Genomic DNA, 52,422 nt, shown 5'->3' on the forward strand with positions numbered 1-52,422 from the left:
ATCGCCCACCTCAAGACCCGCTGGCGGGCTCTACGCCACGTCAGCCTGTGCCCCTGGCGCATCAGCGCGATCGTCGCCACCGCCTTGGTCCTGAGCCGAATGGAGAACCGCTACTGACAAAGGCTCAGAGTCTTCACGCAATGAACCCCGCAGAAGTGCACGAACTGTACCAGCGCATCGCCCGCGCCCTCCTGAAGGAGGTGCCACCGGACTGGGTCAAGATCGAGGTCGTCTACTGGCAGGCCGCCCGCACCGGTGGAGGCAAACTGTGGGTGTTCCGAACCGATGGAACCCGGCAGTGGCTCCGCCACGTCGGCCGCGACTTCGACAAGACGGTTCGCGAGTTGCGCAGTGCTCTCTACCGAGAAGGCCGTGGTGCCTGGTACACCGCCACCTGCCTCCTCACCCGCGACGACGGCCGCATCCAGTTCGACTTCGACTACGACCACGAACCCCAGTGGAGCACCCCGGTCTCCCCCTCAGCTACGTCGAAGACCTGGAGATGTTCCCCCGCGACCCAGAACACATCCCCGACTGGCTGCACGAGAAGTTCACCGCCGCCGGTCGCCTGCCCCACTACCTCACCCACCCCGCGCTGTGAAGCCCCACCCGTGAGGGCAGCCACCCGGTGAGAACCGACGACGTCCACGAGCTGCCCGGACGAACGGGGAGGACGCGACGAGATCCCCGGTGACGACCGCCACCGGGGATCTCGTCCCGTCCGTGCTCTTCCCGTCAGATCGAGACGGCGTTCTCCGCCCGCCGCACCACGAGCCCAGCCGAACCCGACGCCGGGTCGTCGAGGTCGAAGCTGCCGCGCGCGACGTCCACCTCGACGGTGTCGCCGTCACGGACCTCCCCGGACAGGATCGCCCGCGCGAGGCGGTCGCCGATCTCGCGCTGCACGAGCCGGCGCAGCGGCCGGGCCCCGTAGGCGGGGTCGTACCCGGAGATCGCCAGCCAGTCCTTCGCCGCGTCGCTCACGTCGAGGACGAGGCGGCGGTCGGCGAGGCGGTCGGCCATCTTCTGCACCTGGATCTCCACGATCCGCGACAGCTCCTGCGTCGACAGCGGGTCGAACACCACGACGTCGTCGAGCCGGTTGAGGAACTCCGGCTTGAAGTTCGCCCGGACCGCGCTCATGACGGCGTCGTGCTTGGTGGCCTGCGACAGCTCGGGGTCGACGAGGAACTGCGACCCGAGGTTGGAGGTGAGCACGAGGATGACGTTGCGGAAGTCCACCGTGCGACCCTGGCCGTCGGTGAGGCGACCGTCGTCGAGGACCTGCAGGAGGATGTCGAACACCTCCGGGTGGGCCTTCTCCACCTCGTCCAGCAGGACGACCGAGTACGGCCGGCGTCGGACGGCCTCGGTGAGCTGGCCGCCCTCCTCGTACCCGACGTACCCCGGAGGGGCGCCGACGAGGCGCGCGACGGCGTGCTTCTCGGAGTACTCGCTCATGTCGATGCGGACCATGGCGCGTTCGTCGTCGAAGAGGAAGTCGGCCAGGGCCTTGGCCAGTTCCGTCTTCCCGACCCCGGTGGGACCGAGGAACAGGAACGACCCGGTCGGGCGGTCGGGGTCGTTGACCCCGGCCCGCGAGCGCCGGACGGCGTCGGAGACCGCCTGCACGGCAGCGGTCTGACCGATGAGCCGGGCACCGAGGAAATCCTCCATGCGCAGCAGCTTCTCGGTCTCGCCCTCCAGCAGCCGGCCGGCGGGGATGCCCGTCCAGCCGGCGATGACCTCGGCGATGTCGTCGGGACCGACCTCGTCGGCGACCATCGGTGCGCTCGCCGCGACGTCCTGCTCGGCGGCCTGGGCGTGGGCGAGTTCGGCTTCCAGGGCGGGGATCTTGCCGTAGAGGATCTCGCTGGCGGCGCCGAGGTCGCCCTCGCGCTGGAGGCGTTCGGCCTGCGAGCGCAGTTCGTCGACCTGGTGCTTGAGGTCACCGACGCGGTTGAGGCCGGCCTTCTCCTGCTCCCAGCGGGCGGTGAGGGCGGTGAGCTGCTCCTGCTTGTCGGCGAGGTTCTGGCGCAGGGCCACCAGGCGTTCGCGGCTGGCGGCGTCGTCCTCCTTGCCGAGGGCGAGTTCCTCCATCCGCATCCGGTCCACGGCGCGGCGCAGTTCGTCGATCTCGACGGGCGAGGAGTCGATCTCCATGCGCAGCCGGGAGGCGGCCTCGTCGACGAGGTCGATGGCCTTGTCCGGGAGCTGCCGGCCGGGGATGTACCGGTCGGACAGGGAGGCGGCGGCGACGAGGGCGGCGTCGGAGATGGCGACCTTGTGGTGGGCCTCGTACCGCTCGCGCAGCCCGCGCAGGATGCCGATGGTGTCGGGGACGGAGGGTTCGCCGACGAAGACCTGCTGGAACCGGCGTTCGAGGGCGGGGTCCTTCTCGATGCGTTCGCGGTACTCGTCGAGGGTGGTCGCCCCGACGAGGCGGAGCTGACCGCGGGCCAGCATGGGCTTGAGCATGTTCCCGGCGTCCATGGCACCCTCGCCGGCGCCCGCGCCGACGACGGTGTGCAGCTCGTCGATGAAGGTGACGACCTGGCCCTCGGACCCCTGGATCTCGGCCAGGACGGCCTTGAGGCGTTCCTCGAACTCCCCGCGGTACTTCGCGCCGGCGACCATGGAGGCGATGTCGAGGGAGATGAGCCGCTTGCCGCGCAGCGATTCGGGGACGTCGCCGGCGACGATGCGCTGGGCCAGCCCCTCCACGACGGCGGTCTTGCCGACGCCGGCCTCCCCGATGAGGACGGGGTTGTTCTTGGTGCGGCGGGACAGCACCTGCACGACGCGGCGGATCTCGGCGTCGCGGCCGATGACCGGGTCGAGGCGGCCCTGGCGGGCCTGCTCGGTGAGGTCGACGCCGTACTTCTCCAGCGACTTGTAGGTGCCCTCGGGGTCCGGTGAGGTGACCTTCGCGCCGCCGCGCACGGACGGCAGGGCGTCGAGCAGGGCGTCGCGGGTGGCGCCGACGGCCCGCAGCGCCTCCCCGGCGGCGGACGTGGAGGCGGCCGCGCCGAGCAGCAGGTGCTCGGTGGAGACGTAGGCGTCGTCCAGCGCGCGGGCCTCGTCGCCGGCGGCCTGCATGAGCGCCAGGGCGGGGCGGGACAGCTGCGGCTGGCTGACGTTGGTGCCCGAGGCGCTGGGCAGCGAAGCGAGGGCGCCGTCGACGCGGCGCACGACGAGGGGCTGCTCGGCCCCGACGGCGGCGAGCAGGTGCCCGGCGACACCGTTCTCCTGCCCCAGCAGCGCGGCGAGGACGTGCAGCGGTTCGACCTGGGCGTGACCGGCGGAGGTGGCGCGACCGACGGCGTCGGCCAGCGCCTCCTGGGCGCGGGTGGTGAGCTTGAGGTCCACGGACTACCTCCAGACAGGGTGGACTGACGACACTGGTGACAACTCTGCCAGACTTGAGCTTGTTCCGCTCAACTCTGGTGAGTTGATCACCCGGGGAGCACAGTGGGCGGGTGGACGCACCGCACCAGACCGCTCGCCCGACCCGCCGGGCGCTCCTCGCCGGCGGCCTCGCGCTCGCCACCGCGGGGTGCACCTCCGGCGCCCCCGCGTCCCCGCCGAGCCCCACCGCACCGAGCCCCACCGCACCGAGCCCCACCGCACCGAGCCCCACCGCACCGAGCCCCACCGCACCGAGCCCCACCGCACCGAGCCCCACCGCACCGAGCCCCACCGCACCGAGCCCCACCACCTCCCCCACGGCCCCGGCGTGGAGTTCGCTGCGCGTCTCCGGCGGGGTCAGCCTGCGCAGGGGGAACGGCTACGACGACGGGTTCGACGCGTCGAGGCTGCTCTACAACCCGCGCTTCTCCCCCGCCCCGCAGGCGGTCGCGCACTGCCGGGACGCCGACGACGTCGCCGCCTGCGTCCGCTTCGCCGCCGACCAGGGGGCCGGGCTGCGGCTGCGCAACGGCGGGCACTCCTACGGCGGCTGGTCCGCCGGCGAGGGCCTGGTCGCCGACCTGTCCCCGATGGCCGCCGTCGAGGTGGACGCCGGCGCCCGCACGGCGCGCACCGGCGCCGGGGCCCGGCTCATCGACGTCTACTCCGCGGTCGGGTCGGCCGGGTTCGCCGTCGGCTCGGGATCCTGCCCGACCGTGGGCATCAGCGGTCTGACCCTCGGCGGCGGGGTCGGGGTGCTCGCGCGGTCCTTCGGCCTGACCTGCGACCAGGTCGTCGCGGTCGACGTCGTCACCGCCGACGGCCGGGCCCGCACGGTCGGGGCCGACAGCGACGACGCGGCCGACGTCGACCTGTTCTGGGCGTTGCGCGGCGGCGGGGCCGGGATCGCGGCCGTGACGTCGTGGACGGTCGCGCTGCGCCCGGCGCCGCCGGTGGCGGTGTTCTACGCCCGCTGGCCCCTGGCGGCGGGCGCGGACGTCCTGGGGGCCTGGCAGCGCTGGCAGGCGGACGCGCCGCGCGAGCTGTGGTCGACGTGCAAGCTGCTGCGCAACCCCGCCGACGGCGACCGGGTCCAGGTCTCCGGGACGTGGACGGGCAGCGGCGAGCCGGACCTGTCGGGTCTGCTGGCCGACCTGCCGGCCCCGGCGGCGCGCTCGGCACGGCGCCTGCCCTACGCCGCGGCCATGGCCTACGAGGCGGGCTGCTCCGGGCTCGACGCGGACGCCTGCACGGATCGGGCCCTCGACGCCGAGCACCGGCAGCCGTTCGCCGCGACCAGCTCGATGCTCCCGCAGACGCTCCCGCAGGCCGGCCTGGACGCGGCGCAGGCCGCGGTGCAGCAGATCACGCTGCCCACCGGGGCGGTGGAGGCCGGGACGTCGTTCGACGCCCTCGGCGGGGCGGTGGCCGACGTCGCCCCCGACGCGACGGCGTTCCCGTGGCGGACGGCCCTGGCCACCGTGCAGCACACGGCCACCTGGACGGGCGAGGGGGACGCGGCCGCGTTCGACGCCGTCGTCGCCGGGACCCGGGAGGCACTGCGGCCGTGGACGGGCGGGGCGGCGTACGTGAACTACGCCGACCCCGGCCTGCCGGACCGGGCGCAGGCCTGCTGGGGTCCGAACCGCGCGCGGTTGGAACAGGTCGCCGCGGCGGTCGACCCCGAGGGGTTGTTCGCCTCCCCCGGCGGCGTCCGGGCCTGACCCGCGCGCGGGGGGGAGGCGGCGGGGAGACTGGTCCCGTGACCCTGGGCAGCGGACCGCGCGAACTCGTCGTCCTCGGCACCGCCGGCGCCGTCCCCACCCGCGAACGCAACCACAACGGCTACCTCCTGCGCTGGGACGGCACCTCGGTGCTGTTCGACCCGGGCGAGGGGATCCAGCGGCAGATGCTGCACGCGGGCGTCTCCTCCCCGCGCATCGAGCGGATCTGCGTCACCCACCGGCACAACGACCACTGCCTCGGGGTGCCGGGGGTGCTGAACCGGATGGCGCAGGACCGGCCCGGGCGCGAGCTGACGATCCACGGACCGCAGGACGCGGTCGAGCACCTGCACGGCCTCGCGGTCGTCGCGCAGGCGAACGTGCGGGTGAGGGTCCAGGGCCACCCCGCGCTCCAGGAGGAGGTCCCCGTCGCCGACGTCGCCGGGTCCGCCCTCACCGCCCGGGCCCTGGACCACCGCGTCCCCGCCCTGGGCTACCGCCTCACCGAACCCGGGCACGTGACGTTCTCGCGCGAGGCGCTGGCCGCGGCCGGGATCACCGGACCCGACGTCGGCCGGTTGCAGCGCGAGGGCGAGCTGCGCGGGGTCCGGCTCGAGGACGTCAGCACCCGCCGCCGGGGGCAGGTGTTCGCGTTCGTCATGGACACCCGGCTGTGCCCGGCGGTCGGCGAGGTCGTCGCCGGCGCCGACCTGGCCGTCCTGGAGTGCACCTTCGCCGAGCGCGACGTCGACCTGGCCCGCGCGCGGGGTCACCTCACCGCCGCCCAGGCCGGGGACGTGGCCGCCCGCGCGGGGGTGCGCACCCTCGTCCTGACCCACGTCTCGGCGCGCTACCGCGGTGAGGAACTGGGCCGGGAGGCCCGCGCCGCGGTCGCCGCCGCGGGTGGGAGGACCACCGTCCACGTCGCGCAGGACCTCGACGTCGTCGCCGTGCCACCCCGGCGGGGCCGGGGGTAGCGTCGCGCCATGAGCCGTCCCCCGTTCGACCCCGAGGACCCGCCCGTGCCCGAGCTGGAGGTGGACGAGGACGTGCCGCCGCGCCCGGAGGAGGACGCCGCGGACGACGCCCACCGCGGCTGAGCGCGGCCCGCCACCGCGGCACCCGTGCGGGGGACGCCGCGTCAAGGCCGGACGGCCCGGCACCGATGGACCGGGGTGGGGGCGGAGGTCCCCCGCAACGGGCCGAGGAGGTGCAGGAGGGGTGGTCGACCCGGCCGTGGCCGTGCTGTGCGCGGCCTTCGTCGTCGCCGCCGTCCTCAACCTGATCACCGCCGTCGTCGCCCGGCGCCACCGCGCGGCGACGCCGGCGGCCGGGGCGCTGGCCTGGGCCGCGGCCAGCCTGACGTTCTGGTCGGCGGTCGGGGCCCCGCTGAACCTGCCGGTGCCGCGGGCCGTGCACGACGTCCTGGTCCACGCCTCCTTCGTCGGCATCCTGGGAGCCGTCGTCGGTCTGCACCTGCTGGCGCGCTTCGCCTCCGACCCGCACTTCCGCCCCCGCCGCCGGCACACCGCGTTCCTCGTCGGCGTCCCGGCCGCGATCCTGCTCGCCGTCGCCACGGACCCGTGGCACCACCTCGTCTTCAGCCGGATCAGCCCGCTGGACCGCTCGCCGTGGTTCCGCGTCGAGTTCGGCCCGGTGTTCTGGGTCCACACGGCCTGGTGCTACCTCGTGCTGGGCCTGGCCTTCCGCCGGCTGGCCGTCGGCTGGTGGCGCGGGTCGGCCCTGCTGCGGCGGCAACTGGGGACGCTGCTGCTGGCCGGGCTGGTCCCCCTCGGCGGGAACGTCGCCGTGCTGGCCGGGACCGACGCGCTCGCCGGCCGCGACCTCACACCCCTGTTCTTCACGGTCACCGCGCTGCTGTCGGCCTGGGCCCTGCTGAGCACCAGGTTGCTGCAGGTCGTGCCCGTGGCCCGCGAACGGGTCCTGGAGACGGTCCAGGACGTCATCGTGGTCGTGGACGCAGGCGGGGTGGTCGTCGACGTCAACGCCGCGGCCCGCCGGTACCTGCACCTGCGCCGGCCGGACCTGCCCGCCGACCCGGTCGGCCGGCCCGCGCACCAGTTCCTGACCCCGCGCGCCCTGGGCGACCTGCCGGCGGACGGGCTGAGCTACTCCGTCGGCTACGCCCACGGGCTGCACCTGGACATCCGCGTCAGCGCCCTGCGCGACCGCCGCGGCCGGGTCCTGGGCCGGGTGGTGGTGGGCCGGGACGTCACCGAGCTCGTCCAGGCCCGCGAGCGCCTGGAGGAGCAGGTCGCCGTCGCCGAGGAGCTGCGCGCGCGGCTGGCCGAGGAGGCCGTGCGCGACCCGCTGACGGGCCTGCACAACCGGCGGCACTTCGACCCCGCGGCCGCCGCGCTCGTGGCCGGTGCGCACCGGGCGCCGGTGGGTCTGCTGGTCCTGGACGTCGACCACTTCAAGGCCGTCAACGACACCCACGGGCACGCCACCGGGGACCGCGTCCTCGTGGAGGTCGCGGCACTGCTGGCCGGGTCGGCGCGCCCCGGGGACCTGGTGGCCCGCACCGGTGGGGAGGAGTTCGTGCTGGTCCTGGCCGGGACCGACGAGGAGGCCCTGGCCCAGCGCGCCGAGCAGGTGCGGGCCGGTTGCGCGCGGCTGCGGGTGCCCGTGCAGGGCCGGGCCGGGGACCCGCCGGTGCGCCTCACGGTGTCCCTGGGCACCGCCGTCGCCCCGCGCGACGGCACCGACGCCGCCGGCCTGCTGGCCGCCGCCGACCGGGCGTTGTACGCCGCGAAGGCGGCCGGGCGGGACCGGGTGGTCGCGGCGGAGGGGGCCGGCTCGCCCGGGCGGTGAGCGCGCTCGACGTCCACCGCCTCGTGGGCCTCGGCGCCCTTCCGGACACCGGGAGCCGTGCGGCACACTTGCCCAGCACATCCGTGCAACGACCCGGCGACAGGGCCGGTGACGCGCGGCGGACCCCGGTCCCGGCGTCGGTCCCGGTCGTGCACCGACACCTGGAGGACCAGTGACACCCCCGTTCGACCTCACCGGCCGGCGCACCCTCGTGACCGGCGCGACGCAGGGCCTGGGCACCGACGTGACCCGCACCCTGGCCGCCGCCGGGTGCGACCTCGTGCTCAGCGCGCGCAGCCGCGACGCGCTCGAGGCGCTGGCCCAGGACGTGGTGCGCGAGCACGGCGTGCGGGTCGAGGTGGTCCCGGCCGACCTCGGCGACGCCGGCGACACCGAAGCTCTCGCCGCCTCGGCCCTGGCCGCCTTCGACGGGCTCGACGTGCTCGTCAACAACGCGGGGATCTCCGTGCCCCAGCGCGTGGTGGACGTCGACGCGGCGACGTGGGACCGCGTCATGGCGGTGAACCTGCGGGCCCCGGCCCTGCTGGGGTCCCGGATCGGGCGGGCGATGGCGGGAGCCGGGCGCGGCAGCATCGTCAACGTGTCCTCGGTGGCGGGGTCCCTGGCGCTGGCCGAGCACTTCTCCTACTCCAGCAGCAAAGCGGGCCTGCTGATGGCCACGAGGGTGCTCGCCCTGGAACTGGGGCCCAGCGGGGTCCGGGCGAACTCCGTGAGCCCCACGGTCGTCATGACCGAGATGGGCCAGCGCGTGTGGGGCGAGGAGGCGAAGGCCGCCCCGATGATCTCCCGGATCCCGCTGGGCCACTTCGCCCAGCCGTCCGACGTGAGCAGCGCCGTCGTGTTCCTCGCCTCCGACGCCTCGGCGATGGTCAACGGCGTCGACCTCAAGGTCGACGGGGGTTTCTCGGTCGCCTGACGCGCGCGAGCACCGGCCGCCCGGGGGTTCCGGGCGGCCGGTGCTGCTCTCACGGCCGGCGGTGATGCCTCAGCGGGTCGTGGTGCCCGAGCGCTCGCCGGTGCGCAGGTCGACGTCGCGACGGTCGTCGCCCTCGACCTCCTTGGCCAGCAGCCCCGACCCGACGGCCCACAGAGCCGCACCCAGGATCCCGACGTACACGCCGACGGCGGCGCCGAGGTCGTCACCGCGTTCCAGGCCCCCCATGGGGTTCAGGGCGAAGGCGACGCACTGGACCGTCGCGGCCAGGGCGACCGCCATGGACACGAGCGTCAGCCCGCGGTGCTGCCCGCGGCTGGCCCGGGAACCGGCGTAGGCCATGGCCAGCAGCAGCCCGATGCCGAGGTAGGCGACGAACGGGACGAGGGAGTCGGTCTCGTAGCCGGTGCGGGAGAACTCGGTGTCCCCCAGGTGCACCCAGTCCATGAACGGGGCGACGTTGAAGACGACGATCCCGACGGCGGCCAGGGCCAGACCGGCCTTGCCGGCGGTCCGGGCCGGGCGGTCCTCGCGCAGGTCGGCGGGTCCGGGACGGGGGGTGGGTTCGTTCGGTCGGGAGTTCGACATGGGGTTCCTCACGGGGTCTCGTGGACGGGGTCGCGGCGCGCGCGTGCCGTCCGGCCCGGCGGCCGGGACCTCGAGGGATCCCGGGCGGCCCGGCGGACGGTGGCGGGTTCTCCACCGGCTGCGCGGTCTGCGGTGCGTGCCCGCCGGGTTGCAGGCTCGGTGAGGACGCGCCGTTCGGCGCGTTCGTCTCAGCGGTTCCAGGACACCACGGCGTGGCGACCGCCGCGCGCCGGACGCGCAGGACCCCCGTGACCGGTGGTCACGGGGGTCCTGGACAGCCGGGGCCCGGAGAGCCGGGGTGGCCCGGTGTCAGTGCACCTCCTCCAGGCGCCCGTGGGCGCGGTGCGTCTGCGGGACGTGCAGGAACGAGACCAGCACGAAGGCGACCGCGTACAGGGCGACGAACGTCCACACCACGGTGACGTCGCTGCCGCCGAGGCCCAGGACGACCGACACCACGGCCGAACCGAGGAAGGTCGCGCCACCGGCGGCCGTCGTGTACATGGCCATCGCGGCGCCCTGGTGGTCCGGGGCGAGCGCGGGCATGATCGCGCCCATCGGGACGAACCCGGCCAGCAGCATCCCGAACAGGCACCCGGCCAGGACGGACAGCACGTACCCCCAGTCGCTGCCGGCGGGCACGAGCTGCGGGACGTACCACCACAGGAGCAGACCGCAGGCGGACCCGACGATGCCGAACCACTTCACGGTGCGCTGCCAGCCGATCCGGTCCCCGATCGCCCCGAAGAGCGCGTTGACCAGGATGTTCGTCGCGTACACGCAGACGGTCATGACGAGCCAGCGGGACTGCCCCCAGCCGCGCTCGGTGGCGATGACGGCCGGCAGGACGATGAACATCCCGAACTCCGGGGCCGTGTTGATGAGGCGCACGAGGAACCCCGCCGCGATCTTCGGCCGGGTGAACGTCAGGCGGAGCCCGGAGGTCAGCACCTGCCCCGCGCTCTCCCCGGCGGGGGCGATCCGGCGGGTCCCGCGCTCGTCGCGGACGCCGAACCGGGCGATGAGGAACCCGACGACGACGAGGGCGATCGAGGCGGTCATCGCCCCCGTCTCCCCCTGCGTCCCGCCGCCGAACAGCGGGATGGCACCGACGGCGAACAGCGAGCCGAGGGTGGGCAGCCCACCGGTGAAGGCGACGTAGAACCAGCCGACGGCCGCACCGTTGCGCTCGGGGGGCGTCGTGATGTTCACCCAGACCAGGAAGGCGAAGGCGAACAGGGGGAAGCCGAAACCGCGGACGGCGTAGGCGGCGGCGGCCAGCGGGAAGCTGCCGGCCTGCAGCGCGAGCAGGAACAGGACCTCGAAGACCACCCACACCCCGAAACCGGCGGTCATGACGCGCCGGGGGCCGAACAGGTCCGACAGCGCCCCGGACAGGTAGCTGCCGACGAGGACGCACAGGCTGTAGTAGGTGATGATCGTGGCGACGGCCGCCTCCGGCCGTCCCAGGACCTCGACCAGGTGCGGGGTCAGGAAGTTCGACTCGACCCCGTTGCCGGTCATGAAGACGAGCACCCCGAGGAAACCCCACCGCAGGACGGGCGGGATGCCCAGCCGTTGCAGCCGGGTCTCCTCCCCCCGTCCCGCGGTCAGGGGGGTGGAGCCGGACCTCACGCGGTCCGCCCGGGGATCAGCGACACCTTCACCGAGTTCGCCGAGTCGGCCACCAGGTCCAGACCCTCCTGGAACTTCTCCAGCGGCAGCTGGTGCGAGCAGATCTCCTCCAGCGGCAGGCGGCCGGACTCGATGAGCTTCAGCGCCGCCGGCCACGTGTCCTGGCCCAGGTGCGCCCCCAGGACGTTCAGCTCCTTGTCGTCGGAGATGATCGACCAGTCCACCGTCACCGGGTCCTTGAACACCGAGTACTCCACGAACGTCCCCAGCTTGCGCAGCAGGTTCAGCCCCTGCGCCACCGCCGAGGGGTGCCCGGTGCCCTCGATGTACACGTCGGCGCCGTACCCGCCGGTCAGCTTCTTCACCTCCTCGACCACGTCGACCTCGGTGATGTTCAGCGTGACGTCGGCGCCGCACTTCCTCGCCAGTTCCAGCTTCTGCGGCAGCGCGTCCAGCGCGATGATCCGCTGCGGGAACTTCGCCGCGGCGCCGGCGATCATGCCCAGCCCGATCGGCCCGCACCCGGCGACCACGACGGTGTCGTCGAACCGGATCCCGGCCCGCTCCACCGCGTGCAGCGCGCACGACAGCGGCTCGGCGTAGGCCACCTGCCACGGCGGCAGGTGCGAGGGCGCCTTGTGCACCAGCGCCTCCTTCGGCAGCACCAGGTACTCCGCCATCGCTCCCGGCGTCCGGCGCTTGAAACCGAACATGTCGTGCGGCTGGCACATGTGGTAGTCCCCGCGCGCGCAGTACCGGCACTCCCAGCACGGCACGATCTGCTCGGCCACGACGCGGTCACCGACCTGCACGCCCCACCGCGCGGCGGCCTCCTCGTCGATCGCCTCGATCCGGCCGGTGAACTCGTGGCCGGGCACGGTGTCCGTCTCCGCCCACGCCGGGCGGCTCTCGTCCCCCCAGAACTTCGCGGCCCCGTGGTAGCACTTCAGGTCGCTCGCGCAGATGCCCACCGCCTCGACCTTCAGCAACGCCTCACCGGGCCCCGCCTGGGGGACCGGGATCCGCTCGAGCCGGTAGTCCTGGGGGCCGTGCACCACGACCGCCTGCATCGTGTCCGTCATCGTCTGCTCCCTCGCAGTTCGGCCCGGCGCCGCCGGGTCCCGTCCTCGGTCGGCCCCGACGGTACGGCGGCCCTGCACAGATGTCCAGCACACCTGTTCAGGTCGCGGGGAACAGCTCCCGCACGGCCTCCCACTGCTCCGGGCGCAGGTACGAGGGGTTGCTGCCGGCGGGCATCCGCACCACCTCGGCGGCGGCGAAGCGCGGGTCGGCCACGAGCGCGGCCCGCGCGACGACGGCCGCGAGCGCCGTCAGCTCGACGTCGACGACGGGGCCGCCCGCCTCCTGCCCGACCTCCGAGGCGATGCGCCCGAGGGCCGCCACCCCCGGGTCCAGCCGCCCGCTGACCCACAGCACGCACGGCTGCCCGGCGGACAGGAGCCCCAGGCGGTAGCTGCGGCGCAGGCACCGGCGCAGGACGACCGGTCCGGCCCCGGGCCCGGCGGGCAGCTCCGCCGGCCGGCCGGAGGCCTTGAGCAACCAGCACGCCACGTCCCCGCTCCTGAGCACGTCCCCATCCTCGCCCGGGCGCCCCGCGCGGGCGCGGGGACGAAGTACGGTGATCCGACCCAGGAGGTGCCAGGTGGCCACAGGAGACGGCCGGTTCCCGCTCGCCCTCGCCCACACGGCGGCGACGTTGTACTACCTGCAGGACGCGACGCAGGCGGAGATCGCCGAACGGCTCGGCACGTCCCGGGCGACCGTCAGCCGGCTGCTGCAGCAGGCCCGCGACCGCGGCCTGGTCCGCATCGAGGTGCTGCCCCTGCCGCAGGAGGACCCCGAGGACCTGGCCGGGCGGCTGCGCGAGGCCCTGGGTCTGCGGACCGTCCGGCTCACCGCCCCCACCGGCAGCGCCCACCTGGCCGAGGCCGTCTCCCCCGTGCTGGCGCAGGCCCTCACCGACGTCGGGCTGAGCGAGGGCGACGTGCTGCTCGTGTCCTCCGGGCGCACCGTGTACGACATCGCCCAGCGGGAACTGCCGACGCTGCCGCGGGTCGTGGTCGCCCCCATGCTCGGCGGGCAGGACGAACCCGAACCCTGGTACCAGACCAACGAGATCGCCCGGCGCGTCGCCGTCGGCGTCGGCGGCACCCCGCGGTTCCTGTACGCCCCGGCCTTCCCCGCCCGCGCGCTGCGGCGCAGCCTCGTCGCCGACCCGGCGTTCAAGCGGTTCACGAACCTGTGGAAGACCGCCCGCTGCGCGGTCATGGGGGTGGGCGCTCCCCCGCTGCAGCGGTCCTCGATCCCGGGGTTCGTGCCCACCGGGGAGGCCCCGCTGCGCGAGTCGGTGGGCGACGTCGTCTCGCGCTTCTACGACGCCGAGGGCCGCGAGATCGACTACGCCGGTTCCGACCGGCTCATCGCCATCCCGCTGGAGGTGCTGCGCCGCGTGCCGGACCGCATCGCCGTGGCCCACGGCACGCTCAAGGTGCCCAGCGTCCTGGCCGGGGCGAAGGGCGGGTTCTTCAACCACCTCGTCACCGACCCGGCGACGGCCGGCGCCCTCCTCGCGGCCGGCTGAGCCCTCAACCCCGCTCCCGGCCCCGGTGGGCCTGCAGGACACGGGCTTCGGCCTCGTCCAGGTACGCGCGCAGCTCCTGGGCGGCGACCACCCCGCCGTGCTCGCGCAGGGTGTCCAGCAGAGCGTGGTTGCGCCGCAGGTAGTCGGCGTGGAACTCCCCGGGGCGTTCGACGAGGTGGAAGGCCAGCCGCACCTCGTGCCAGACGCTCTGCAGGAGCGCCGCCACCCGGACGCTGCCCAGGGCCACGAGGGCGCGGTGGAAGTCGACGTCGGCCGTGCCGACACCGGCCCAGTCCCCGGCGGCGGCGAGGCGGTCGGCCCGTTCCAGGGTGGCCGCCACGGCGTCCAGCCCGTCCCGGCGCCGGCCGTGGTCGCGCACCGCGGCGCACTCGACGAGGCGGCGGGCGTCGTAGAGGTCGCGCACGTCCTGGGCGGTGGGGACCGGCACGAACACCCCGCGGTTCAGCTCGTGCACGACGAGCCGTTCGTCGGCCAGCATCCGGAAGGCCTCGCGCAACGTGTTGCGGGAGACGCCGAAGGCGGTGCACAGGTCCGGTTCGGACAACCGCGACCCGACCGGGTGGGTGCCGTCCAGGACGGCGTCGCGCAGGAGGCCGGCCACGCGCCCGGCCCGCCCCGACCGGTCACCCTGCACGCGCGGGACGCTACCAGCGCCCGCGCCGCCACCGGCGTGCACGACGACGAGAGCGGGACGGGACGGAGGCGGGACGGGCGCGGGAGGGCCGGGCCGCGGATCAGGTGCGGGTGCGGCGTTCGAGGGCGGAGAGCTGGTGCTGCCACCGCGCGGTCGCCTCGTGCAGGTCACGGTAGGCCGGGTACAGCTCCGCGTACACCTGCGCCGCCGCCGGATCGGGGTCGGTGGTCGACTCCACGCGGTTCCAGGTGGCGTCGACGTCGACGGCCCCGAGGGCGACCCCGGCGAACTTCGCGTCCCCCAGGGACGCCCCGATGCGCTCGGCGGGCAGTTCCTGCCGCAACCCCGTGACGTCGCTGACGATCTGCGGCCACAACGCCGACCCCGTGCCCCCGCCCACCGCGACGACGCGGTCGATGCCGACGCCGGCCGAGCGCATCTCCTCCAGGTTGTGCCGCACGCCGTAGGCCGTCGCCTCCAGCAGGGCCCGGTCGACCTCCCCGCGCGTGGTCCGCAACGTCAACCCCAGGAGGGCCCCGCGGGCGTCGGCGTCGGCGAAGGGGGTGCGTTCCCCGGCGAAGTACGGCAGGGCGAGCAGCCCGTTGGACCCCGGGGGCGCCGCCGCCGCCTCGGCCACGAGGTCCCCCACGTCGGGTGAGCCGACCGTCTCGCGCCACCACTCCACCGTGCTGCCGGAGCTGGCCATCCCCGCCGCCAGCGTGCTCTGGCCCGGGCGCACCCCGGTCGTCCCCCACAGCGAGGGGTGGACCCGGGGCCCGTCGGTCACGGCGATGAAGAAGGTCGTCGAGCCGTACATGACCATGAGGTCACCGGGCCGGCCCACGTCCACGCTCTCCGCCTCGGCCCACGCGTCGCACGTGCCGGCCGCGACGGGCGTCCCGGCGGGGATCCCGGTCTCGGCCGCCGCCCCGGCGGTGACGGTGCCCACCCGCTCGGAGGGCCACACCAGGCGGGGCATGGGCAGTCCCGGTGCGACCTGGGCGCACCGGTCCTCGATCCACTCCTCCGCGTGGCGGTCGTACAGGGGCGTCGTCTGGCTGGCCGAGTGCCGGTCCAGCACGTACTCGCCGGTGAGCCGGAAGGCGAGGTAGGAGTTCGACATGAAGAAGTGCCGGGCCCGGGCGAACACGTCCGGCTCGTGCCGGCGCAGCCACGCCAGCTTGCCGCCGGCCGCCTGCGTCGACATGCGGGACCCGCAGCGCCGCAACAGGTCCTCGGTGCCGTAGCGTTCCTCCAGCTCGACGGCCTCGGGCAGGGAACGGGTGTCCACGCCGTACAGCACGGCCGGGCGCAGCGGGCGCCCGTGCTCGTCGGCCAGCAGGACGGTCGGGCCGATCCCGCTGGTCCCGACCGCGACCACCCGCCCGTGGGCGACGTCCCCGGGGTCGGCCGCGCGGTCGGTCAGCTCGCGCGCGATCCGGCGGAAGTCACCCCACCAGACGGCGTCGGCGTCGTGCTCGACGTACCCCGGGCGCGGGCTGTCGGTGCGGTGGCGCCACGACGCGCGGGCCAGCACCCGGCCCTCCAGCGTCGTCAGCACGCCCTTGCTGCTGCCGGTCCCGACGTCCACGCCGAGCAGCAGCTCCCGAACCCCACCCACGTCCGCCTCCTCGCGCCGTCCGAGAGGCGCATCCTGCCACCGCGCGAGTTCGCGCGGTCAGCAGGTGGTCAGCAGGAGGACGCGGAGGTCTCGCCGTCGGTGGCGGCCGTCTCGTACCCGGTGATCGCATCGACCTTGGCCGCCGAAGCGCTGGAGGTGTCGAACACGTACCCCAGGAACTCCTTCGCCAGCCGCCGCGCCAGCTCCTTGCCGATGACCCGCTCACCCAACGTCAGCACCTGGCCGTCGTTGGACAGCACCAGCCGCTCCACCGAGAACGAGTCGTGCGCCACCGAGGCCCGGATGCCGGGCACCTTGTTCGCCGCGATCGCCACACCCATCCCGGTCCCGCACACCAGGATGGCACGGTCGGCCTCCCCGGCGGCGACCTTGCGGGCCGCGGCCACCGCCACGTGCGGGTAGGCGGTCTTGTCCGTGTCGGCGTTCACACCGACGTCGATGACCTCCGTCACGCGGGGGTCCTTCTCCAGGTCGGCCTTGATCGCGTCCTTGTACGAGAGGCCGGCCTCGTCGGCCGCCACCACGACGCGCCACTGCGGATCGGTCATCGGGTTCCTCCTGCGGATCGGGGCCGGCGGTCCACGCGGACCGCGCTCAGCCCTCGGGTGCAACACCCGTGGCCACCCGGTGTTCCCGGCCCCGGTCCCCCGGCGCCTCCGGGTGCGGCGACGGCGGGACGTTCCTAAGGTGGTCGTGCAGATCGAGAACCCGTCGTTCAAGAGGAGCGAGAATGTCCTTCGTCGACAAGGCCAAGAACACCGTCCAGCAGGCTGTCGGCAAGGCCGAGGAGGCCGTCGGCAAGCGCACGGACGACCAGGAGCAGATCGCCCAGGGTCAGAAGGACCAGCACATGGGTGCGGCGCGTCAGGAGACCGAGAAGACCAAGGACGCGCTCGACGAGAAGTGAGAACGCCGCAGTCCCCCGCCCGTGAGGGCGGGGGGCCGGCCCTCGCACCCGGGGCCGGACCCGCCAGGTCGCTGGACCACCTGCTGGCCTCCGCCGTGCGAGCCGCCGAGCAGGCGGTGTGCGTGGCCGACGTGAGCCTGCCGGACGAACCCGTGGTCTGGGTGAACGAGGCGTTCACCCGCACGACGGGTTTCTCCGCCGCCGACACCGTGGGCCGGAACTGCCGGTTCCTGCAGGACGGCCTGAGCGACCTCGGGTACGACACGCGGGCACCCGCGGCACGGATCCGCTCGATCATCCAGAGCCGTTCCGCCGGAACGGTCCTCATCCCCAACCGACGCCGCGACGGGTCGGTCTTCGCCAACGAGCTCGCGCTGTCGCCCCTCGCCGGTGAGGACGGTGTCGTTCGCCACTACGTCGCCGTGCAGCGTGACGTCACCGCGCGCGTGCAGGCCCAGGACGCCCGTGACGCGGTGCGGGCCGAAGCGGCCGAACTGTCCGACCACCTGCAGCGCCAGCTCGTCCCGCACCGGTTGCCGGACGTGCCCGGGTGGCAGCTCGCTGTCCGGTACCACCCCGCCACCCGCGAGGACGGCAGCCGCGGTGAGGTGAGCGGGGACTTCTACGACCTGCGCGTCCTGCCCACGGGGCGGGCCGTGGCCGTCATCGGCGACGTGTCGGGTCGTGGACCGCAGGCGGCGGCCGCGACGGCGGCCCTGCGCTGGGCCGTGCGCGGGGTCCTCGGCGTCGTCCCGGGCCCGGCCGAGGCGCTGCGGCAGGTGGCCGGGGCCGTGCACGACACCCTCGACGACCGGTTCGCCACCGTCGCCGCCGTGCAGCTCCCGGTGTCGGACGGGACCGGTGGGCCGGCGGCCGGGCTGTCGCTGTGCCTGGCCGGTCACCCCCGGCCGGTGCTGGTCCCGGCGGACGGCCCGAGCCGCTTCGTGGGCACCCCCGGCATGCTCCTGGGCCCCTTCCTCGACCCCGACCTGCACGAGGTCCCCCTCGACCTGCGGCCCGGTGACCACCTCGTCCTGTACACCGACGGCGTCACCGAGGCCGCCTCCCCCACCCGCGAGCTGTTCGGCGACGAACGGCTCCTGGCCGCGCTGGACGCGCTGCCCCGCACCGGTTCCGGCGCCGACGCCGGCCCCGGCGTCGATGCCGTCGCCGACACCGTCCTGGCCGCGGTGGCCGACCACGTCGGGGACGGGCCCACCGACGACCTGACCCTCGTGGTGCTGGCGCGCTCACCGCGGTGAGCGCGCCGGCGGTGGGGAGACCGGTTGAATGGCCTCCCCGAGACGGCTCCAGCACCGGGCCGCCCACCAGCGCACCACCGTCCTGCCCCGGGAGCCCCGCGTTGTCCGAGAACCACCCCGCACCCGTCCGGGTGCTGCACGTGCCCCGCGCCCACGGCTACGTGGACCACCTGGGCGACGACCGCGTGCCGGGGGTGGTCCTCGTCGACGACGGCACCCCGGACGGTCCGGGCTGGCACCCCGCCCGGGCCCTGGACCCCGACTGGGTCCTGACCCACGCCGGGGAGTTCGACGTCCTGCACCTGCACTTCGGGTTCGAGGGCTGCACACCCGCCCGCCTGCGCGACCTCGCGGCCGCCCTGCGCACGACGGGCCGGGCGCTGGTGCTCACCGTGCACGACCTGCAGAACCCCCACCTGCGCACCCAGGAGGCGTACGCGGAGCTCCTGGACGTCCTCGTGCCCGCCGCCGACGCCCTCCTCACCCTCACCCCCGGCGCCGCGGCGGAGGTCGAGCGCCGCTGGGGACGCCGCCCGCAGGTCGTCCCGCACCCGCACGTCGCCCCGCTGGAGGACGTCGGCCCGCCCCGGACCGCGAACTCCCCGCGCGTCGTGGGGGTGCACCTGAAGAGCCTGCGGGCCAACCTGCGCGCCCTGCCCGTGCTGCGCTCGCTCGTCACCGCCGCCGGTGCGCTGACGCAGGAGGGGACGCCGACGACGGTGCGCGTCGACGTGCACGGCGAGGCCCTGCAGGAGGGTTTCCCGCGCCACGACGCCGACCTGACGGCGTGGCTGCGGCAGGCCTCCGGCAGCGGGGCCGTGGACCTGCGCGTGCACGACCGCTTCGACGACGCCGGGCTCGCGGCGTACCTGCGGGGGCTGGACGTGTCGGTCCTGGCCTACGCCCACGGCACCCACTCCGGCTGGCTGGAGCTGTGCCACGACCTCGGCACGACGGTCCTGGCCGACCGGGTGGGTTTCCTGCACGAGCAGCAGCCGCTCGTGCAGGCCGACCTGGCCGACCCGAGCGCCGTGACCGGCGCGCTGCGCCGCGCGTTCGCGGGGGTCGCGGGGTCGGCGGCGACGGCGGGGGAACGCCGCGCCCAGCGCCTGCGGGTCGCCCGCGACCACCTCGGGCTCTACCGCTCGCTGGTCCCGGCGACCCCGGGGGTGCCGGCGTGATCGGCTGGTACGTCCACCACCAGGGCGCGGGCCACCTGCAGCGCCTGGTCGCCGTCAGCCGCCACCTGCGCACCCCGGTCACGGCGTTCGGCTCGGCGCCCCGGCCGGCGGGTTTCGACGGCGACTGGGTCGACCTCGACCGCGACGACACCCCGCCCGTGGACGAGGCGTCCGCGACCGCCGGGGGCCGGTTGCACTGGGTCCCGCAGCACCACCGGGGCCTGCAGGACCGGCACGCCGCGATCGCGGGGTGGATCGCCGCGCACCGGCCGCGGTTGTTCGTCACCGACGTCTCGGTGGAGGTGACCGCCCTGGTCCGGTTGTGCGGGGTCCCCGTCGTGGTCGCCGCGATGCTCGGGGACCGGCACGACCCCGCGCACCGCCTGGGCCGGGACCTCGCGCAGGCCCTGCTGGCCCCGTGGCCCGGTCCCCCCGCGGGCGAGGGCCCGGGAACCCCGGTCGTGCACGTCGGCGCGTTCTCCCGCTTCGACGGCCGCCCCACCTCCCCGGCCGCGGCCCGGCCGGGAACGGTCCTGGTCCTGTGGGGCAGCGGGGGCCGCGACGTCACCGACGAGCAGTTCCGCGCCGCTCAGGAGGCGACCCCGGGGTGGACGTGGGAGTTCCGCGTCCCCGGGTCCGCCCTGGGGTCGGCGACCGGGCCGGGACAGGCTGCGGGACAGGACGTGTGGGAGGCGCTGCAACGCGCCGAGGTCGTCGTCGTGCACGGCGGCCACAACGCCGTGGCCGAGGTCGCCGCCGCCCGCCGCGCCGCCGTGGTGGTGGCCCAGGACCGGCCCTTCGCCGAACAGCTCCGGCGCGTGGAACTGCTGCGCGCCGAGGGCCTGGTCGCCGTGGACGGCTGGCCCGCCGCGGACCGCTGGCCGGACCTGCTGGAGCGGGCCCGGTCGGTGGGGGCCGGTCCCTGGCACCGGTGGGCCCCCGGCGACGGGGCCGAACGCGCCGCCGCGTTCCTCGACGCCGCCGCCGACCGGGCCGGGGTCCCGGCGTGAGCGGGGACCCCGGCGCGGGTGGGAATCCCGGTGCGGGGGGGCACCGCACCGCCGTCCTGACGATCGTCGCGGGCCGGCACGAGCACCTGCGGGGGCAACTGCTGGGCCTGGTCCGGGTGCCGCGGCCCCCGCGGTGGCACGTCGTGGCCGCGATGGGCGACCCCGCGGTCCGGGACGTCCTCGACTCCGTCCCGGCCCCGGCCGGGACCCGCCGGGTCGTCCTGGACGTCCCCGTCGCCGCGGACGGGGAGCTCCCGCTCGCCGCGGCCCGCAACGCCGCGGCGGGCACGGCCACGGCCCTGGGGGCGGACCTGCTCGTCCTGCTCGACGTCGACTGCGTCCCCGGCCCCGGCCTCCTCGCCGCCTACGAGGACGCGGCCGACCGCGTGCGCGAGGCCCCCGGGCCGCGGCTGCTGTGCGGACCCGTCGCGTACCTGCCCCCGGACGTCCGCGTGCACGGCCCCGGTGACCTGGACCGGCTGCCCACCGCCGCGGACCCGCACCCGGCCCGGCCCGCCCCGGCCACCGGTGCGGTCGTGCGGGCGCAGGAGTCGCAGTGGTGGCTGTTCTGGTCGCTGTCGTTCGCCGTCACCGCCGCCGACTGGGCGGCGTTCGGGGGTTTCTGCGAGGAGTACCGCGGCTACGGCGGTGAGGACACCGACGTCGCCGCCACGGTCCGCGACCTGGGCGGTTCCCTGTTCTGGGTCGGCGGCGCCGACGCGTTCCACCAGCACCACCCGACGCAGAAACCCCCCGTGCAGCACCTCGCGGCGATCCTGCGCAACGGGGCGGTGTTCCACCGGCGCTGGGGGTGGTGGCCCATGACGGGCTGGCTGGAGCAGTTCCGCGCCGCCGGCCTCGTCGACTACGACGCCGCGACGCGGTCCTGGACGGCCGTGACGGCACCGACCCCGCGCCCGGACGACGCCGGTGGCACCCCGGCCACCGCCGCGCGCAGCACGGCCTCGTAGCGCCCGACCATCGAGGCCGCCGACAGGTGCGAGGACGCGGCCCGGCGGACCCCGGCGCGGTCCAGGGCCAGCGCGGCCGGGATCGCGGCCGCCATCGCGGCGACGTCGTCGGCGGGCACGACGAGACCGGCCCGCGCCCCGGCGGTCTCGCCGACGGTGGGGCCGACGGTGGGGCGCAGGACCTCGCTGATGCCCCCGCGGTCGAACGCGACGACCGGGGTCCCGCACATGGCCGCCTCGGCCGCGACGAGGCCGAACGGCTCGTCCCACACCGGGGTCACCAGCACCGCGCCGGCGCGCCCGACCGCGGCCGACAGCTCCGGCCCGCCCAGGTGCCCGTGCCAGGTCGCCCAGCGCCCCAGCCGGGGGGCGATCTGCGCGGCGAAGTACCCCTCGTCGAGCGCGGGCCCGACGAGGTCGAGGTGGTGACCGGCGCGGGCCGCGGCGTCCATCGCCAGGTGCGGCGCCTTCTCCGGGACCAGGCGGCCGAACCACAGCAGCCCCCCGCCGCCCGGCCCCAGCGCCCAGCGGCGCGGGTCGACCCCGTTGTGCACCACCTCGGCCGAGGTCACCCACGGCTCCCACTGCCGGGCCGTGAACCGGCTGACGGCCGTGAAGGCGTGCGAGGAACCCCCCGCCGCCAGGGCCGCCGTCAGCCACGGGGTCGGCGGGGTGTGCAGCGTCGTGACCGTCGGGAACGGCAGCGTGGAGGACAGGGTCAGGGGCAGGTGGTGCAGGGAGTTGTTGTGCACGACGTCGACCTCCCCGGCGTACGTCGTGCGCAGCGCGTTGAGGACGGCGAGGTGGGCCTGGTGCTCGCGCAGGAACGCCGCGGCGGGCATCGAGGGGTCCTGCCGGGACAGCTCGTCGGGCTCCCACCCGCCACCGGCGAGGACCTCGGGCTGGGCGCCGGTGGACCCGGCGGCCGCGAACAGCAGGACGCGGTGGCCCCGGGCGCGCAGACCGGCGACGAGGCCGCCGACGAAGGACTCTAGGCCGCCGACGTACGGTTCGGCGACGGGGAAGCGGCTCGGTCCCAGCACGGCGACCGTGAGCCGCCGCGGGGCGGTGGTCTGGGTCGGCAGGGGACGGGGCACCCGCAGATGCAAGCACGTCCCGGACCGGTGCGCGTGCGGTGGCCCGCCCGGTGCACCCGCTCGGCGGCCCCTAGGGTGCGGCTGTGACCGGACGGCGACAGCACTACGCCCACTTCCACGGCCTCCTGCCGCTGTCGTCGCCGCTGGAGCGCGACGGGCGTCCCCTCGTCCTGGTGCACGGCAACTGCCAGGCGGAGTCGCTGCGCGTGCTGCTGGCCGGGGACGGGTCGACCCCCGTGCGGACCGTCCGGGTCCCGCCCGTGCACGAGCTCACCCACGAGGACCTGCCCCGGTTGCAGCGGGTCCTGGACGAGGTCGACGTGATCGTCTCCCAGCCCGTGCGCGAGGGGTACCGCGACCTGCCGCTGGGGACCGCCGACCTCCTGGCCCGCGCCCCGCGGCGGCCACGGCTCGTCGTGGTCCCGGTGCTGCGCTGGGCCGCGCTGCACCCGTTCCAGGTGATCGTGCGCTCCCCGGCGGCCGGGGAACCACCCCTCGTGCCGTACCACGACCTGCGCACCCTGACCGTGGCCGCGGGCCGCCCGGAGCTGCCCGAGGTGCCCTCGGCGCGGGCCGTGCGGGCCGTGCGGGACCTGTCCGCGCGGGAGCTGCGGGCCCGGCAGGAACGGCACGACGCGCTGCCCGTCGTCGACCTCTTCGAGGCCGCCGGCGCGGAGGCGACCCACACGGTGAACCACCCGGGGAACGCGGTCCTGCGCGGTCTGGCCGGCCGCGTCCTGGCCGCCCTCGGGTTGCCCGCGGACGTGCCCGACCCCGGCCGCACGCTGCTGGACAGCGTCCACGCCCCGGTGCTGCCGGCCGTGCTCGACGCCCTGGGCCTGCCCGGGCCGGGCCGGGCGGACTGGCTCGTGCACGGCGAGGTGACGACCGACGCCGACGTCCGCGCGGCGCACCTGCGCTGGTACGCCGAGCACCCCGGCGTCGCGCAGGCCGGGCTCGCCCGGCACGCCGAGGCGGCCGCGGAGCTGGCCGCGTGACCCCGTCCTCCCCGCGCCCCCTCGTCCAGCTCGTCGTGGGCCCGGCCGAGCACGGGGTCACGGCCGCGGCCCTGGCCCAGTGGGACGTGCTGCGGCACGAGGCCGGGACGCACCTCGTCCGCACCCCCGCCCACCCGGGGGCCGAGGCCCTCGCGGCGGCGCTGCAGGGAGCCCCCGCCGGGGTGGTCCACGTCCACGTCACCGACCGGCTGTTCGGCCGCTCCCCGGAGGAGGCCGCCGACGTCCTCGTCGCGGTCGCCGCCGGGCGCGACGTCGTCGTGTCCCTGCACGACCTGCCCCAGGCCAGCGACGGCGCCCGCAACCTCCCCCGCCGCAGCGCGGCCTACCGGCGGATCGCGCAGGCGGCGCGGCACGTCGTCGTGGCCAGCCGGCACGAGGAACGCCTGCTGCGCGCGTGCGGGGCGGACGTGGCCTGCACCGTCGTGCCGCTGCCCGTCCCGGACCTGACGCGCACCCCCGCCGCCGCACCGGCCACACCGCTGCGGACGGTCGCGGTCCTGGGCTACCTGTACCCCGGCAAGGGCCACGAGCAGGTCCTGGCGGCCCTGGACGCGCTGCCCGCCGGGGTCGGCCTCACCGCCGTCGGCCGGCCCTCCGACGGGCACGAGGACCTCGTCGAGGCCCTGGCCGCGCGGGCGCGGGCGGCCGGGCGCACGTGCGAGGTCACCGGGTACGTGCCCGACGCCGACCTGCCCGGGCTGCTGCGCTCACCGGTGCTGCCGGTCGCCCCGCACGAGCACCTGTCCGCCTCGGGGTCGATCAACGCCTGGACGGGGGCCGGCCGGCGACCGCTGGTGCCCCGCAGCGACTACGTGGACGAGCTGGAGGACCGCGCCCCCGGCGCCCTGTGGGTCTACGAACCGGGTGGCCTGGCCGACGCCCTGGCCCGCGCCTGGGCCCGGCCGGAGCTGACGTGGGCCCGGCCCGGGACGGTCCCGGGCCCGACGGTGGCCGGCACAGTCGCCCGGCTGCACCCCGTCCTGGCCGGGGTCCGGGCGTGACCGCCCCGCTCGTGCCCTCGGTGTCGGTGGTGGTGCCGCACTACGAGACCCCGCACGACCTGGCCCTGGTGCTCACCGCGCTGGAACTGCAGGAGCACCCCCTGGACCGGCTGGAGGTGGTCGTCGCCGACGACGGTTCGCGCCGGGCCCCCGACCCCGGGGACCGCCCCTACCCCGTGCGGGTGGTGCGCCAGGCCGACGAGGGTTTCCGCGCCGCCGCCGCCCGCAACCTCGGCGCCGCCGCCGCCCGCGGGGACGTCCTGTGCTTCCTGGACGCCGACACCGTGCCCGAACCCGGCTACGTCGCGGCCGTCGTGCGCGCCGTCGCGGCCGGGGCGGACCTCGTCGTCGGCCGCCGCCGGCACGCCGACCTGGCCGCCACGTCCCCGGAGGCGTTGCGGGCGTGGCTGTCCGGGACCGGCCCCGCCCCGGCGGAGTTCGACGAACCGGCCTGGTTGCGCGAGGCGTACGAACGGACGGACGACCTCGCCACCGCCGGGGACGACGCCTACCGGTTCGTCATCTCCGCGGTCCTGTCCACGACGCGGCGCCTGTTCGAGGACGTCGGGGGTTTCGAGGAGTCGTTCAGCGCCTACGGCGGGGAGGACTGGGAGTTCGCGCACCGCTGCTGGCTGCGGGGCGCGCAGTTCCGGCACGCCCCGCACGCCGTGGCCTGGCACGACGGCCCCGACTTCGCCGGCCGCACCGACGACGCCCGGGCCCGCCGCTCGCGCAACGTCGAGGGCCTGGCCCTCGCCCGGTTCGTCCCCGGGCACGCCACCCGCGGCGACGCGCTCGTGTGGGCCCACCCCGACGTCGTCGTCCGCCTCGACGACACCGGCGCCGACGTGGCCGAGGTCGTGGCCTGCGTGCGCTCGCTGCTGGCCGGGTCCGACGCGGGCGTGTGGCTGCGCGACGGCGCGGCGCTCGCCGTCCTGGAGGACCCCCGCGTGCACGGCGGGGAACCACCGGCGGCGGTGCTGGGCCGGGCCCGGTACCGCGTCGACCTGGACCGGCCCGTGGTGCTGGTGGGGGCCGGGCTCACCGACCTCGCCGAGGTGGCCCCCGTCCGCGTCGGGGAGCACCTGGCCGTCCACCGCACCCGGGACCTGCACCGCGGCGAGACGGGCACCGCGGTCCTGGACGTCCCGGGCGTCGGCGCGGACCCCGCGGCGGGCGTCGACCTGCAACGCCGCTGGGGGCACGAGGACCACCGGCGGCGGCCGCGGTTTCAGCGGTCGCTGCGCACGCCGTTCGTCGTCACGGAACGCCCCACCGCCGCGCCGTAGGCGGGCAGCACCTGCGCGTCGACCACGCCGGCCTCGACGAGGTGGGCCAGGCAGCGCACCGCGAGGTCGTGCGAGCCGTAGACGTGGTGGGCCAGCAGCGCGAGGTGCTTGACCTGGTCGGCGTCCAGCTCCTCGAGGCGGGCGAAGTCCTTGACGTAGGCGACGTCGGCCTCGATGTGCTGCTGGTGGGTGGTGAAGATGTTCCCGTCGAACACCCCCGGCGCGATCGGCCACTTCTTCAGCGCCGCGAAGGTGTGCAGGACGAAACCCTGCGCGCGCAGTTCCGCGTCGACCTCCCCGAACAGCGGCTGGTCGCGGTACAGCGGCGTGAACGACATCTCGGTGTGCACGGCGACGGCGCCGGCCAGGGTGTCGCGGCCGTTGCGGAAGATCGTCAGTTCCGAGCCCTGCACGTCGATCTTCAGCAGGTCCAGCGGGCCGAGGTCGTCGATGTCATCCAGCCGGGTCGTACCGATGGTGCTGCGCTGCAGCACGTCCCCGTAGCGGGCGAACTCGTTGAGGGTCGAGAGGCGTTCGACGTCGGGTTCGAGCAGGCTCGTCATGCCGCCCATCCACGTGACCTTCAGCTCGTGCTCCCCGCCGTCGCCGACGGCGTGCGGGAGGTAGCGCTCGTTCGGTCCGGCCGCGGCGTGGAGTTCGGCCAGGGCCTCGGGCTGGGGCTCGAAACCCACCACCGTGCACAACCCCTCGCGCAGCATCGGCCCGTACGGCGGGTCGCCGTCGATGGGGTTGGCGCCGATGTCGACGACCGCCGTGAGCCGTGCGGTGTCCAGCAGGTCGACCCAGTCCTCGGCCACGTGCTCCTCGTTCCGTCGGTTCCGCGGGGGCCGGGATCGTCCGCGGCCCTCCGGGCGGAGCATGTCAGCCGGTGCGCACCGGGGCAGCACGGGGCCGGTCGGGACCGCCGGGCGCGGGCCTCACCGGCGGGGCCGCAGCCGGCGTTGCAGCGGCGGCGCGTCGGAGGGCCAGGGGGCGACCGCGGCCTCGAACGTCGCGGCCCGCCCGTTCCCGACCAGGGCCGTGGCGGCGGACCCGTCCAGGGGCTGCCGCCAGACCCGGGTGTCCTGCACCGCCCCGTCGGCCGAGGGCAGGGACCGGCCCGCCACGAGCACCGAGGTCCGGTCGCTGGAGGCCACGAGCGCCTCGACGAACTCCGGGGGTGCGGCCAGGTCGCGCACGCGGGCCCCGGACCGGTCGAGGACGCTGAGCGTGCGGTCGGTCGGCGTGGTGCGCACGACCGCGAGGTGGCGGCCGTCCCCGACGAAGACCGGGAACGTCTCCCCCGCGGCGGGGGTGACCACGGTGCGGGCCGTGCGGGTGGGCAGGTCCACGAGCACGACGTCACCCCCGTCGGGCGTGGCGCGGCCGGTGGCCAGGGTCGTGGAGTCCGGGGAGAACGACAGGCCCGTCGTGTCCTGCGCCCCGGCCACGACGGTCTGCACCCCGGTGGCGACGTCGGCGACGACCAGCCGGCTGCCCGCCGCGGCGCACACGTCGTCCCCGCGCTCGCGCCACACGGCGCTCGCCCCGTCCGGGGAGAACGCCAGCTCCCCGGCGGTGGGCGCCACCGTGCCCAGGGTGCGCGTGGACCCGTCGACCCCGCGCAGCACGAGGTCCGGGCGCCGCGACCGGTCGGGGGACGAGCAGTCCGTCGGCGACCACGCGCTGCGGTGGAACCAGGCGAGCGTGCCGTCCGGGCTCCAGGCCAGCGAGCGGGAGTCCCCGTCGCCGTCGACCTGCGCGCGGCCGGACCCGTCGGCGGCGGCGTCCTGCACGTGGCCCAGGTCGTCCGCCCCGTCGCCGCCGCCGTGGGCGATCCAGGCGAGGCGGGAACCGTCCGGTGACCAGCTCGCGTCGTGGGTGAGGCCGTCGGCCACGCGCCAGCGCCGGCCGGTGCCGGTGTCGACGACGTCGAGCCCGTCGACGCGCTCGGCCGAGACCCCCGCCGAGACCCCCGTGTAGGCCAGTGACGGCCCCGGCCGGTCCCGGGCCTGTGCCGGCCCGGCTGTCACGACGAGACCGGCCGCCAGCACGACGACCCCCAGCGCCACCCCTGGTGCACGCATCGCGGAACCCCCCTCGGTCCTCGGCCGCCCCCGCGACCGGTCTCCATCGGAGCAGGTCCGGGCCCCTCGTGGGGGGACGCGCGCGGGTCCGGCGGTCACGACGGGGGCAGGGGCAGCACGCAGGCCGGTGAACCGAGCTCGACGACGGAACGGTCCACGACGGTGAGGTCGTCGTCGAGGGCGAGGTGCACGAGCTGGTCGGAGTCCTGCGCCGCGACGTACAGGTGCCGGCCCACGGCGGCGACGTGCCGGGGGTTCACCGCCCCGAGCGCCACGTCCCGCACGGGCCGGGCGACCCCGTCGACGACCTCGTGCAGCGTCAGCACCTCGGCGCGGCGGTTGGCCACGACGACCCCCCACGGGGTGCGGCACACCTCCGAGGGGTACGTGCGCCCGGCGACCGGCACGGCGAGCGCGGGGTGGACGACCGGGTCGGCGAGCAGGCCGTCCCGGACGGTGAGGGAGGTCACCGTGGCGTCGAGCTCCCCGGCGACGACGAACCGGTCCCCCGCGGGGCCGGGCACGACGACGCCGTGCCGGGGGCCGCTGCCGGGGGCCAGCGACACGACCTGGACGGGCTCGGCCGAGAGCCCGCCCGCGGTGACGTCGTGCACCCGGACCTCGTCGGTCCCGAGGTCGAGCACCGCCACCCGCCCCCCGGGCAGCACCGTCACCGAGTGCGGGTGCGAGGCCTCCTGGCGTTCGGCGTCCGGGCCGGACCCGTTGCCGCGCAGCGTCTGCCGCACCCAGGTCACGGTCCCGCCGGGCAGGTCCAGCACACCCACCCCGCCGCCGTAGTTCGCGGCGAGCAGGAACCCGGCGACGACGGCGAGGTGGCACGGCGAGGAACCCCCGCTGGGCGCCTCCCCCAGCCGCTCCCAGGACCCCCCGGCCACCCGCCACGACGTCACGAACCCCTCGTCGACCTCGTGCGCGGCGTGGACGGTGCCGTCGGGCCCGGCGGCCAGGAACGAGGGCGACGGCACGTCGGCCGTGGCCCCCACCCGCCCGAGCCGCCCGGTCACCGGGTCCCGGTCGACGAGGGCGAGACCGGGCCCGCGACCTCCCGTGGCGGCGGTGTAGGAACCGACGGCGAGCACCTGTGCGTCCACGCGGCGATCACACCACGGACCGGCCGGAACCACCCGGGCTGCGCTTACCCGGTTGCCCCGGCTCTCCACGACCGGGCACGGTGGTCCCCGTGGCCTCCCCCACCGACGTCACCGCCGACGCCACCGCCGACCTCCTCGCCGACTGGGCGAGACGGTTCGCCGAACCCACCTCCGGGTGGTCCTTCGCGGCGTTCACCGGCGTCGTGCGGTGGGCCGACCCGCCCTGGTCGTACTCAGCGCTGGCGCGGGAGGTGCTGGCCCCGGCGCGCTCGGTGCTCGACCTCGGCACCGGCGGCGGGGAGTTCCTGCGGGGCCTGCGCGGGGTCCTCCCGGCCGACGTCCACGCCACGGAGGGCTGGCCGCCGAACCTGCCCGTGGCCCGCGAGACGCTCGCCCCGCTCGGTGTCGGCGTCCTCGCGCACGACGCCGCCACCGGACGCCTGCCGTTCCCCGACGGCCGGTTCGACGTCGTCCTGTCCCGGCACACGGCCTACGCCGCCGACGACGTGGCCCGGGTGCTGCGGCCGGGCGGGACGTTCCTGACCCAGCAGGTCGACGGGCGCAACCTCGACGACCTCGCGGCGGTGTTCGGGGCCGGGCCCGCGTTTCCGGACGTGACCCTCGGGACCTCGCGCCGCCACGCCCAGGCCGCCGGGCTCGACGTCGGGGTGGCCGACTCGTGGAGCGGCCCGGTGCGGTTCGCCGACGTGGCGACGCTGGTGTCGTTCCTGCGGATGGTCCCGTGGCACCTGCCGCCGGACTTCACGGTCGAGCGGTACGCCGACGCCCTGCTCGCCCTGCACGCCCGCCCGGAACTGCGGTTCACCGAACGCCGGTTCCTGCTGCGGGCCCGGCGCTGATCAGCGCAGCCCCCGGTCGAGGAACCCCACGAGCCAGGTGAAGCTGTCCTCGACGTCGGTGCCGAGCTGGAAACCCCCACCGGCCTCCAGCGTCGCGAAACCGTGCAGGGCGCTGCGCAGCATCCGCAGGGCGTGGACCTCCTCGGCCGGGGCGATGCCGTACCCGCGCAGCACCACGGCCAGCGACCGCAGCACCCGGTCGCCCGCCCGCGCGAACTCGTCGTCGGGAGCGGTGCGCCGGTCCCCCAGCGTCGCCGCGTACCGGCCCGGGTGCTCCTGCACGTAGCCGCGGAACGCCTGCGCCGCAGCGCGCAGCGCATCGACCCCCGACAACCCCTGCAACTCCTCGCGCAGGGTGTCACCGAGTTCGGTGGTGGCGAGCACCGCGATCCGCTGGTGCAGGTCGGCGAGCGAGGTGACGTGCTTGTAGAGGGACGGCGGCCGCACGCCGAGGCGGTCGGCGACCGCCCCCATGCCGAGCCGGTCGAACCCGACCTCGTCGGCGAGGTCCGCCCCGGCGGCCGTGACGGCGGCCGCGTCGAGCCCGGCCCTAGGCACGGGCGGACGTCCGCTGCAGGAACGGCACGACGAGCGCCGCGACCGCGTCGGGCGCCTCGAGGTGGAGGTAGTGACCGACGCCGTCGAGGACCGCGAGTTCCCCGAGCCCGGCGGGCAGGTCCGCGACGACGCGTTCCCCCTCCGCGCGCGGGTCGGCCCAGTCGGGGTCGGCACTGCCCTCGACGACGAGGACGGGGCAGCGCACGTCGCGCAGGGCCGCGCCGGCGTCCGTCGGCTTGCTCGACCCCATGGCCTTGAACGCGGCCGTCCGCCCCGGTTCCCGCAGCAGGTCGAGGGTGCGGGCGCGTTCGGTCGCCCAGTCCTGGGGTTTCGCCGGGACCGCGAGGTCGAGGTAGCGGCCCCAGGCGCCGACGTTCCCGAGGCCCGCCGCGAGCGCCAGGCGGGTCATCGCCTGCCGGTACCGCCGCACGCGCAGCAACCCCGGGACGTCGACGGACTGCGCGCGGGTGAAGGGGGCCAGTTCCACGAGCCCGGCGACGAGGTCGGGGGCGGTGGCGGCGGCGATGGTGGCCGCGCCGCCGCTGATCGACTGCCCCACCAGGACGGCCGGGCCGCCGAGGTGCCGGACGAGGGCGACGAGGTCACCGGCGATGTCGGTGCGGGAGTAACCGTCCCACCCGGTGCTCGACTCCCCGCAGCCGCGCAGGTCGAGCGCGGCCACCCGGTACCCGGCGGCGACGAGGCGCGGGGCGAGGAAGCGGTAGGAGCGGCGGGTGTCGCCCATCCCGTGCGCCAGGACGACGAGGGGACCTTCCCCCTCGACGTCGAAGGCGAGCGTTCCCTGGTCGGTGAACAGGAACTCGGTCATGGCGATCTCCTCAGCTAATGACGTTAGCTTTAAGCTACGCGCATTAGCCATAGAGGGCAAGGGTCAGATCCAGCCGTTGGACTCCGCGATGCGCACCGCGTCCGTGCGACTGCGGGCGTCGAGCTTGTCGACGACGCCCGTCAGGTAGTTCCGGACGGTCCCCTCGGACAGGTGCAGCGCGGCCGCGATGTCCGGAACGGCAGCCCCCTTTCCCACGAGCGCGAGGACGTCCGCCTCCCGCGCCGTCAGGGGCGAGTCGCCGTTCACGACGGCCGCGGCGGCGAGGTCGGGCGCGAGCACGCGCCGTCCCGACGCGACGGCTCGCAGTCCGTCCAGGAGTTCGGCCGCCGGTGCGCTCTTGAGGATGAACCCGTCGACACCCGCCGTCAGCGCTGTCCGCACGGCCGCGGGCCGGCCGACGGCGGTGAGGATGACGACCCTGGGCCGCGGCGTCTCTGCCGTCAGCTGCGCCAGGACCGTGAGCCCGTCGGCACCGGGCATGTCGAGGTCCAGCAGCACGAGATCGGGTCGCGTCCGCCGGACGAGGTCCAGGACCACGTCACCGCGGTCGGCCTCCCCCACGACCTCCATGCCCTCCTCGGTCTCGATGAGCGCCGCCATCGCCGTCCGGATCATGTGCATGTCCTCGGCCACCACGATGCGGATCACCGGGTACCCCCGACGGTGCCCCGGTGCGGGACGGGCAGTTCGCAGATCACGGTGAAGTTCCCCTCGTGCTCGGTGGCCTCGACCGAACCGCCCAGCGGCCGGACGCGTTCGTGCATGCCTCGCAGTCCCGTCCCCGACCCGTGGGAGGCTCGGCCCCCGTCCCCGGCGGGTCCGACGTCGTTCACGACGGCCACGCGCAACCGCCCGGTGGAACCCTCGCCCTCGACGCGGACGTCGATGCCGCACCGGGTGGCCCGCGCGTGCCGCAGGACGTTCGTGGTCGCCTCCCGGACCACCCACGCCGCCGCCTGGACGACCTCAGCGGGCAGGTCTCCCGCCAGCGCCGCCGGGTCGGCCTCGAGCGTGCACTCGACGCCGGTGTCGCGCAGCAACCGGACCGAGGCCGTGAGTTCCGTCGGCAACGACAGCGTCCGGTACCCCGTGACGAGGCTGCGCACGTCCGTGGAGGCCGCGTGCGTGAGGGCGAGCAGGTCCTCGAGCTGCTCGCGCTCCTGCTCCGCGCGACCGGCCCGCTGGTAGCGGTGCGCGAGTTCGGCTTTCAACGAGATCGCGGTCAGCGTGCGCCCCAACAGGTCGTGCAGGTCACGGGACATGCGCAGCCGTTCCGCGAGGACCTCCGCGCGCGCCAGGTCGCGACGGGTGCGCGCCAGTTCCCGGCTGGTGGCGACCGCGCGCAGCAGGACGGCCAGCACGACCGAGGAGACGACGTAGTCCAGACCGGCCTGGGCCGCGGCCTCGGAACCACGACCCGCCACCCACCACGCGAGGACCTGGACGACGGCCCCCACCCCCCAGGACACCGCACCCCACCGGAGAGGCAGCGCGACCAGCGCGATCCCCACCGGGACGGGAGCCCACTGCAGCCACTCGACCCCGAACACCACCGCCGGCAGGTAGGAGAGCCCGGCGAGCAGGCCGAGCCACCGCAGGTCCGGACGCCGGCCGCGGGTGCCGACGAGGTCGCGCAGGAGGGGGACCTGCGCCGCTGCGGTCCCCAGCGGCACCAGCACCGCCACGACCGTCGGCGCACCGCCACGCGGGAGGGCCGCCGTGACGAGGACGTACAGGGAGACCGCCAGCCAGGCCGCGGCGAAGACGACCACCGTCGAGACCTGCAGCCCGCGCAGTTCCCGCGAGGGGGGCGGGGTGACGTCGGAGCGGGCGGCGTCCGCGGGCTCTCCGGTCACGCGGAGCACAGTAGTGCGGACGGTGCGCCGCGGGGCGGGGACGCGTCAGCACGGCAGGTCCCAGCCACCGGCCGCGTCCGCCGGACGGTGCCAGGGCAGCAGGCCCGGGGCGAGGACGCGCGCGGCCGGCACCCCGGTCTCGGCCAGTGTGAGGTCCTCGACGAGCACCGGGACCCCGGCGGCGTCGAGCCGCGCCAGCACCTCCCCGAGGTCGTGTCCCGCCACGCTCGCCGGGACGTCGTCGACGGGTCGCCCACCCGAGGGGAGGAGCCACGGCAGGTCGGTCAGCGACTGGGCGGCCCACGCGTCCCGACGGGCACCGGCGGCGAGCGCCTGGCCGACCTCGGCGACGGCGCGGCGGACGGCGGACCCCCGGTCCAGCCCCGCGCCGAACCCCAGGACCACGTCGCGGTCCGATCCGTCCGCGCTCACCGCCACGACGACGGGGATCCCGACGGGCCCGGTGAGGTCGAGCAGGTGCAACCGCCGGCCCGCCGTGGCGAGCGAGGCCGCAGCGGCGCCGGCGAGGTCCACGGGCAGCTCGGGACGGCGGGTCCGGGACCACCACCACCGGCCGACGGCGTCCCGCTCGAGGAGTTCGAGCGTGGCCGCCAGGACCGCCCGGGGCAGCGTGGGAGCCACGGCGCACCCGTTGGAGTCCGGGGCGCACGCCACCCGGACGGTGGTGTCGGGGTGGCCGAAGTGGACCGCGGCGGACGGCGTCCACCAGCGGTCGGCCGTGTCCGGGGACGGCCTGGCCCCGCCCGGCCCGCCCACCCAGCGGGTGAGGGCGGTCCAGTCGGTGACGACGGCGAGCGGGAACGGCGGCAGTCCGCTGCCGGGGAAGACGTCGCGGGGCAGCAGGACGCGGTCGGCCGGCAGTTCGTCGCCCGCGCAGTGCCGCGTCGGCCGCCCGGGGTGGAAACCGGTGCTGTAGCGCTCGAGGGCCTCCCCCACCGCGGCGGTGACGGCGGCGGAGGTCGTCGCCCCGCTGCCCGCGGCGGTGACGCGCGTCCACGCGCTCCCCCCGGCGGTGACGGCGGGAACGCAGTGCCGGGTCGTCGCGAGGTGCGTCCCCGCGGGCGTGGTCACGACGACGGGTTCCTCGAACAGCCCGGTGAGCGCGGAGACCAGCACGGGGAGGCGGTCGAGCAGGTCGACGGGACCGGCCGGACGGTCCGCGGGCTCGGCGGAGTGCAGGCAGCTCGCGGGGTGGGCGACGGTCACGAGGTCGTCCACGCCGACCTCCAGGACGCGGTCGCGCCAACGGGCGCGCACCGCCTCCTCCGCGCCTCCCACGGCGAGGACGGCCGCCCGCAGGATCCCGGCCACGGCGTCCACGGTCGCCGCCGCCGCCGGGCCACCCCCGCGGCGCACGCCGGCGACGTTGCGGCGCAGGCGGACCACAAGGCAGTCCTGGCAGCTCGCGGCGTCCAGCGCGGGGCCGAGCCAGCACCGGCGAGCGCCCACCCTCAGCGGGAGGACCACGGTGCCCGGCCGGCGCTCGGCCGCCAGGACGTCCGCCACGACGGGGTCGAGGTGGTCCTCGCAGACGACGACCACCACGTCACCGCCGGCGGTCGCCAGCGACGAGACCGCCCCGCGCAGCCGCTCGGTGAGCCCCAGGTCGGCACCGGCGGCCACCACCCGCACCCGGCCGGGCCGGTCGGGTGCCCGGCGGACCAGGACCCCCACCGCGACGAGGTCGGCGACCGCGTCCACCAGTTCCTGGACGGGGACACCTGCACCGGGGCCGTCGAGCAGGTCGGCGCTCGTCATGCTGCCGCGTGCCAGGAACGCCGACGCCACCCGCGCCGTCACGTCGCCGGCGAGGGTCCGCACGGAGGTGTCGTCGTCCACGACGACGCAGGTCCCCTCACCCCGTCCGCGGACGCGGAAGCGGACCGAGGACGACAGCGCGAGGACGTCCTCCGCGACGGTGGTCACCGGATCACCGGGTGGTGGGGACGGCGAGGCAGAAGAGGCAGAACCCGGCGGCGGCCGCGGGGTCCGCAGCTGCGGTGCGGTGGGACAGGGCCTGGCTGAGGGCTTTCTCGAAGGCTGCGGTGCGGGCGGTGCTGACGGGCTGGATGGCGAGGGACACGACGTCTCCGATCGACGAGGGGCGAACCCGTTCCGGGCCGGACCGGTCGGTGCGACCGCCGGCGGCACCGAGCGTGGCCGAGACCCGTCCTCCACCGGAAGTGACCAGGACAGCGACCGGACGGGGGTCGCGCACCCCCCGGACGTGAAGTTCTCACGACTCCCGGTCCCGCCGTCGACAGGAGGCCCCGCGCGGCTCCACGGTCGAGGGGAACCGGTGCGGATCGCCCGCGCCGGACGCCCCCCAGGAGGAACCGTGCACCACCTGCCAGAGATCGTCCCCGCCGTGATCATCCTCGCGGGTGTCGCCTACGCCGTCGTCGGGAAGGTGCTGAAGTCCCGCTGACCGGATCGGGAGGGCCCTCACGGGAACGGGTGCGGAACGCTGTCCGCCTCCCGCGCCGGCCCTCCCACCTCCGTCGACCGCGCCATCCCGAAGCACCGCTGCCGACCGGCCCCGAAGTCGATCGGCAGCAACCCCGGCACGACGGCCCGTGCGGTCCGCACCCCCAGCCGTTCCTGCAGCCGGGTCGTCTGGTCGACGACCGCGACGGCCATCCCCTGCTCGGCGAACCGGCCGACGAGACGGTCGAGGTTCCCGGCGAGGTCCAGGCTCGTGACGTCCCAGCCGAGCCGGTCGCGGTCGGCGTCGACCGCGACCCGCCACGAGGTCCGCGTCCCGCCGTCGAGGCGGTCCAGCTCGGCCACCATCCGGGGCAGGCAGTACAGGTCGGCGTGGTCCGCCAGCCGCCGCACGAGCGAGTGGTCCTCGGCCATCGCCTCGAGTTCGGCCCGCCGTGCCGTGCGACGCGTGGCGATCGTGGGGGCGTCGGAGGCGACCTCGGCGAGGGCGGCCCGGGCCGCGGACGTGGTGTCGAACGCGGCCCCCGCCCCCACGCAGGCTCCCCCGCCCCCGCCCAGGTCGGTCGCGACCGCGACGACGACGACCGGGCCGAACCCGGTCGGGACCTCGAAGAACCGCACACGGAAACCCAGGAACTCCATGCGGCGCAGCAGGTGCTGCACCGGCGCGGGGGTCGCCGCGTCCGGTCGGAGTTCCACAGCTCCGGCACTGCCGAAGAACGCCCGCAGGAACGCGTCGCGTTCGAGGAGTTCCAGCACGCCGTGCAGCGCGGCCTCCGCGAGGCTCGCCCCGGAGGCGCACCCGCTGGAGCACTCCTCGACGAACCGCTCGCCGGGGGCGGCCGCGTCGTGCAGGGCGAGGGCGCGGTGCACCCAGACCGGACGCGGCGCACCACCGGCCACCAGTCGCCGGCCGCGGACCCACGTCGTGGGGGCCGTCGGGTCCCAGCGCGGAACCTGCGGGTGCGCCCGGTGGAACTCCTCGGAGTACAGCCCGCACGCGGCCGGGTCGACGGCCTCGGCGCCGGCGGCGGCCAACTCCGCCAGGGAGGCGGTCCGCAGGTCCGCGCGACCGTCCGGGTCCGCCGGGGCGAGCCGTTCCAGGCCCTCCAGCAGACCGGCGGTCCGGCTGGCCCGCACCGAGGTCGCGTGCCCGCCCCAGTGCACCTGACGGCCGCCGCCGGTGCGGGGCACGACCGACTCCCCGTAGGTCACGACGGTCCCGGGCAGGTCCCAGCGGACCCCCTGCAGGGGGCCGAGGACACCGAGACCGCTCTCCGACAGGGCGGACTCCTGCGCCGTCACGTGGGCCATGTCGCGCTCCCGTCCGACCCCGCGGGACCGGACCACCGGGGCACCCGGGTCGAGGTCGGCGAGCCCGTCCGGCACCGAGCGGCCGGTGCCCGTCAGGAGGTCCACGGTCCGGGTGACGGGGCGCCCCGTGCGCCGCACCACGATGAGTGCGGCCAGGACCGCCGGGACCAGGCGCGCCAACCGGGCCGCGGGTCCCGGATCGTCGGCCCGCGCACCACCGACCGCGGACGTCGCCTCGAGCGGTCCCGCCGCCACCCACCGCGCGTGCAGCGCCCGGTGCGCGGTCAGCGGTCCGACCGGGGTCCCGGCGGGCAGGACGCGGACGACGGCGCCGCGCCCCCCGGCGACCCAGACGACGACGGGCCGCCCGGCCACGGCCGGGCCGGCCTCGACGACCGCCCCGTCGCCCCAGCCACCGACGACGACCGCCGCCAGCCCCGCCCGGTCCAGGAGGCCGGTCAGACCCGGCGCCTCCCGGACGGCCGCCGCAGCGCTGGTCACCGCGGTGCCCGGCGCGTTGCCCGCGCCACGTGCAGCCCGAGGTGGGTGAAGGCCCCCGGGGTGACGTCCTCCACGTCGACGGGCAAGTCCCGTCGAGACCCCGTCGTCGGCGTGGGCGCCACGGCGGACCACCGCACCCGGCCCAGCACGTCGGCGAGTTCGTCGGTGGTCCCGTCGGTGGGGTCCTGCTCCGACGGCGCCTGCGCGAGCTGGACGGCTCCGAGCAGCACCGTGAGAGCCTGCGCCAGAGCACGTCCTGGGCTCGGCGCCGTCGCGGCCACGGTCCGGCCGTCCACCCGCGCCACGACCGTGCGCAGGATCCGCCCGTCTGGGCCGGAGGAGAGGTCCCAGGTGAGGTCGACGAGCGCGGTGGCCACCTCCTCGCGGCCGAACCCCGAGGTCGTGAGGGAGTCCAGCAGGAACTCCACGGCGGCCGCGTCGTCCACCCCGGCCGCGTCGTCGGCGGGGTCGACCACGTCGACCAGACGGGTCTCGCCCAGGACGAGCGCGCGGACCGACTCCCGCGTCGCGAGGGCCTCGACGGCGCGGTGCGCGGCCTCCTCGGCGTTCCCGCCGGCCCCGAGCACGGGATCGGTGAGCGCGGGCCCCGACGCGTCCGCGGGGATCCCGGCGACGCCGGGGACGACGGCCGCGCCGAGCAGCGCCTCCCACCGGGCGTCGGCCAGGGTGTGCAGGTGGGCGGCGTCGACGACGACGTCCGGGCGACCCAGCCTCCGGACCCGTAGCCGCGACACCTTCAGGGGGACCTGCACGAGGTCCTCGTCCTCGAAGGCGTGGAACACGCCGGCGAGCTCGTCCACGCCGGCCGCCGCCCGGTCCAGCCGCGTCGCCACGGGCACGGAGGTCCCGGGGGGCCGGCGACCCTCCGGCGCCGGGGCGTTCGGCACGACGGTCGCGGCGGCCACGTCGCCGGACAGGACGTCCTGCACGAGGACCTGCGGCAGGGGGGCGGCCGTGCGGATGCGGGCCAGGGCGCGGAACGCCTCGAACGCGAGCAGGTTCCCCGTCATGGCCGCGAGCGCGCCCACGACCGGGGCACCCGGTGCGACGCCGTCGCCGACGGCGGCCCAGAACCGGGCCGCGTCGTCCGGGTCGGCGTTCGCCGTGAGCCGTTCCACGGCGTCGCGCCACGTGGCCCGGACGGTCGACCCCACGGGTTGGACCGGTCCGGTGACCAGGGCGCCCGCGTGCGCCCAGACGGACAGCAGGGGAACCTCCTGCGCCGCAGCCGAGACGGCGTCGACGAGACGCGGGTCTCCGTCGCCGGGCGCGACGACGACGACGTCGGCCCCCGCGAGCCCCCCACCGGGCCACTCCTGGCGCGAGACCTCCACCGGGACACCGCGCGAGCGCAGGTCCGCGAGCTCGGCGACGACGTCGCTGCCCGGGACCCCGGACGCGGTCGCGTGGACCGTCAGGGTGCGGAACCCGTTGCGCACGAGTCCGAGCACCACCCAGTCGAGGAGTTCGCCGGACCCCACGAGGTGCGCGTGGGCCCGGTCGACGGCCGCGAAACCCCGGCCCCCTAGCGCACCGAAGTGCTGGGCGTAGGAGATCTGCTCGGCGAACTCGCGCAACCGGTCCGGCGGCAGCCCGAGGCTGTCCTCGTCCCGGTCGAGCAGGAACCCGTGCCGACGCAACGTGGTGAGCAGGGCGGGGGCGCGGCGGCGCAGGTCGGGGGCCAGCCCCGCCAGCACCTCCTCCGCGGTGGCGGTGCCGTCGAGGCGGGCGAGGACCGCGTCGACGGCCTCGTACGCACCGTCCGCGGCACCGGTCCCGCGAACCTGGAACCCGCCCCGGGAGTCGTGGACGAGGACGCCCTGCGGCGTGCGAGCGTAGATGACGTCCCCCCGCAGCTGGACGCGGTGCGCGACGGTCGTCGCGGGGGCGGGTTCGTTCGTCGTGGTGGTCACGGAGCATCACCTCGGGGTGTGGGGGTGGTCGAAGACGGAGTGCGACGCGGCGAGCAGGGCCCGGACGCCGGTGCGCAGGGCCGGGATGGGATCGAGGGCGAAGGCGGCGGTGTGGGCGGCTCCCAGCCGGGCTTCGACGCAGGGCGCGCCGCAGGCGAGGGCTTCCACCCACCGGGCCTCCTCGACGCCGCCGAAGAGCCAGTACGCCAGGGGGACCCGTCGTCCGCTGCGGGAACGCGCCAGCAGTCCGACGTCCTCGACGGCCCCCAGCGGCGGTACGCGGGTGACCCCGAGGCCGGCGGTGCGCTGGGCGTCCTCGAGGCGGTCGGTGAGCGGGCCGTCGGCGTGCACGGCGGGCACGGACGTCCACACCACGTGCGCCGTCGCCCCGTCGAGCGTGGACGCCAGCGAGCGGGCGCGCGCGGTGGTGCGGACGGTGATCCGGTCGCGGGCCGCCTCGTCGTCGGCGCGGACGGACAGTTCGAGGACGGCGTGGGTGGGCACGACGTTGGCCGCGGTCCCCACCTCCGACCGCCCGGCGCGGACGGTCCCGTCCCCGGCGGCGCAGCCGGGCAGGGCCAGGACGAGTTCGGCGAGCAGGGTTCCCACGTCGGGTCCCCGCGTGGTGCCGGGGTGCCCCCCGGGGCCGCGGAACTCCACGCGCCCCCGGGCACCGGCCGCGGTGGCCCGGGGGTGCGGTCCGGACGGGCCGGGAGCGGCGTGCGCGACGGTCCCGGCGGGCAGGGTGGCGGCGTGCTGGGCGAGGACGACGTCGGGTTCTCCCACGAGTTCGAGAAGTCCGGCATCGAGCACGGCCCGGGCCCCGGTGAGGAGTTCCTCGGCGGGTTGCGCGAGCACCGCGAGGGTTCCGCACCAGCGGTCGGTGCGCCCGGCGAGGACGTGGGCGGTCCCGACCAGGGCGGCGAGGTTCAGGTCGTGGCCGCAGGCGTGGTGCGCCCCGGTGGTGCCGTCCGGACCGGCGACGGCGAGCGCGTCGAGTTCCGCCCGCAGCAGGACGGTGGGGCCGGACCCGTTGCGCAGCAGGCCGACCACACCGGTTCCCCCCAGTCCCTCGTGCACCGCGCACCCGGCTCCGGACAACGCGGCGGCGGTGCGGGCGGCGGTGCGCACCTCGCGACCACCCGTCTCGGGGTCGGCGTGGACCTGCGACCACCAGCCCGGCAGCCAGTCCAGGGGGCCGGTCGGCGGGGCAGCGGGGGCCGGGGGCGCAGGCGCGGTGCTCACACCGGCACCGGGGTGCGGTCGTACTGCGGGAGGCGCGGCAGGACGTCGTCGACGAGCCGACCGAGGCTGCCTGTCATCGAGGCGAGGTCCTGACCGCCGAAGTCGACCTGCCACAGGAACACGTCGACGTCGAGGTCGCCCTGGAGCGCCTCGATCCGCTCCGCGACGCGTTCCGGTCCGCCGACGACGGCCGTCCCGTCGGTGCGCAGGTCGACGTCCCCCATGGTCCGGGCGTGCTCGGCCATCTGCTCGTAGCCCGGGTAGTCCGCGCACGCCTCCTGCGGCCACGACGAGATCGCCGAGCGCCAGACGTCGAGGTACCGGCGGTGGTGACCCGTGGCCTCGGCGAAGGCCGAGCGGTCGTCGCGACCGACGTACAGCGGTAGGCTGAGGGCCACCCGCGGCGGGGTCGCCCCGCCGTGGACGCGGGCGTGCTCGGCGCGGTAGAGAGCGACCATCTGCCGGGTCAGCGGGTAGTCACGGGCCAGCGGCGGCACCGACATCATCAGACCGATGTCGTTGCGGGCCAGCCACTGGAAGCTCTCCGGCGACCGGACCGCGGCTCCCCACAGCGGCGGCGGGTCCTGCACCGGCGCCGGGAAGGAGACCGCGTCGGTGTAGGAGAAGAACGGGGTGTCCTCGCTCACGGGACGACCGGTCCAGAGGCGGCGGACGGCCTCGACGGTGGCCACGTACCGGGCCCGGCTCTCCCCCATCGGAACCCCGAACGTCTCGAACTCGTACGGCAGCCACGCCCGGCCGAGGCCGAGATCGAGGCGGCCGCCGCTGAGGACGTCGACCATGGCGGCGGTGGCCGCGAGCTGGACGGGGTGGTGGAACGCGGGGATGGCCGCACCCGTCATGAGCCGGATCGATGTCGTCCGGGCCGCCACGGCCGTGAGGAAGGTGAGCGGACTGGGGCAGTACCCGCCGTAGGGGTGCAGGTAGTGCTCGGTCATCTTCACGTGGCTCATCCCCCACACGTCGGCCTGGCGGGCCAGGGTGAGGACGTCGCGGTAGTACTCCGACGCCGAACGCTCCTGCGGAGCGCAGTCGGGCAGCAACGAGATGCCGTGCAGGGCCATGAGAACGCCTTTCGATCGGGTCGGGCTCGGGGGACGGACGGTCAGGGGAACGGGTGCGGGACGAGTCGCCGGTGGCTGGCGGGGGGCCGGGGCAACCGGACGGGGCTCGCGGTGGGGTGCGCGGTGGCGAGCCGGGGGGACGTCAGCGCCCGCTGCCGGTGCCAGCCGAAGTCGATGGGGATCAGTCCGGGCACGACAGCACGCACGGTCCGCAGACCCCACTGCGCCTGCTCGTCGGTGGTCTGGTCCACGACCCAGGGTTCGAACCCGGCGGTCACCAGCCCGGTGACGACGTGCCGCAGGGCCCCGGGGACGTCCCCGTCGTGGCGGGCGGGCCCGAACAGGTGCTGCAGGGGGTACCGGCGCCGCCGGGTCAGCAATCCCCGCACGTGCCGGGCGAAACCCGGCGACCCCGCCAGGACGGAGTGGTCGGACAGCGTGCGCACGGCGGACGCGTCGGCCGCCAGGCGTTCCAGGCGCACCGGGTCGGCCGCGCACTCCTCGGCGAGGACGGGGCTGCGGGCCGTGATCTCCGAGACCGCCGACCGCAGGGCCGCGAGCGGGTCCAGGCTGGCGGCGGCCGCGACGTTGAACGCGCCGGGACCGCCGTCGTGGCGTTCGGTGGTGCAGACGACGACGGGGAACGGCAGGTCGACACGGCCGTCGAAGGCGCGGACCTCGAACCCGAGGAACTCCGCCCGCCGCACCGTGTGCCGCAGGGTCGTGTCCGCGACGGTCGACAGGTCGACCTCGGGCAGGTCCAGCCCCCGGTACCAGCTGAGGAGGAACGCGTCGCGTTCGACGAGTTCGAGGAGAGCGTGCAGCGCAGCCTCGTCCTCACCCGTCCCGGACGCGCAGCCGCTGGAACTCTCCTGCACGAAACCCGGGTGGGCATCGGGGGCGTGGTAGTGCGCGAGCTGCTTGGGGATCCACCGCTCCCGTCCGGTGACGAGCGAACGGGCAGGGACCCACGCGACGACGGCGTCCTCGGGGAGTGCCGGCAGGCCCTCCTCGGTGCGGAACCGCGCGCCGGGGACGACCGTGACCCCGAGCGCGGTGACGTCGAGGGCCTGGCGGCCGAGGGCCCGCAGGGAGGAGTGGCGGACGCGGCCCCCGTGCCGGACGTCGGTACCGGCGTGGCGTTCCAGCCCTTCGAGCAACCCCGTCAGGCGGCTGGCCCGGACGGTCGCCCCCTGCCCGCCCCAGGTGATCTCGACGGGTCCGCGGGCGCCGACGGCGGGGAACGCGCCCCCCGCCGGGACGGCGGTGGGGGACGTCACGTCGGTCCCCCACCGCCGGCCCAGCAGTCCGAGCTCGGTGTTCACGAGGGCCGTGGACGGCAACCCCACGTCCTGTGGGCCGCGGGTCCGGTACCCGCGCACCGGTTGCCGCGGCCCGGAGCCCGGGGCGGGGGCGGGGAACGGGGCGCACCCGGAGCACCCCGGGACGGGCAGCAGGTGCACCGTGCGGGGCCGCGGGTCGCCGTCCTCGAGGACGACGACGACGGCGGTGCCGGGACGGGGGCGGACGGTCCGCAGCAGGTCGGCGACGAGCGGGGCCGAACCGACGGGCGGGGACCCCGGACGCGGTCCCGCGCCGGCGGACGGGAGGTGCGTCCCCGACCAGCGCACCACCAGGCAGCGGCCGCACCCCGCGCCCTCGGCAAACGGACCGACGAGCGTGCGGTCCCCGGTGCGGAACACCCGGCCGGCCGGGTCCACGGCCTCGGGGTCGAGTCCGGGGTCCAGGAGCACGACGCGGTCCGCCGGGGCGGTCAGCGCCACCGGAGGGCCTTCGCCGCCAGTCCCAGCAGGACCACCGCGAACCCGGTGAGGACGGCGGTGCAGACGAGGACCGAGTGCCAGGACCCTGTTCCGGCGAGCGTGGCGGACAGGCCCTCGGACAGGTAGCGCAGCGGCAGCACGGTCGAGACGCCGTGGATCCAGCCGACGACGGCCGGCAGCGGGAAGAACACCCCGGAGAAGAACGCCATCGGCACGAGCGCCGCGTTGGCGATGCCACCCACGACGTCGGGCGTCTTGGCCACGGACGACACGAGGCAGCCGAGCGCGAAGAACGCGGCGGTCCCGGCGGCGACGACGGGGACCGCGGCCCACCACCGGACCGAGAGGTGGAACCCGAAGGGCGGCAACGAGACCACGGCGACGCTGACGACCGTCTGGGCCAGGGACACGGCGAGCGCGACGAGGTAGCGGGACAGCAGCACCTCGAGCCGGGACGTCGGGGTCAGCTTCAGCAGGAGCAGCAACCGGCTGGCCCGCCACTGCACGAGCGTGTAGCCAACGCCGAAGATGGCGCCGTTCGCCATGCCGTAGGCCAGGATCCCCGGTGCGACGTAGTCGGAGTACGGCTGCCCGTTCGGAAGGTGCTGGCCGGAGTAGATGAACTCGAACGCCAGGAGCACCACGAGCGGGAAGGCGAAGTTGAAGAACAGGGCGAAGCGGTTGCGGACCGCGTCCTTGGCCGCCGCCGCGCTGAGCGCGGCGATGCGCCGGCGCCGGGCGCCCGGGCGGGGACCCCCCCTCGCCGTCAGCGGGGCGGTCGTCGTCAGCTCACTCATCGTCCATCACCTTTCCGGTCAACCTCAGGTACACGTCCTCCAGCCGGGGCGAACGGGTCTCGACCCCGCCCAACCCCACGGCCGCCTCGATGGCCGTCAGCGCCTCCCCGAGGTGGGTGGGCCGCAGCCGCACGCGTTCCCCGACGAGTTCCGCGTCCGCCCCGGGGACCAGCTCGTGGGCCCGGGTCAGCGACGCCTTCATCACGGGGACGAACACCTCGGTCGCACCGCCCTCGCGGGCGATGAGGTCCGACGGGCGGTCGACCGCGACGATCCGGCCCTCGTCGACGATCGCGACCCGGTCGCAGAGCTCCTCCGCCTCGCTGAGGTGGTGGGTCGTGTAGACGACAGTCGTCCCGTCCCCGCGCAGGGTCGCCAGCAGGTCCAGCAGGCGCCGGCGCGCGTCGGGGTCCAGCGCCGCGGTCGGTTCGTCGAGGAACAGCACGCGGGGGTGGTGCAGTACGGCCGCCGCGATGGCCACCCGCTGCCGCTGCCCCCCGGACAACTGGTCGACCCGGCGGTCCCAGGCCGCCGTCAGCGTGACGCGTTCGGCCGCCTCGCGAGCCAGGGCGGGATCTGCCTCCTGCAGGGCGGCCATGGTCGAGAGGTGTTCCCCCACGGTCAGCTTGGCGAAGAACGCGGGGGTCTGCGTCTGCATGCCGATGGACCGCAGGAACTGCCCCTCCCGCCGCGCCGGGTCGTACCCGAGGACCCGTACGGTCCCGGAGGTGGCGGTCGCCAGACCCGTCAGGGTTTCGACGAGGGTGGTCTTGCCGGCACCGTTGGGACCGAGGAGACCGAAGAACTCCCCCTGGCCGACGTCGAACGAGACCCCGTCGAGGGCCCGCACGGCGGGATACTGCTTGACGACGTCGCGCACCTCGATGGCGAGGGGACGTCCCGACGGTGGCGCGACGGCCACCTCGCCCCGGGCGGCGTGCCCGGGTGCCCAGTTGTGTTCCACGGTGGTCACCGTTCTTCCTCCTCGGGGGGCGGGTCGGGTGCCCACGGCGGGCACCGGACGGGTGGTGCGGCCGGAGTGACCGGCCGCGGTGAGCAGCAGGCCCGCGAGGCCCACCGCCAGGGCGGGAACCCCGCCGGGCAGGGCAACGGCGGTCTCCCGCAGCAGGAGCAGGGCGGCGGCGCACCCGGCGACCGCGAGCCCCAGGAGCGCGGCCCGGGTCGCGGGACGCCGCACGGGGCGGGTCCAGCGGGGGCGGGCCGACAGGCCCAGGGCCGCCAGCACAGCGCGGTGGCCGTCCAACCCCGGGAGCACGAGCAGGTTCCCCGCGGTGGCGACCGTGCCGAGCAGGAACGACTGCGCCACCAGGTCGCCGTGCCACCCCGCGTGCCAGACGAAGCCGACGACCGCCGTGAGGACGAGGTCGGCTGCGGGACCGGCCAGCGCGACGACGACGCGGCGCCACCGCCGGGGCAGCAGGTCGAGGCTGGACGTCCGGCACTCCAGGGCGAACGTGCGCCCGTCCCAGTGGGCGCGGATCCCGCGGACCTGGGCGCCGACGGCCGAGGCGGCCGCCGCGTGCGCCAGTTCGTGCAGGAGGCCCCGGGGCAGCAGGAGCAGCGCCGCGAGGACGGTGGCGACCCAGTCGGTGGGCCGTCCGGCCGCCGCGTCCCGCACCCCCGTCCAGGAGAGGACGACGACCCCGAGGGCGGTGGCGACGAGCGAGCCGGTGCCCGTGGCGAGGACCACCCGTACCCAGCCCCGGACGGCCGAGGCGGGTTCCCCGCGCAGGGGCCGTGTCGCCCTCCGGGGCGCGTCCTCCACGGGGGTGAGCCACCGGACCCGGCCGCGGGCGGCGAGGGAGTCGAAGAACCGTTCCGCCTGGCCGGTCGTGACGGGTGTCCCCGCCCGGGTGGCCGCGTGGGCGATCTCCTCGACGTCGCGGCGGCCGTCGCTGCGGGCCAGGAGCGCGAACTGGGCGTCGTTGAGCCGCACGACGGTGTCCTGACCGGTCTCGCCGAGCAGCCGCGTCCAGCGGTCCCCGTCGAAGCTGCGGGCCCCGACGACGGTCCGGCGGGTCAGCACGGGACGCCGACCGGGGACCGGCGCCGGGCCGGTCATCCCGGACCGCCGGCGAACGCTGTGCGCAGCAGCCGCGTCAGGTAGACCTCGTCGGAGATCAGCACGTGCAACCGGTTGTTCGTCATGTGCACGTAGGAGAAGAGCAGCCGTTCCAGGCTGTCGCGGGCGTCAGGGCGGACGCTCCCCTCGTGGTCGACGAACTCCAGCTCGCCGCGCCCGGCGGCCTCCCGCACCCGACCTTCGAGGTCGCGGCAGTGCCGCGCCCAGACCAGGGGAACCGAGTCCTCCTCGTCGTCGGCGCCGGTGCCCTCGGGGACCCGTCCGGCGGCGCGGTCGACGAGGTCGTCGGCCGCGCGCAGGATGCGCCCGACCTCCTGCCCCGACGTCCCTGCGGGTGTGGCCATGTCCAGTCCCTCGAGGTAGTCCGTCCCGTGGAAGGAGTGCCGCCAGTGCTCCTCGTAGGCGTCGAGGAACTCCCGCTGGTCGTCGGGATCGGGCAGGAACGTGCGGACGAGGACGGTCGTCAGCAACGCGGCCGTCGCCAGCAGGTGCGTCCGGCGCTGCAGCCGGCGCTGGCGCGCGAGGCGCAGGCACAGGTCGCTGGACACCCCGAAGTGCTCCTCGCTGAGGATCATCCCGACCGGTCCGCCGTACCGGCCGAACTCGGGCTCGTAGGGCCAGTCGACGGCGGTGTTGTTCTGCCGAAGCACCATCTGGCCCGACGCGTCGACCGACCGCTCGCGTTCCTCGGGGCTGAACTCCAGGCGGAACAGGACGTCGTAGCTCTGCTGGACGAACTCCTTCTCGTTGACCGCGTAGAGCGCGGGCCGGTCCCCCAGGAACCGGGCGACGTGCTCGTCGCGCAGGGCGGCGACGCGGTCGGCCACGTCCGGGGACCGGGGCAGCAGGCGGACTCGCACGTGCGGGCCCTCGAGCCAGTAGTTGATGAAGAAGAAGCCGCCCAGCAGGTCCTGATCGCGCAGTTCGGCCACCAGGGGGGCCAGGCAGCGCGCGAGGAACGGCTGGGGGTGGCTGGCGTAGAACACGTGGGTGGACAGCCACTCCCGCGTCAGGGGTTCGGCGGTGGTGGTCACGGGGTCTCCTGTCGGGTGAGTTCCACGACCAGCTCGCGGGTCGGCGTGCCCGGGGCGGGAGCTCCGGGCAGTCGCTCGAAGAACGTGAGGTGGTCACCGGGGGTGCTGCCGGCGCGGAGCGCAGCCCACGTCGACGGGGCGTCGAGGTGGTGGTAGCGGGGTTTCGCCGTGCGCGGTCGTCCGTCCGGCGAGGTCGTGGTGAAACCCTCGGGCGGGATCCCGAGCGATCGCACCCAGGCGCGGTCGGCGGCCCAGTCCGGACCGGCCGCCGGCACCGGAACGGTCCAGGACGCACGGGAGACGACCACGTCACCGACGGCCAGACGCGGACGGCGCACCGTGCCGAACTCGTCGGGTTCGACCGCGACGCCCGCGAACAGGTCGAGGACCGGCGCGGTGGACGGCGCGAACAGCAGCAGCGCCCGGGCCGTGTCCGGCAGCGCCTGCGGCACGAGGTACCCCAGGTAGACGGGCAGGACGGGCCGGTCGAGCCTGCGGGACCGCAGTTCCAGCACGCCCGTGCGGACGTCGTGGCGGACGAGGAGGTCGTCGACGGTCAGGACATGCAGCTCCGCGGGCAGCGCGGGGTCGCCGGGGGTCCGCAGCACGTGCGGGACCAGGGGCGGGTGGACGTTGAGGTTGCTGCGCGCCTCCCCGCCCAGGACCTCCACGGGCAGGGCGCCGGTGCCGTCCGTCGGGCGCAGCTGGTCGCAGAACTCCTTCAGCAGGACCTCGTCGTGGCCCAGCAGGCCGGCGAAGCGCGACCAGCCGAAACCCGGTCCGCCGTAGACCTTGTTGAGGACCCAGCCGGGTCCCTCGTCCGCACCCGTCTGCTGCAGGAAGGCGTTCGCGGTCGCGGTGGCCCGGGTGTCCGGAGGCAGCGCGGCGAGGACGCCCGCCAGGTCCTCGTGGGTCAGGGCGACACCGTGGGCGGGGCGGCCCTGGGCGACCCACGACGTCGTCCGGGCCGCGAGGAGGTCACGCAGCCCGCGGCGAGCCTCGTCGAGGGCGGTGACGGCGGGCAGGCCGAGCCAGTTGGCGTGCGGCGCGTAGGTGCCGTCGGCGTCGAACCGTTCGACCTTCGGGACCCAGCGGACGTACTCGTCGTAGAGGTCCTCGGCGAAGTCCTCGAAGAGGACTTCCACGTCGCCGTGCTCGGCGCCGGCACCGAAGCGGGCGACGAAGAACCCGGCGAGGTGCTGCCGGTGGGGTTCCAGCGGGTCGAGCGCGCGGGCCAGGTCGGCGACGACCGCCAGGTCGGCGCGGGCGGCGGGGGGCAGGACGACCTCGGCGACCTCGGCCACGGGCACCGCCGGGGCCAGGACGTCCTCGTAGAGCACGGTGGCGGGGACGCGTTCCCCGGTGCCGCCGACGGACTCCAGGGTCGTCCGGGCGCTCGAACGCACCTCCTCCTCGGTGCGCGGACGGTCCTGGGCGTCTTCCCCGGCGTACCGGTCGACGAGGACCGCCAGGGCCTCGAGCCGGTCCGCGAGGTCCCTCGCCCACGGCGCCGGCAGACCTCGGACTGCGGCCGCGACCGCGCGGGCGGGGTCGGGTGCGTGCACGGGGATCCGCAGGAGCTCGCACTCGACCACCCCGACGCGGACGAGCGCCCGCAGCGCCTGGAGACGTTCGACGTCGTCCCGGCCCACCCGGTCGGCGAGGGCCGCCAGCAGGTCCCGCACCGGCGTCCCCGTGGGCCCGGCGTCCCGCACGACGGTGAGGACGTCCCGCAGGACCGCGGTGTCGCGCAGCAGCAGCAGACGGTCGCTGTCGAGACCGACCTCGCCGGCACCCGACCCGGGCGGCGCGGTGCGGCGGCGCTGGATCGTCCGCACGAAGTCCTCGTCGCGGCGCACCGACGGCGACAACCGCAGGGGCAGGTCCAGGAACGAGGACTCCTCGTCCGCGACCTGGTCCGCGAGGCGTTGCAGGAAGGCCGTGCTCAACTGGACGCGGCGGACCCGCGCCGGCGCCGCGACCGGTCCGGTGGTGACCGCCGGGACGGCGGAGGCGGCCTCGGTGAACCGGACGGGGGCGACCGTTGTCAACCCGCTGAAGGGGCTGGTCTTCACGGCGGCCCGGCACACGTACTCCTGCAGCGTCCGGTCCAGGCGGGCGGCGTCCTTACGGCTGGTGGTGCCGCCGCGGGCTTCGCGCTGCAGGGCTCGCACCGCGAGGGGGGAGGCCACGCACAGGGCACGGCGCAGTTCCTCGTCCTCGCTCACCGTCCGCACGGCCGAGCGGACGAGCTCCTGCTCGACGGCCAGCGCGTCCGCGGCCGCGGCCGCGGCGATCTCCCGGTCGGCCTCGTCGGCGCGGGCGCGGTCGAGCAGGCGCAGCACCTGCGGGTGGTCCACCGCGAGTGCATCGGCGGCGGCCGGGCCCAGGGGCCGCAGTCGGCCGGCGAAGGCCGACCGGCGCAGGGCGAGCAGGTGACGCCGCACGGCGGGTTCCACGGTCGGCACAACGGTGTGCAGGGCGTCGGCCAGGGCGGCTGCGGACGCGGCCGCCACGACCTCCCACGCCGACGCGGCGTCGGCGGCGGCGGCGGCGCGCGGGGTCCGCAGGAGGGCGAGGACGTCCTCGGGCAGGCCCGCGACGCGCTGCACGCCGTACCGGGCGACGGTCCAGCGGTTCACTGCGACCACCCCCGCAGGTCCTCACCGGTGAAGAGTTCGAAGCGGTAGGAGGCGCCGGGGGCGCGGTCGCGGCCCAGCATCCACAGGATCAACGGGAACTGCCCCGCGGGCAGCCGCAGCAGCTCCGCCAGGGCGACGTTGTTGAACCCCAGGGCCGCCCCCGCGGCGAGACCGCCGCTCGAGGCGGTGACGTAGAACCGTTGCGTCGCAGCCCCGACGGCGGCGTTGGCGCGCCGGTACCCCAGGGTGCCGTCCTGCCGGACGGCCCCGTCCAGGTCGCCGGCGCAGAACACGACGGCCGCCGCCTTCCCGAGGTCGTAGTTCTGCAGGAAGTAGCTCTGCTGCAGCGCGGCCGCGTGGTCGCCCGGAGCGATCGGGGTCATGGCGCCGGTCCCGGGGTCGTAACGGTGGACGCCCGGCGCGAGCCCGTCCACGGCCAGCGCGACGACGTGCAGCGTCAAGGGTGGAGCCGCGAGGTCCTCCGCGGGCGCCCGGCCAGGACGCACCCCGTCCAGCACGGCCCGCAGCTCGGCGACGTCGACGGCGGCACCGCTGAAGCGGCCGAAACTCGTCCGGCGGCGCACGAGGTCAAGGGGCGCTGGCCGTGCCGGGGTGGGCGGTCGCTGCGGCGCCTCGCCCTGCAGGTCGGTCGCCGCGGCGAAGTGCACCGGGCGCCGGGACCACTCGCGATCCCGACGGGACACGACGGCGTCCAGCATCGGGCCGGTGGTGGTGGCGGCGTCTGGCCGCACCAGGGAGAGGTCGACCGCGGTGGCGGCGAAGACGCCCTCCTGGCCCGGGTCCACGCCGAGCAGTCCGGCCACGGCCGCCTCGTCGAGGGCCCAGGTGCGACCGAGGACACCGACCCGGCCCACGGCGGCGTCGTCGAGGGCCGCCAGCTGCGCGCCGTGGTCCATCGTCACGACGTGGTACGTGAACGAGCCGTACTTGTGGGCGTTGCGCCAGAACTTCACCGTCGTCAGCAGCCAGCCGTCGGGAGCCTGGTCGGCGGGGAGGCCGGCAGCGGCGCGGACCACCTCCGCCGCGGGCCCCGCGGACAGCCGCTGCAGGCGGTGGTGCAGCGCCGAGTAGTGGTGGACGCCCGGGATCAGGCCGTCGGCACCGGTGGAGATCCAGTAGTGCACGACCGGGTAGAGCGACCCGCCGGAGGCGGGGACCCGGGACCAGCGCGCCCGGGCGTACTCCCGGGTCCGTTCGGTGTCGGCGTTCGCGTCCGCCTGCAACCGGCGCCCTGTGCGGGCGGCGGCCAGGAACAGCCACTCCCCCAACCGGTCCAGCGGCTGAGAGTTCTCGTGGGGGGCGCGGCGCGGGAGGTCGACGTCGACGGTGGGACCGAAGAACTTCGCCTCCCGGGGGGCGTCGGAGAAGTCGGGGTGGTGGTCGAGCGGCGGCAGCGGCCGGTCCTCGCGGGTCAGCACGGCGCGCACGTAGTCGGAGGTGCGGGACACGACGACTCCCTGCGGTCAGGTGGGCGGAACGGGGTCTCGGGGAGGTCCGTCCCCGGGCGGGTGGGGTCCTGGCGGACTCCCGCCGGTCTGGCCGTCGGTGGGCGCCGCACCGACGGCCGGACCGGCCGGACGTCGTGTCGTCCTCAGGCGCAGCAGCTCGTGCAGCTCGTCGTGCTGCTGCTGCTGCAGGAGGAGGTGTAGGCGTTCTTCATGACCTCGCCGGCCTCGGTGTAGTCGTCGATCTCGAAGGTGTCGAGGTCGAGGTCGGAGGTGCTGGGCTTCTCGCTCACGGTGGTTCCTCTCGTCGGGCCCTGGGCCGCTGGTTCGACGTGCTCACGTCGACAGGACGAGTTTCGCGAGCGGGGTGGTGCCCCCGGTAGAGAGCGGATCAGGACTGCGGCGTGAAGTTCTCACCCGGTCCGGGGGACCTCTTCGGACCGCCCGCGCTGGGCGCTCCGGCGAGGCGGCGCAACCGGTTCCCGGGGGCCCGGTCCCAGCTGTCGCTGCGGCTGACGACGGCCAACCGCACCGCGAGGTGCAGGGCACCGGCGGGGTCGGGCGAGTCGGGCCACCCCGCGAGGTGGACGGCAGCAGAACCGCGCGGCTCGGGGGCGCCCCCCTCCGGTGCGGCGTCGAGGGCGACGAGCAGGCGGGTGGAGGGTGACCGACGCACGCGTCGCCCCGGTCGAAGGGGCGCGCGCCAACGGCGAAGACGTCGCGCCGTGCTGGTCGTCGGCGTGCGGGGCGGTGGCTCGCTGGACCTCGCCGCAGGCGGGCAGCCGCACCCGGCCGCGGTCCTCCTCGACCGCGAGCGGGCTCAGAAGCTGTCCTCAAAGGGTTGAGGGGGCCGAGCGGGTCAACCGCCGCAGCATCACCCGGCTGTAAGCGATCTGCACCATCGCCACCGCCGAGGCCACCGTCCGCTCGTAATCCCGAGCCAGCC

46 protein-coding genes and 1 pseudogene are annotated in these 52,422 nt (G+C 75.8%); 16 read left to right on the forward strand and 31 right to left on the reverse strand.

What is annotated here, in order from left to right; genetic code table 11:
* Positions 1 to 117 (forward strand): annotated as a pseudogene (locus tag AB2L27_RS17990) (IS5/IS1182 family transposase); the annotation flags it as partial.
* Here the strand turns inward: AB2L27_RS17990 and AB2L27_RS17995 are convergent.
* The gene (locus AB2L27_RS17995; RefSeq protein ID WP_370442870.1) at positions 111 to 449 is read right to left on the reverse strand and encodes a hypothetical protein; all 339 of its coding nucleotides are present in this window, start codon (positions 447 to 449) and stop codon (positions 111 to 113) included. The pseudogene AB2L27_RS17990 and the gene AB2L27_RS17995 sit on opposite strands and share 7 nt — an antisense overlap.
* A gap of 8 nt (positions 450 to 457) precedes the next feature.
* Here AB2L27_RS17995 and AB2L27_RS18000 point away from each other — a divergent pair, with 8 nt between their 5' ends.
* Complete coding sequence (locus AB2L27_RS18000) at positions 458 to 601, forward strand: hypothetical protein (RefSeq protein WP_370442871.1); 144 nt, start codon at positions 458 to 460, stop codon at positions 599 to 601.
* Positions 602 to 735: 134 nt separating this feature from the next.
* On the opposite strand, the gene clpB is transcribed toward AB2L27_RS18000, so the two are convergent.
* The gene (gene clpB, locus AB2L27_RS18005) at positions 736 to 3,369 is read right to left on the reverse strand and encodes an ATP-dependent chaperone ClpB (RefSeq protein ID WP_370442872.1); all 2,634 of its coding nucleotides are present in this window, start codon (positions 3,367 to 3,369) and stop codon (positions 736 to 738) included.
* A gap of 110 nt (positions 3,370 to 3,479) precedes the next feature.
* On the opposite strand from clpB, the gene AB2L27_RS18010 reads away from it, so the two are divergent.
* The 4 genes from AB2L27_RS18010 to AB2L27_RS18025 all read left to right on the forward strand — a co-directional run bounded on the left by AB2L27_RS18010 (position 3,480) and on the right by AB2L27_RS18025 (position 8,904).
* Positions 3,480 to 5,132 carry an FAD-binding oxidoreductase gene (locus AB2L27_RS18010; protein WP_370442873.1) on the forward strand — a complete coding sequence of 551 codons (1,653 nt, stop codon included), beginning with the start codon at positions 3,480 to 3,482 and terminating at the stop codon, positions 5,130 to 5,132.
* Between the two features lie 38 nt (positions 5,133 to 5,170).
* The gene (locus AB2L27_RS18015; RefSeq protein WP_370442874.1) at positions 5,171 to 6,109 is read left to right on the forward strand and encodes an MBL fold metallo-hydrolase; all 939 of its coding nucleotides are present in this window, start codon (positions 5,171 to 5,173) and stop codon (positions 6,107 to 6,109) included.
* Positions 6,110 to 6,353: 244 nt separating this feature from the next.
* On the forward strand, positions 6,354 to 7,967 hold the full coding sequence (locus AB2L27_RS18020; protein WP_370442875.1) for a histidine kinase N-terminal 7TM domain-containing diguanylate cyclase: 1,614 nt from the start codon (positions 6,354 to 6,356) through the stop codon (positions 7,965 to 7,967).
* Positions 7,968 to 8,139: 172 nt separating this feature from the next.
* A complete protein-coding gene (locus tag AB2L27_RS18025) occupies positions 8,140 to 8,904 on the forward strand; it encodes an SDR family NAD(P)-dependent oxidoreductase (protein WP_370442876.1) in 765 nt (254 codons plus the stop codon).
* Between the two features lie 69 nt (positions 8,905 to 8,973).
* Here the strand turns inward: AB2L27_RS18025 and AB2L27_RS18030 are convergent, their stop codons facing one another.
* From AB2L27_RS18030 to AB2L27_RS18045, 4 genes are all read right to left on the reverse strand, one after another.
* Entirely contained in the window at positions 8,974 to 9,522 is a 549-nt protein-coding gene (locus AB2L27_RS18030; protein WP_370442877.1) for a hypothetical protein, read from the reverse strand.
* A 297-nt stretch (positions 9,523 to 9,819) separates the two neighbouring features.
* Complete coding sequence (locus AB2L27_RS18035) at positions 9,820 to 11,145, reverse strand: MFS transporter (protein ID WP_370442878.1); 1,326 nt, start codon at positions 11,143 to 11,145, stop codon at positions 9,820 to 9,822.
* Positions 11,142 to 12,227: a zinc-binding dehydrogenase gene (locus AB2L27_RS18040; protein WP_370442879.1), complete on the reverse strand. Its 1,086-nt coding sequence runs from the start codon at positions 12,225 to 12,227 to the stop codon at positions 11,142 to 11,144. Before AB2L27_RS18040 ends, AB2L27_RS18035 begins: the two co-directional genes overlap by 4 nt.
* 97 nt (positions 12,228 to 12,324) lie before the next feature.
* Complete coding sequence (locus AB2L27_RS18045) at positions 12,325 to 12,735, reverse strand: hypothetical protein (RefSeq protein ID WP_370442880.1); 411 nt, start codon at positions 12,733 to 12,735, stop codon at positions 12,325 to 12,327.
* 73 nt (positions 12,736 to 12,808) lie between these two features.
* Here AB2L27_RS18045 and AB2L27_RS18050 point away from each other — a divergent pair, with 73 nt between their 5' ends.
* Entirely contained in the window at positions 12,809 to 13,747 is a 939-nt protein-coding gene (locus AB2L27_RS18050; protein WP_370442881.1) for a sugar-binding transcriptional regulator, read from the forward strand.
* Positions 13,748 to 13,751: 4 nt separating this feature from the next.
* Here AB2L27_RS18050 and AB2L27_RS18055 read toward each other — a convergent pair whose 3' ends face one another.
* The 3 genes from AB2L27_RS18055 to AB2L27_RS18065 all read right to left on the reverse strand — a co-directional run bounded on the left by AB2L27_RS18055 (position 13,752) and on the right by AB2L27_RS18065 (position 16,592).
* Positions 13,752 to 14,402 (reverse strand): GntR family transcriptional regulator, encoded by a 651-nt coding sequence (locus AB2L27_RS18055; protein WP_370442882.1) that lies wholly within the window; start codon positions 14,400 to 14,402, stop codon positions 13,752 to 13,754.
* Between the two features lie 100 nt (positions 14,403 to 14,502).
* On the reverse strand, positions 14,503 to 16,023 hold the full coding sequence (locus AB2L27_RS18060) for an FGGY-family carbohydrate kinase (RefSeq protein ID WP_370442883.1): 1,521 nt from the start codon (positions 16,021 to 16,023) through the stop codon (positions 14,503 to 14,505).
* Between the two features lie 68 nt (positions 16,024 to 16,091).
* Positions 16,092 to 16,592 (reverse strand): ribose-5-phosphate isomerase, encoded by a 501-nt coding sequence (locus AB2L27_RS18065; RefSeq protein ID WP_370442884.1) that lies wholly within the window; start codon positions 16,590 to 16,592, stop codon positions 16,092 to 16,094.
* Between the two features lie 182 nt (positions 16,593 to 16,774).
* Here AB2L27_RS18065 and AB2L27_RS18070 point away from each other — a divergent pair, with 182 nt between their 5' ends.
* The 5 genes from AB2L27_RS18070 (at position 16,775) to AB2L27_RS18090 (ending at position 21,375) form a co-directional block, all read left to right on the forward strand.
* Complete coding sequence (locus AB2L27_RS18070; protein ID WP_370442885.1) at positions 16,775 to 16,951, forward strand: CsbD family protein; 177 nt, start codon at positions 16,775 to 16,777, stop codon at positions 16,949 to 16,951.
* A 95-nt stretch (positions 16,952 to 17,046) separates the two neighbouring features.
* Positions 17,047 to 18,213 (forward strand): PP2C family protein-serine/threonine phosphatase, encoded by a 1,167-nt coding sequence (locus AB2L27_RS18075; protein ID WP_370442914.1) that lies wholly within the window; start codon positions 17,047 to 17,049, stop codon positions 18,211 to 18,213.
* A 101-nt stretch (positions 18,214 to 18,314) separates the two neighbouring features.
* Positions 18,315 to 19,394 (forward strand): glycosyltransferase family 1 protein, encoded by a 1,080-nt coding sequence (locus AB2L27_RS18080; RefSeq protein WP_370442886.1) that lies wholly within the window; start codon positions 18,315 to 18,317, stop codon positions 19,392 to 19,394.
* Positions 19,391 to 20,404 (forward strand): hypothetical protein, encoded by a 1,014-nt coding sequence (locus tag AB2L27_RS18085; protein ID WP_370442887.1) that lies wholly within the window; start codon positions 19,391 to 19,393, stop codon positions 20,402 to 20,404. The genes AB2L27_RS18080 and AB2L27_RS18085 overlap by 4 nt, the downstream gene beginning before the upstream one ends.
* Complete coding sequence (locus tag AB2L27_RS18090; RefSeq protein WP_370442888.1) at positions 20,401 to 21,375, forward strand: glycosyltransferase family 2 protein; 975 nt, start codon at positions 20,401 to 20,403, stop codon at positions 21,373 to 21,375. Before AB2L27_RS18085 ends, AB2L27_RS18090 begins: the two co-directional genes overlap by 4 nt.
* On the opposite strand, the gene AB2L27_RS18095 is transcribed toward AB2L27_RS18090, so the two are convergent.
* Entirely contained in the window at positions 21,270 to 22,472 is a 1,203-nt protein-coding gene (locus AB2L27_RS18095; protein WP_370442889.1) for a glycosyltransferase, read from the reverse strand. The genes AB2L27_RS18090 and AB2L27_RS18095 overlap by 106 nt on opposite strands.
* Positions 22,473 to 22,555: 83 nt before the next feature.
* On the opposite strand from AB2L27_RS18095, the gene AB2L27_RS18100 reads away from it, so the two are divergent.
* The 3 genes from AB2L27_RS18100 to AB2L27_RS18110 are packed head-to-tail and all read left to right on the forward strand — an operon-like array spanning position 22,556 to position 25,781.
* Positions 22,556 to 23,470 carry a WcbI family polysaccharide biosynthesis putative acetyltransferase gene (locus tag AB2L27_RS18100; RefSeq protein WP_370442890.1) on the forward strand — a complete coding sequence of 305 codons (915 nt, stop codon included), beginning with the start codon at positions 22,556 to 22,558 and terminating at the stop codon, positions 23,468 to 23,470.
* On the forward strand, positions 23,467 to 24,492 hold the full coding sequence (locus tag AB2L27_RS18105; protein WP_370442891.1) for a glycosyltransferase family protein: 1,026 nt from the start codon (positions 23,467 to 23,469) through the stop codon (positions 24,490 to 24,492). The genes AB2L27_RS18100 and AB2L27_RS18105 overlap by 4 nt, the downstream gene beginning before the upstream one ends.
* The gene (locus AB2L27_RS18110; protein WP_370442892.1) at positions 24,489 to 25,781 is read left to right on the forward strand and encodes a glycosyltransferase; all 1,293 of its coding nucleotides are present in this window, start codon (positions 24,489 to 24,491) and stop codon (positions 25,779 to 25,781) included. Before AB2L27_RS18105 ends, AB2L27_RS18110 begins: the two co-directional genes overlap by 4 nt.
* On the opposite strand, the gene AB2L27_RS18115 is transcribed toward AB2L27_RS18110, so the two are convergent.
* From AB2L27_RS18115 to AB2L27_RS18125, 3 genes are all read right to left on the reverse strand, one after another.
* Positions 25,724 to 26,599 carry an FkbM family methyltransferase gene (locus AB2L27_RS18115; protein ID WP_370442893.1) on the reverse strand — a complete coding sequence of 292 codons (876 nt, stop codon included), beginning with the start codon at positions 26,597 to 26,599 and terminating at the stop codon, positions 25,724 to 25,726. The two genes, AB2L27_RS18110 and AB2L27_RS18115, sit on opposite strands and share 58 nt — an antisense overlap.
* A 120-nt stretch (positions 26,600 to 26,719) precedes the next feature.
* On the reverse strand, positions 26,720 to 27,868 hold the full coding sequence (locus AB2L27_RS18120; RefSeq protein ID WP_370442894.1) for a TolB-like translocation protein: 1,149 nt from the start codon (positions 27,866 to 27,868) through the stop codon (positions 26,720 to 26,722).
* A 95-nt stretch (positions 27,869 to 27,963) separates the two neighbouring features.
* Entirely contained in the window at positions 27,964 to 28,980 is a 1,017-nt protein-coding gene (locus AB2L27_RS18125; RefSeq protein WP_370442895.1) for a lactonase family protein, read from the reverse strand.
* Between the two features lie 89 nt (positions 28,981 to 29,069).
* On the opposite strand from AB2L27_RS18125, the gene AB2L27_RS18130 reads away from it, so the two are divergent.
* Positions 29,070 to 29,840, forward strand: a complete 771-nt coding sequence (locus AB2L27_RS18130) for a class I SAM-dependent methyltransferase (RefSeq protein ID WP_370442896.1) — start codon at positions 29,070 to 29,072, stop codon at positions 29,838 to 29,840.
* Here the strand turns inward: AB2L27_RS18130 and AB2L27_RS18135 are convergent, their stop codons facing one another.
* The 18 genes from AB2L27_RS18135 to AB2L27_RS18220 all read right to left on the reverse strand — a co-directional run bounded on the left by AB2L27_RS18135 (position 29,841) and on the right by AB2L27_RS18220 (position 52,152).
* A complete protein-coding gene (locus AB2L27_RS18135; RefSeq protein WP_370442897.1) occupies positions 29,841 to 30,398 on the reverse strand; it encodes a TetR-like C-terminal domain-containing protein in 558 nt (185 codons plus the stop codon).
* Positions 30,391 to 31,227: an alpha/beta fold hydrolase gene (locus tag AB2L27_RS18140; protein ID WP_370442898.1), complete on the reverse strand. Its 837-nt coding sequence runs from the start codon at positions 31,225 to 31,227 to the stop codon at positions 30,391 to 30,393. The genes AB2L27_RS18135 and AB2L27_RS18140 overlap by 8 nt, the downstream gene beginning before the upstream one ends.
* 63 nt (positions 31,228 to 31,290) lie before the next feature.
* Positions 31,291 to 31,896 (reverse strand): response regulator transcription factor, encoded by a 606-nt coding sequence (locus AB2L27_RS18145; RefSeq protein WP_370442899.1) that lies wholly within the window; start codon positions 31,894 to 31,896, stop codon positions 31,291 to 31,293.
* Positions 31,893 to 33,104 (reverse strand): sensor histidine kinase, encoded by a 1,212-nt coding sequence (locus tag AB2L27_RS18150; RefSeq protein ID WP_370442900.1) that lies wholly within the window; start codon positions 33,102 to 33,104, stop codon positions 31,893 to 31,895. Before AB2L27_RS18150 ends, AB2L27_RS18145 begins: the two co-directional genes overlap by 4 nt.
* 45 nt (positions 33,105 to 33,149) lie before the next feature.
* Entirely contained in the window at positions 33,150 to 35,051 is a 1,902-nt protein-coding gene (locus AB2L27_RS18155) for a YcaO-like family protein (protein WP_370442901.1), read from the reverse strand.
* Positions 35,052 to 35,055: 4 nt separating this feature from the next.
* Positions 35,056 to 35,208, reverse strand: coding sequence for a hypothetical protein (locus tag AB2L27_RS18160; protein WP_370442902.1), 153 nt, complete (start codon positions 35,206 to 35,208; stop codon positions 35,056 to 35,058).
* 362 nt (positions 35,209 to 35,570) lie between these two features.
* Entirely contained in the window at positions 35,571 to 37,385 is a 1,815-nt protein-coding gene (locus AB2L27_RS18165) for a YcaO-like family protein (protein ID WP_370442903.1), read from the reverse strand.
* Positions 37,382 to 39,319 carry a hypothetical protein gene (locus tag AB2L27_RS18170; RefSeq protein ID WP_370442904.1) on the reverse strand — a complete coding sequence of 646 codons (1,938 nt, stop codon included), beginning with the start codon at positions 39,317 to 39,319 and terminating at the stop codon, positions 37,382 to 37,384. The genes AB2L27_RS18165 and AB2L27_RS18170 overlap by 4 nt, the downstream gene beginning before the upstream one ends.
* Positions 39,320 to 39,325: 6 nt before the next feature.
* Positions 39,326 to 40,564: a M20/M25/M40 family metallo-hydrolase gene (locus AB2L27_RS18175; protein ID WP_370442905.1), complete on the reverse strand. Its 1,239-nt coding sequence runs from the start codon at positions 40,562 to 40,564 to the stop codon at positions 39,326 to 39,328.
* The gene (locus AB2L27_RS18180; protein WP_370442906.1) at positions 40,561 to 41,649 is read right to left on the reverse strand and encodes an LLM class flavin-dependent oxidoreductase; all 1,089 of its coding nucleotides are present in this window, start codon (positions 41,647 to 41,649) and stop codon (positions 40,561 to 40,563) included. The genes AB2L27_RS18175 and AB2L27_RS18180 overlap by 4 nt, the downstream gene beginning before the upstream one ends.
* A gap of 41 nt (positions 41,650 to 41,690) precedes the next feature.
* Entirely contained in the window at positions 41,691 to 43,433 is a 1,743-nt protein-coding gene (locus AB2L27_RS18185; protein ID WP_370442907.1) for a YcaO-like family protein, read from the reverse strand.
* Positions 43,424 to 44,230: an ABC transporter permease gene (locus tag AB2L27_RS18190; protein WP_370442908.1), complete on the reverse strand. Its 807-nt coding sequence runs from the start codon at positions 44,228 to 44,230 to the stop codon at positions 43,424 to 43,426. The genes AB2L27_RS18185 and AB2L27_RS18190 overlap by 10 nt, the downstream gene beginning before the upstream one ends.
* Positions 44,223 to 46,277: an ATP-binding cassette domain-containing protein gene (locus AB2L27_RS18195; RefSeq protein ID WP_370442909.1), complete on the reverse strand. Its 2,055-nt coding sequence runs from the start codon at positions 46,275 to 46,277 to the stop codon at positions 44,223 to 44,225. Before AB2L27_RS18195 ends, AB2L27_RS18190 begins: the two co-directional genes overlap by 8 nt.
* Before the next feature lie 32 nt (positions 46,278 to 46,309).
* Positions 46,310 to 47,368, reverse strand: coding sequence for a lantibiotic dehydratase C-terminal domain-containing protein (locus AB2L27_RS18200; protein ID WP_370442910.1), 1,059 nt, complete (start codon positions 47,366 to 47,368; stop codon positions 46,310 to 46,312).
* Positions 47,365 to 50,019 carry a lantibiotic dehydratase gene (locus tag AB2L27_RS18205; protein ID WP_370442911.1) on the reverse strand — a complete coding sequence of 885 codons (2,655 nt, stop codon included), beginning with the start codon at positions 50,017 to 50,019 and terminating at the stop codon, positions 47,365 to 47,367. The genes AB2L27_RS18200 and AB2L27_RS18205 overlap by 4 nt, the downstream gene beginning before the upstream one ends.
* Positions 50,007 to 51,479 carry a nitroreductase family protein gene (locus AB2L27_RS18210; RefSeq protein ID WP_370442912.1) on the reverse strand — a complete coding sequence of 491 codons (1,473 nt, stop codon included), beginning with the start codon at positions 51,477 to 51,479 and terminating at the stop codon, positions 50,007 to 50,009. Before AB2L27_RS18210 ends, AB2L27_RS18205 begins: the two co-directional genes overlap by 13 nt.
* A gap of 143 nt (positions 51,480 to 51,622) precedes the next feature.
* A complete protein-coding gene (locus AB2L27_RS18215; RefSeq protein ID WP_366171403.1) occupies positions 51,623 to 51,769 on the reverse strand; it encodes a thiazolylpeptide-type bacteriocin in 147 nt (48 codons plus the stop codon).
* 98 nt (positions 51,770 to 51,867) lie between these two features.
* Entirely contained in the window at positions 51,868 to 52,152 is a 285-nt protein-coding gene (locus AB2L27_RS18220) for a hypothetical protein (protein WP_370442913.1), read from the reverse strand.
* Between the last annotated feature and the right edge of the window lie 270 nt (positions 52,153 to 52,422).

This window comes from Kineococcus halophytocola (assembly GCF_041276425.1).
GTDB classification, from domain to species: domain Bacteria; phylum Actinomycetota; class Actinomycetes; order Actinomycetales; family Kineococcaceae; genus Kineococcus; species Kineococcus halophytocola.

Bases quoted from the DNA above. Each gene is read 5' to 3' on its own strand.
- AB2L27_RS18070 (WP_370442885.1), top strand. From the start codon at position 16,775: ATGTCCTTCGTCGACAAGGCCAAGAACACCGTCCAGCAGGCTGTCGGC.
- AB2L27_RS18140 (WP_370442898.1), bottom strand. From the start codon at position 31,227: ATGACCGAGTTCCTGTTCACCGACCAGGGAACGCTCGCCTTCGACGTC.
- AB2L27_RS18180 (WP_370442906.1), bottom strand. From the start codon at position 41,649: ATGGCCCTGCACGGCATCTCGTTGCTGCCCGACTGCGCTCCGCAGGAG.
- AB2L27_RS18120 (WP_370442894.1), bottom strand. From the start codon at position 27,868: ATGCGTGCACCAGGGGTGGCGCTGGGGGTCGTCGTGCTGGCGGCCGGT.
- AB2L27_RS18190 (WP_370442908.1), bottom strand. From the start codon at position 44,230: ATGAGTGAGCTGACGACGACCGCCCCGCTGACGGCGAGGGGGGGTCCC.
- AB2L27_RS18040 (WP_370442879.1), bottom strand. From the start codon at position 12,227: ATGACGGACACGATGCAGGCGGTCGTGGTGCACGGCCCCCAGGACTAC.
- AB2L27_RS18065 (WP_370442884.1), bottom strand. From the start codon at position 16,592: ATGACCGATCCGCAGTGGCGCGTCGTGGTGGCGGCCGACGAGGCCGGC.